This window comes from Bradyrhizobium sp. USDA 4503, assembly GCF_054055815.1.
This window is the reverse complement of sequence record NZ_JBSRXS010000001.1, coordinates 4359212-4416882: the sequence shown is the minus strand read 5'-3', so window position 1 is coordinate 4416882 and position 57671 is coordinate 4359212. Positions and strand designations below refer to the sequence as shown.

The 57671-nt window shown below is 61.4% G+C and carries 49 protein-coding genes and 1 pseudogene (2 of these 50 running past the window's edge); 38 read left to right on the top strand and 12 right to left on the bottom strand.

Features of this window, described 5'->3' with window-relative positions; translation table 11 throughout:
* Positions 1-2078, bottom strand: partial view of an AAA family ATPase gene (locus ACVMIH_RS21335; protein WP_456863256.1) — the 5' portion only. It extends 1810 nt beyond the left edge of the window; only the first 2078 of its 3888 coding nucleotides appear in the window; it begins with the start codon at positions 2076-2078; its stop codon lies off the left edge, out of view.
* A gap of 1671 nt (positions 2079-3749) precedes the next feature.
* On the opposite strand from ACVMIH_RS21335, the gene ACVMIH_RS21330 reads away from it, so the two are divergent.
* The 7 genes from ACVMIH_RS21330 (at position 3750) to ACVMIH_RS21300 (ending at position 10909) form a co-directional block, all read left to right on the top strand.
* Positions 3750-4736, top strand: coding sequence for a transporter substrate-binding domain-containing protein (locus ACVMIH_RS21330; RefSeq protein ID WP_456863253.1), 987 nt, complete (start codon positions 3750-3752; stop codon positions 4734-4736).
* A 434-nt stretch (positions 4737-5170) separates the two neighbouring features.
* Positions 5171-5461 (top strand): hypothetical protein, encoded by a 291-nt coding sequence (locus ACVMIH_RS21325; protein ID WP_456863251.1) that lies wholly within the window; start codon positions 5171-5173, stop codon positions 5459-5461.
* Between the two features lie 62 nt (positions 5462-5523).
* Positions 5524-6462 carry a class I SAM-dependent methyltransferase gene (locus ACVMIH_RS21320; RefSeq protein WP_456863248.1) on the top strand — a complete coding sequence of 313 codons (939 nt, stop codon included), beginning with the start codon at positions 5524-5526 and terminating at the stop codon, positions 6460-6462.
* 124 nt (positions 6463-6586) lie between these two features.
* Positions 6587-7414 (top strand): ATP-binding cassette domain-containing protein, encoded by an 828-nt coding sequence (locus ACVMIH_RS21315; RefSeq protein ID WP_168855306.1) that lies wholly within the window; start codon positions 6587-6589, stop codon positions 7412-7414.
* Positions 7415-7454: 40 nt separating this feature from the next.
* A complete protein-coding gene (locus ACVMIH_RS21310; RefSeq protein ID WP_456856784.1) occupies positions 7455-8999 on the top strand; it encodes an ABC transporter permease/substrate-binding protein in 1545 nt (514 codons plus the stop codon).
* Positions 9000-9123: 124 nt separating this feature from the next.
* Positions 9124-9438, top strand: coding sequence for a hypothetical protein (locus ACVMIH_RS21305; protein ID WP_141340814.1), 315 nt, complete (start codon positions 9124-9126; stop codon positions 9436-9438).
* A gap of 1255 nt (positions 9439-10693) precedes the next feature.
* On the top strand, positions 10694-10909 hold the full coding sequence (locus tag ACVMIH_RS21300) for a hypothetical protein (protein WP_057017370.1): 216 nt from the start codon (positions 10694-10696) through the stop codon (positions 10907-10909).
* A gap of 316 nt (positions 10910-11225) precedes the next feature.
* On the opposite strand, the gene ACVMIH_RS21295 is transcribed toward ACVMIH_RS21300, so the two are convergent.
* The 5 genes from ACVMIH_RS21295 to dctP all read right to left on the bottom strand — a co-directional run bounded on the left by ACVMIH_RS21295 (position 11226) and on the right by dctP (position 17131).
* Positions 11226-11894, bottom strand: a complete 669-nt coding sequence (locus tag ACVMIH_RS21295; RefSeq protein WP_057017476.1) for an outer membrane protein — start codon at positions 11892-11894, stop codon at positions 11226-11228.
* A gap of 748 nt (positions 11895-12642) precedes the next feature.
* A complete protein-coding gene (locus ACVMIH_RS21290; RefSeq protein WP_456863246.1) occupies positions 12643-14172 on the bottom strand; it encodes a class I adenylate-forming enzyme family protein in 1530 nt (509 codons plus the stop codon).
* Between the two features lie 32 nt (positions 14173-14204).
* A complete protein-coding gene (locus ACVMIH_RS21285; protein WP_456855346.1) occupies positions 14205-15488 on the bottom strand; it encodes a TRAP transporter large permease in 1284 nt (427 codons plus the stop codon).
* Positions 15489-15595: 107 nt separating this feature from the next.
* Positions 15596-16099 (bottom strand): TRAP transporter small permease, encoded by a 504-nt coding sequence (locus tag ACVMIH_RS21280; RefSeq protein ID WP_253589163.1) that lies wholly within the window; start codon positions 16097-16099, stop codon positions 15596-15598.
* A gap of 9 nt (positions 16100-16108) precedes the next feature.
* Positions 16109-17131 carry a TRAP transporter substrate-binding protein DctP gene (dctP, locus tag ACVMIH_RS21275; protein WP_168855309.1) on the bottom strand — a complete coding sequence of 341 codons (1023 nt, stop codon included), beginning with the start codon at positions 17129-17131 and terminating at the stop codon, positions 16109-16111.
* A 403-nt stretch (positions 17132-17534) separates the two neighbouring features.
* Between dctP and ACVMIH_RS21270 the strand changes: the two genes are divergently transcribed.
* From ACVMIH_RS21270 to ACVMIH_RS21180, 19 genes and pseudogenes are all read left to right on the top strand, one after another.
* Positions 17535-18695 (top strand): ABC transporter substrate-binding protein, encoded by a 1161-nt coding sequence (locus ACVMIH_RS21270; protein WP_253625491.1) that lies wholly within the window; start codon positions 17535-17537, stop codon positions 18693-18695.
* Between the two features lie 10 nt (positions 18696-18705).
* Positions 18706-19572, top strand: a complete 867-nt coding sequence (locus ACVMIH_RS21265) for a branched-chain amino acid ABC transporter permease (protein WP_456855347.1) — start codon at positions 18706-18708, stop codon at positions 19570-19572.
* Positions 19573-19576: 4 nt separating this feature from the next.
* On the top strand, positions 19577-20614 hold the full coding sequence (locus tag ACVMIH_RS21260) for a branched-chain amino acid ABC transporter permease (RefSeq protein ID WP_456855348.1): 1038 nt from the start codon (positions 19577-19579) through the stop codon (positions 20612-20614).
* A pseudogene (locus ACVMIH_RS21255) lies at positions 20611-20949 on the top strand (ATP-binding cassette domain-containing protein); the annotation flags it as partial. The gene ACVMIH_RS21260 and the pseudogene ACVMIH_RS21255, both read left to right, overlap by 4 nt.
* Complete coding sequence (locus ACVMIH_RS21250) at positions 20861-21370, top strand: ABC transporter ATP-binding protein C-terminal domain-containing protein (RefSeq protein ID WP_456863243.1); 510 nt, start codon at positions 20861-20863, stop codon at positions 21368-21370. The pseudogene ACVMIH_RS21255 and the gene ACVMIH_RS21250, both read left to right, overlap by 89 nt.
* Positions 21370-22062, top strand: coding sequence for an ABC transporter ATP-binding protein (locus ACVMIH_RS21245; RefSeq protein ID WP_050387518.1), 693 nt, complete (start codon positions 21370-21372; stop codon positions 22060-22062). Before ACVMIH_RS21250 ends, ACVMIH_RS21245 begins: the two co-directional genes overlap by 1 nt.
* Positions 22062-23456 carry an MmgE/PrpD family protein gene (locus ACVMIH_RS21240; RefSeq protein ID WP_456863241.1) on the top strand — a complete coding sequence of 465 codons (1395 nt, stop codon included), beginning with the start codon at positions 22062-22064 and terminating at the stop codon, positions 23454-23456. The genes ACVMIH_RS21245 and ACVMIH_RS21240 overlap by 1 nt, the downstream gene beginning before the upstream one ends.
* The gene (locus tag ACVMIH_RS21235) at positions 23453-24262 is read left to right on the top strand and encodes an SDR family NAD(P)-dependent oxidoreductase (protein ID WP_057017379.1); all 810 of its coding nucleotides are present in this window, start codon (positions 23453-23455) and stop codon (positions 24260-24262) included. Before ACVMIH_RS21240 ends, ACVMIH_RS21235 begins: the two co-directional genes overlap by 4 nt.
* A 79-nt stretch (positions 24263-24341) precedes the next feature.
* The gene (locus ACVMIH_RS21230) at positions 24342-25505 is read left to right on the top strand and encodes a CaiB/BaiF CoA transferase family protein (RefSeq protein ID WP_057017380.1); all 1164 of its coding nucleotides are present in this window, start codon (positions 24342-24344) and stop codon (positions 25503-25505) included.
* On the top strand, positions 25495-26289 hold the full coding sequence (locus ACVMIH_RS21225; RefSeq protein ID WP_057017381.1) for an enoyl-CoA hydratase/isomerase family protein: 795 nt from the start codon (positions 25495-25497) through the stop codon (positions 26287-26289). The genes ACVMIH_RS21230 and ACVMIH_RS21225 overlap by 11 nt, the downstream gene beginning before the upstream one ends.
* 13 nt (positions 26290-26302) lie before the next feature.
* The gene (locus ACVMIH_RS21220; protein WP_057017382.1) at positions 26303-27238 is read left to right on the top strand and encodes a hydroxymethylglutaryl-CoA lyase; all 936 of its coding nucleotides are present in this window, start codon (positions 26303-26305) and stop codon (positions 27236-27238) included.
* Positions 27239-27249: 11 nt separating this feature from the next.
* Positions 27250-28452, top strand: coding sequence for an acyl-CoA dehydrogenase family protein (locus ACVMIH_RS21215; RefSeq protein ID WP_057017383.1), 1203 nt, complete (start codon positions 27250-27252; stop codon positions 28450-28452).
* Positions 28453-28463: 11 nt separating this feature from the next.
* Positions 28464-29837, top strand: coding sequence for an MmgE/PrpD family protein (locus tag ACVMIH_RS21210; protein ID WP_229188879.1), 1374 nt, complete (start codon positions 28464-28466; stop codon positions 29835-29837).
* A gap of 8 nt (positions 29838-29845) precedes the next feature.
* A complete protein-coding gene (locus ACVMIH_RS21205; RefSeq protein WP_253638761.1) occupies positions 29846-30658 on the top strand; it encodes an aspartate/glutamate racemase family protein in 813 nt (270 codons plus the stop codon).
* Positions 30655-31542 carry an MBL fold metallo-hydrolase gene (locus tag ACVMIH_RS21200; protein WP_057017385.1) on the top strand — a complete coding sequence of 296 codons (888 nt, stop codon included), beginning with the start codon at positions 30655-30657 and terminating at the stop codon, positions 31540-31542. Before ACVMIH_RS21205 ends, ACVMIH_RS21200 begins: the two co-directional genes overlap by 4 nt.
* A 220-nt stretch (positions 31543-31762) precedes the next feature.
* Positions 31763-32770: a LacI family DNA-binding transcriptional regulator gene (locus ACVMIH_RS21195; RefSeq protein ID WP_225158765.1), complete on the top strand. Its 1008-nt coding sequence runs from the start codon at positions 31763-31765 to the stop codon at positions 32768-32770.
* Positions 32652-34022, top strand: a complete 1371-nt coding sequence (locus ACVMIH_RS21190; protein WP_244558771.1) for an NADH:flavin oxidoreductase/NADH oxidase — start codon at positions 32652-32654, stop codon at positions 34020-34022. Before ACVMIH_RS21195 ends, ACVMIH_RS21190 begins: the two co-directional genes overlap by 119 nt.
* A 418-nt stretch (positions 34023-34440) precedes the next feature.
* Positions 34441-34653 (top strand): hypothetical protein, encoded by a 213-nt coding sequence (locus ACVMIH_RS21185; RefSeq protein ID WP_028333410.1) that lies wholly within the window; start codon positions 34441-34443, stop codon positions 34651-34653.
* Positions 34654-34655: 2 nt separating this feature from the next.
* Positions 34656-34934: a hypothetical protein gene (locus ACVMIH_RS21180; protein ID WP_057017387.1), complete on the top strand. Its 279-nt coding sequence runs from the start codon at positions 34656-34658 to the stop codon at positions 34932-34934.
* A gap of 13 nt (positions 34935-34947) precedes the next feature.
* Here ACVMIH_RS21180 and asnB read toward each other — a convergent pair whose 3' ends face one another.
* Positions 34948-36888 (bottom strand): asparagine synthase (glutamine-hydrolyzing), encoded by a 1941-nt coding sequence (asnB, locus tag ACVMIH_RS21175; protein ID WP_057017388.1) that lies wholly within the window; start codon positions 36886-36888, stop codon positions 34948-34950.
* A gap of 270 nt (positions 36889-37158) precedes the next feature.
* On the opposite strand from asnB, the gene ACVMIH_RS21170 reads away from it, so the two are divergent.
* A complete protein-coding gene (locus tag ACVMIH_RS21170) occupies positions 37159-38454 on the top strand; it encodes a glycosyltransferase family 4 protein (protein ID WP_057017389.1) in 1296 nt (431 codons plus the stop codon).
* On the opposite strand, the gene ACVMIH_RS21165 is transcribed toward ACVMIH_RS21170, so the two are convergent.
* Positions 38390-39667: an acyltransferase family protein gene (locus ACVMIH_RS21165; RefSeq protein ID WP_456855351.1), complete on the bottom strand. Its 1278-nt coding sequence runs from the start codon at positions 39665-39667 to the stop codon at positions 38390-38392. The genes ACVMIH_RS21170 and ACVMIH_RS21165 overlap by 65 nt on opposite strands.
* Complete coding sequence (locus ACVMIH_RS21160; RefSeq protein WP_057017391.1) at positions 39664-40863, bottom strand: polysaccharide biosynthesis/export family protein; 1200 nt, start codon at positions 40861-40863, stop codon at positions 39664-39666. Before ACVMIH_RS21160 ends, ACVMIH_RS21165 begins: the two co-directional genes overlap by 4 nt.
* Before the next feature lie 549 nt (positions 40864-41412).
* On the opposite strand from ACVMIH_RS21160, the gene ACVMIH_RS21155 reads away from it, so the two are divergent.
* The 5 genes from ACVMIH_RS21155 (at position 41413) to ACVMIH_RS21135 (ending at position 48557) form a co-directional block, all read left to right on the top strand.
* Positions 41413-42789, top strand: a complete 1377-nt coding sequence (locus tag ACVMIH_RS21155; protein ID WP_456863238.1) for an O-antigen ligase family protein — start codon at positions 41413-41415, stop codon at positions 42787-42789.
* 44 nt (positions 42790-42833) lie between these two features.
* Complete coding sequence (locus tag ACVMIH_RS21150; protein ID WP_456863236.1) at positions 42834-44798, top strand: hypothetical protein; 1965 nt, start codon at positions 42834-42836, stop codon at positions 44796-44798.
* 247 nt (positions 44799-45045) lie between these two features.
* Positions 45046-46029, top strand: a complete 984-nt coding sequence (locus ACVMIH_RS21145) for a GNAT family N-acetyltransferase (RefSeq protein ID WP_225158756.1) — start codon at positions 45046-45048, stop codon at positions 46027-46029.
* 120 nt (positions 46030-46149) lie between these two features.
* The gene (locus ACVMIH_RS21140; RefSeq protein WP_456863233.1) at positions 46150-47220 is read left to right on the top strand and encodes an NAD-dependent epimerase/dehydratase family protein; all 1071 of its coding nucleotides are present in this window, start codon (positions 46150-46152) and stop codon (positions 47218-47220) included.
* 17 nt (positions 47221-47237) lie between these two features.
* Positions 47238-48557, top strand: coding sequence for a DUF4910 domain-containing protein (locus ACVMIH_RS21135; protein ID WP_057017395.1), 1320 nt, complete (start codon positions 47238-47240; stop codon positions 48555-48557).
* 4 nt (positions 48558-48561) lie between these two features.
* Here ACVMIH_RS21135 and rfbC read toward each other — a convergent pair whose 3' ends face one another.
* Positions 48562-49092 carry a dTDP-4-dehydrorhamnose 3,5-epimerase gene (gene rfbC, locus ACVMIH_RS21130; RefSeq protein ID WP_456863230.1) on the bottom strand — a complete coding sequence of 177 codons (531 nt, stop codon included), beginning with the start codon at positions 49090-49092 and terminating at the stop codon, positions 48562-48564.
* A gap of 208 nt (positions 49093-49300) precedes the next feature.
* On the opposite strand from rfbC, the gene ACVMIH_RS21125 reads away from it, so the two are divergent.
* The 6 genes from ACVMIH_RS21125 to ACVMIH_RS21100 all read left to right on the top strand — a co-directional run bounded on the left by ACVMIH_RS21125 (position 49301) and on the right by ACVMIH_RS21100 (position 55199).
* Positions 49301-50590: a methyltransferase domain-containing protein gene (locus tag ACVMIH_RS21125; protein WP_456863227.1), complete on the top strand. Its 1290-nt coding sequence runs from the start codon at positions 49301-49303 to the stop codon at positions 50588-50590.
* On the top strand, positions 50587-51381 hold the full coding sequence (locus ACVMIH_RS21120) for a glucose-1-phosphate cytidylyltransferase (protein WP_057017398.1): 795 nt from the start codon (positions 50587-50589) through the stop codon (positions 51379-51381). Before ACVMIH_RS21125 ends, ACVMIH_RS21120 begins: the two co-directional genes overlap by 4 nt.
* Before the next feature lie 5 nt (positions 51382-51386).
* Complete coding sequence (locus ACVMIH_RS21115) at positions 51387-52040, top strand: PIG-L deacetylase family protein (RefSeq protein WP_456863225.1); 654 nt, start codon at positions 51387-51389, stop codon at positions 52038-52040.
* 68 nt (positions 52041-52108) lie between these two features.
* On the top strand, positions 52109-53161 hold the full coding sequence (locus ACVMIH_RS21110; RefSeq protein ID WP_456863222.1) for a hypothetical protein: 1053 nt from the start codon (positions 52109-52111) through the stop codon (positions 53159-53161).
* Positions 53124-54695 (top strand): lipopolysaccharide biosynthesis protein, encoded by a 1572-nt coding sequence (locus tag ACVMIH_RS21105; protein WP_456863219.1) that lies wholly within the window; start codon positions 53124-53126, stop codon positions 54693-54695. Before ACVMIH_RS21110 ends, ACVMIH_RS21105 begins: the two co-directional genes overlap by 38 nt.
* Positions 54696-54710: 15 nt before the next feature.
* Positions 54711-55199 (top strand): hypothetical protein, encoded by a 489-nt coding sequence (locus ACVMIH_RS21100; RefSeq protein ID WP_456814868.1) that lies wholly within the window; start codon positions 54711-54713, stop codon positions 55197-55199.
* 17 nt (positions 55200-55216) lie between these two features.
* Here the strand turns inward: ACVMIH_RS21100 and ACVMIH_RS21095 are convergent, their stop codons facing one another.
* Positions 55217-56731, bottom strand: coding sequence for a hypothetical protein (locus ACVMIH_RS21095; protein WP_456863216.1), 1515 nt, complete (start codon positions 56729-56731; stop codon positions 55217-55219).
* A 140-nt stretch (positions 56732-56871) separates the two neighbouring features.
* On the bottom strand, positions 56872-57671 hold the 3' portion of the coding sequence (locus ACVMIH_RS21090) for a glycosyltransferase family protein (RefSeq protein WP_057017404.1). The gene runs 334 nt beyond the window's last position; the window shows 800 of its 1134 coding nt (coding positions 335-1134); its start codon lies off the right edge, out of view — the gene reads right to left on this strand; the stop codon is at positions 56872-56874.

The following is a 57671-nucleotide window of genomic DNA, read 5'->3' as shown; positions in this document are numbered from 1 at the left end:
AAGGCGTCGCCGACCGCGCTGGCGGCCTTGAGCACCAGCTGGTCGTCGAGCGATAGCAGGTCGATCCGGCTGACGATTGCGCGTTCAACGCTGGTCGAGAGCGAGATACTGGAATCGGCGAGGCTCTGTTCATCGAACGAACATATCCCCCGCGTAACCTGAATCTTTCCAGTGTCCCTGAGCGCGAGCGCGAGCTCCTCGCTGAAGAACGGATTTCCGCTGGCATGACCGTAGACATATCGCACCAGTTCCGGCGGAACCTCGGACGATCTCAGGCGCCGCTTCACCAGCAGCCGCACGTCGTCGCGCGACAGCCGGTCGAGCCGCAGCTGCAGCGATGAGGCGAGTTCGACGGCAAGACGCTGCTCTGCGATCGCTGTCGTCTGGGTCCGCTGAGTAACCACGATCAGGAAGTCCGAAAGCCGGCGCGCGACGGCGCCAAGCAGTTCGATCGAGGGGCCGTCGAACCAGTGGACGTCCTCCATCAGGAGGATGCGAACGCTCGATCGGCGAAGGATGAAGATCACGAGTTCTTCGATCGCGCTCGCGCGAGCCGAGCCGACGATCTGTTCAGTGAAGGCGAATTCGGAAAATCCCAGTGGAATGACTTCTTCGAGCAGCGGAAGCCAATTCAGCAGCGACTCGTTTTCGAGCAGCGCTTCCGACAATTCGCGTCGAACCCGCGGTCCGTCGCCCGGTCCTTCAAACTGCAAGATCTGCCGCAATACGGCGCGCCACACGAAATAGGGCGTCGATCTTTCGATCGCCGTGGCATTTGCAACCAGGACGGCGTGATTGTCGGCCTGCGCCGATCCGATGAAGTCTTCGAGTAGGCGCGATTTTCCGATGCCGGCTTCGCCTGCAATGAGGACGAGCTTACCGGTTCCCGTCTTCAGACCGTCGAGACAGCTCCTGAGCATCGCGGTTTCGCTGACGCGGTCGATGATGGTGCGCCGGGGTGGAGCATGGAAATCGTCGGTCACTGCCGCCGGACTGAACGCCAACATCGATGCGCCCGTCCCCTTGACCTGGAGATGTGGCAGCAGATTGAACACGATCCTGCGCCCGACGGCCTGGGCCGTCGTGGCGTCGCAGACGATGTCGCCCTGTGCGGCCTCGGCGAAATGCGCGGCCACATTGATGGCCTGCCCAAAAATCCCGAACGTCCTTTGATGGAGGCCGCCATAATTGCTGCAGAACAGGCGGCCGGTCGCCAGGCCGACAGAAATCGGAATGGCCTTCGCTTCCAGCTGGCGACGGAGGCGCAGACACGCCTCGACTGCCCTGAAGGGATCGTCTTCGTGGGCAAGCGGAGCCAATCCGAAGACGAGCGTAAGAGTCAAGCCCTTGTCGTCCATCAGGACCTGATGAACGGTTCCCTCGAGCCGTTCGGCGATTTGCTGGACGTCAACGACGAAGGCCTGCAGTCTCGTCAGGAAATCATCATCGAAATTGAAATCGGGGAGGCCGACCCGCGCCACTGTGAGCGTGCGAAACTCGCCGACCCAGTCGCTGGCATCGGCCTTGCCCGTGTGGCTTCCGAAGATGGTGCGGTCTATCGGTGCGACGGCATCAGGCGAGTTCATTCCAAGGAGCCGTGCTCCATAGGGCATGGGCTCGAGTTCGCACGAGCCCGTCAACAGCCGCGCGGCGTTTGCACACAACGCGATGTCGCCGATCGCGGCCTTCTGATAGGCGAGGCCGATGCTGTAAAAGGGTTCTCCGGCTGCAACATAGTGCCATTTGTCCTGCCAGCCGCCGAGCCTGCAGAAGAACACTTCGCCGGTTTCCACCGCCGTGCGCGCACTGATTGCTTCTCGGCCCGGCCCGGCGGTCATGGCCTGTCGCAGCGCAAGGCCGCAGCGCACGGCCTGCGCGGTAGCGACGGCAGCGTCCGGATCGACCCAAATCGCGAGAATGGCGTCACCGGCGAAAGCGACGATGTCGCCTCCCTCGGAATCAATCACGTCGGCCAGTATCGCAAAGCAATCGTTGATGAAATAGGTAAGGCTTTCAGCGCCGTCGCCGGCAGCGCGGTCGGTCTTCGCTGTGAAGCCGGCAATGTCGATAAGCAGCACTGCCGCGGTCCGGGCGTCCGCGCGGGGGTTGTTTGACCACTCTTGAGACCGGAGGCGTGCATTCACCCATTTTGGCGTGTGGGCGGCTTGCTCCCTCGCGACAGCTCCGGCAGGCATTGCAGGACCTCGGCTCAATGGAGCCGGAATGGAACCCTGTCTTGGAGAGAAAATCAACAAACCTGCGGTTCTCGGACCGCCGGAGACCGTCAGCGGTCTTGTCCAATGTCTAAAATGCCTTTTATCACTTCGGCCGCATCCGGGCTGTGGGGTGGTTCACAATGATCGTCAAACTTCGGGTCCGTTCGTGATCCGGAAAGAACGCGACCACAGGCGATGACCTTGTCACTCACACGCATGTCGACGTGCACATGACGGGCCGGCCGAGCCGTGCGCATGAGGCGGCGCGAACGCGCGCCAAAGGACCGTCACTGGCTCTCTTGGCTTTCGACACCTTGCTTTCGTTCCAGTCTTCATGAGGCTGCGCCTTCTGAACAAGCTCGACTTCCAAATTGAGGCTCAACCTATTGAAAACACTGGGCCGGGAAATAACGGGGCGATCCCGGCAGGAGGGATATCCCAAGCAAATTCAATGGCATGGACTTGATAACCCCGCCAATGCCGCCATTGCCTAGCGTTTTCGTTGCGGTGGCTACCGTGTTCGTCGCTGAAAGGGATATCAGCGCGAACAAAACGGATTAGCCGTTCTGCCCGTCGCGGGGTGCTGCCCGACTGCAGGGATTGGATGGTTTTCAGTGCTGTGGGTTGACCAGGATCGGCTTACTGGTCGGGACGGCTAGCCCGTGTCCGTGGGCCGTTCGAACGTCTCGATACTTGCCGAGATTTGCGGAAATCTCCCTTGCGACGGGCGACCGTGAAGGTCACCGACGCTCCCCGACCTCTCCCGACTGGCGGGTCGCAGGCGATACATTCTCGAACCGGTGCGCTTGCCAGCCTATGCTCAAGCCGAGCTGTGCTGCCGCCATCACCGCAGCCCGGGCCAAGATCCCACCGTAGGTGGGGTAGGCTAGCCGCGACGTTCAGCCGCTTCGTGTCTGCGACCCAACCCACCGCCACAACCGCAAGCGAGGCTTCAGCATCCAACCGGGCTCCATTCTTCGTAAAGACCACGCGCACGCCAGCGGGTGTCTTCGCGAACGCCTCGATGGTGCCGAAACTCTCGTATCCTGAGCGTTATGGTGTCATTTGTCGCTGCCTCGCAGCTCATGCCGATGCTTGCGATTTTGTTGAATCGAGAGAAGCGATGCCGTCACCCGCAACGTCGACAATCGAGCGTCTGCGTTGTGAAATTCAACCTGAGGTTAGTTAGCCCTCCGGACATGGCCGAAGACTCCTTCGCCTTTGTTTTGACGGACAGGCGTGTGACGAATGCTGCCAAGAGAGTAGCGAAGCTCCGGCCGGCAATCCCGGTATGCATCGAGGTGAGCAATGAGTTCATTCGAGGCTTTCCCGTCAGCTCTGCACGACCGCCACTTGGGGGACGTGTCGTGTGAGATGGCTGCCCACAGCGCCAGGCGGGGAGATCCAATCTCGCAACGCAAGCGGACGTCGATTCGACCGGTCTGGTTATGCATCCTGGCGCTGGCGGTGGCCGCGTTCGGCTGCGGCGCCCTTCACGCCCAAGCTGCCGCGGCCCCTGACAGGGAATTAGTCGTGGCGACCAAGCAGGCCCCTCCATTTGCCATCAAGCAGCCGGATGGGAGTTGGAGCGGTATGAGCATCGCGCTCTGGAAAAGGATCGCCGATCAGGCACACCTACGTTTTCGCCTGGTCGAAACCCAGAGCGTGCCGGATTTGCTGGACGGCGTCGCAAACGGCAGATTCGATGTTGGCGTCGCGGCGGTTACAGTGACTGCCGAGCGTGCGCGCGAAGTCGATTTTACGCAGCCGTTCTACAACACCGGGCTCGGCGTTGCGGTGCCGGTCAACGAAAACCCCTGGGTCGCGATCGGGCGGGCGCTTCTCTCTTTCGGATTCTTCCAGGCCGTCGCGGTGCTGCTTGGTTTCGCAATGGCGGTCGGATTCCTGATCTGGATGCTGGAACGGCGCAAAACGGAGCACTTCGGTGGCGGCGCCAAGGGACTCGGCTCCAGCTTCTGGTGGTCGACCATCGCCATGACGCAAGCCGGGGCCGCTCAGAATGCGCCGACAACACTCCCCGGCAGGATCGTGGCAATGGGATGGATGATCGCTTCCGTGATCGCGATTGCGGTGTTCACCGCCGGTGTCACCTCCACCCTTACGCGCAGAGGGCTCGAGGGCGCCGTTCACGGCTTCAACGACCTGCGTTCCGTGCGCGTCGGCGCTGTCGCGAACTCCGCGACGACCGACTACCTCGCTCGTCAGCGGCTTTCGTTTCGAACGTTTCCGGACATCCAAGGCGGCCTCTCCGCGCTGGGGCGTGGGACAATCGATGCCTTTGTTCATGACAAGCCGTTGCTGACCTGGATGGTTCGCAGCGACTTCTCGGCCTCGGCTCGCGTCGTCGATACCAGCTTCAGCAGCGAGAGCTATGCGATCGTACTGCCCAAAGACAGCGCCTTGCGGCCGATGCTCGATCTCGCCGTACTCGATCAAATCGAAGGTGATTGGTGGCAGCAGACGGTGTTCGAGACGCTTGGAAACGCTCAATCTCGCTGACGATACTGTGCGAGGAGCCCGGTCCGTTCAGTGCTGTCAGGGCCTCATCGTTGCAGCGGAACCGACAAAGTTCCGAACATCGGCCTCGCGAGCGATGCAAACCGTCAATAGCCCTGTGCGTATGCGCGAGTTGCTGTTCCACCAAATCAGCTTCAAGCTTGGTTCATCCTCGGCGTGGCGGCTTGGCGCATTTTCTAACATGGCCCCCAAACCACGTGCGTGAGTTGCCGTTGCCGAGGAACTGCTCCAGCGCGCCTTGTCCGTAGACCGAGTTCGATCCATCGGCCAACTACGCGGGCCAATCATTCCCATCTGAGCGGCCTTCCTATTGGCGCGGTCTCAACCTGTTGTCGGCAACTGTGCTGGCGCGAGTGCGTTCCATGCTTCTGCGAGATGTTCTCCGGTGCCGCGACTGGCGCCACCGGGCACGCAACGTGAGCGTGATTTCCCAACCGTCGCGTCCGTGCCTGACCAGCATTGTCGACCATCGGGGCCGGCTGCCGCACGCTTTGATTCGTGCAGCACCAGAGTTGATCCTTTTCTCTGCCGGAGCGATTGGCATTTTCGACATCATCCTGACCGCACATCAAGCCGCCCCAACAGGCGATGGTCTCGAAAAGGAGGCCGCGTTACACGCGCGCGCACATCAGTGCGCAGCGCAGTTCCACGAAGCGAGGTTGAAAAAAAGCGCAATGGGTTTGTGCGTCGATCAATCTCTGCAATAGGGCATCAAGCACTTGAACGCAGCAGCCGTCGAGTGGCTTGCAAGTTGAAATAGGAGACCGGGTTGCAAACACATTTTTCGCGCATCAATCAGTCCAAGGCCGTCTTCGATGATATTTATGCCCTGGATGATCCCAGGGCATATTTCTCTGTCCTCGGAGATTTGGATTACATGATCCCGGACGTGGCCGAGCCGGTTGTGCGCCAAATTCTGGCAGCGAAGGTTTCGGAAACCGGCGTCAAGCCGACCGTGCTTGATGTTGGCTGTTCATACGGAATCAACGCAGCGGTGCATCGGTTTCCACTGACTTTCGGGGGCTTGCGCCATCGCTACGCCCGGCGCGAGATGAGGGCGATCGGTTCTGAGACATTGGTGCGTCTCGATCGCAATTTTTATGCGGCTTGGCCGGATGTCGGTCTCGCGCGATTTATCGGTCTCGATGTATCGGCGCCGGCGATTAGGTATGCAATGGGTGTTGGTCTGCTTGAGCAGGGCATTGTCGCAGATCTTGAAACGGAGGCGCTCTCGACCGACAGCGCGCATCTTGTCCGATCCGCTGATGTCATCATGTCGACGGGGTGCATCGGCTACGTCACCGAGAAGACGTTCAGCAAGATTCTCGATGCGACGGAGAAGCGTCCATGGATCATTTCGTTCGTGCTACGAATGTTCCCGTTCGAATCTCTAGCCGCGACGTTCGCGAAGCGTGGTCTTGTGACAGAGCGTCTTGCCGGCGCGACTTTTATCCAGCGTCGTTTTCGCGATGCTGAAGAGTTTGAAAGTTGCTTGGCAAGCCTGGCGGCTCTTGGCATCGATGCTACCGGTCTTGAGTCGGAAGGGCTGTTTCACGCCGACCTGATGTTGTCCCGCCCTGAGGCGGATGCGCACGCCGCTCCCCTGGAAGACATTGTCACTGTTGCCAGCGGCAGGGGGCGTCCGATCGGACCGCGTTATGTCCATGTTGAGGGCGACGACGGCCTGCAGGTCGCGTTGGAGCCGTGACGGGCTCGCCTTCCGAAGATGGGCGTGGGTGTGACCCAGGGACCTGCGCATCCAAGCGGATCATGCCCTGACTCCCGCTTGGTCATTTTCTGCCAGTTCTGCAGTCTACAGGGAGGCCCTGTTCATGACAGCTTCGCCGATTTCGAATCCGTCCAATTCCGTGCCGTATATCGAGATCGATGCTGTATCGAAATCCTACGATGGGGGACGGAGCGTTGCTGTTTCCAACGTATCGCTCGACGTACAGCAGGGGTCACTGGTCGCGCTCGTGGGCGGCTCGGGATCCGGCAAGACCACGCTGCTGAAGACCATCAATCGACTGGTCGATCCTGACGTTGGAGAAGTCAGGATCGACGGAGTGCCTGTAAGCAAAGCCGAACCGCCGATGCTGCGGCGGAGCATCGGCTATGTCTTTCAGGGGATCGGTTTGTTTCCACACATGCGCGTTGCCGACAACATTGCCGTGACACTCAAATTGCGTGGCTGGCAGGCGAACGAGATCGAATCGCGGGTAGCCGAGATGCTGGATATGGTGGACTTGCCGCAGGATTACGCCAGCCGCTTTCCGCACATGCTGTCCGGAGGTCAGCGCCAACGGGTTGGCGTCGCGCGTGCAATCGCCGCCCGACCGCGCATTGTTCTGATGGACGAGCCGCTGGGTGCGCTCGATCCTGTCACCCGCGACAGCCTGGGTTCTTCCTACCGCGAGTTGCACGACCGGTTCGGCATGACGACCCTGATGGTGACCCATGACATCCAGGAAGCTGCGCTGATGGCTGATCGAATCGTCGTCATGAAGAACGGCCGCGTACTCGCCGACGATACGCCGCATACTCTGATGATGGGCTCTGGTTCTGACGATCCGGACGTGACCGCCTTGATGGAAGTGCCGCGACGTCAAGCGGAACGCATCGCCGCGCTTGCGACCAAGAACGGACCTGCTCGTGCCTGATGCCGGCGCAGAGCTGCTTTCCAGTGCCCGATTAGACGCGTTGTTCGACGCCTGGCGCCTGCTTCCCACCTATCTCACACCACATATTGTACTTTGCGCCACGGCGCTGGCGCTTGGACTGCTCGTCAGCCTGCCGCTGGCTGCCCTCGCAGCGGAACGACCATGGCTACGCAGGCTGGTGCTTGCCATCGCCAGCTTGATCCAGACCATACCGGGACTTGCGTTGCTCGCACTGTTCTATCCATTGCTCCTTGCGCTCTCGACATTGACGGCACGGCTCTTCGGCTTCGGCATCCCCGCACTGGGATTCCTGCCGACGCTGATCGCATTGACGCTCTATGCGATGCTTCCGATCTTGCGCAACAGTGTGGTTGGTTTGAATGGCGTCAGTCCAGCTATCGTCGAAGCGGCAGAAGGCGTTGGTATGACGCCTCAGCAGATTCTGACGCGCGTCAAGGCGCCGCTCGCCACGCCCGTCATCATGGCCGGGGTGCGGACTGCAGCCGTATGGACGATTGGAGCAGCCACGCTTTCCACGCCCGTCGGCCAAACCAGCCTTGGCAATTACATTTTTACGGGGTTGCAAACCGAGAACTGGGTTTCCGTGCTGTTCGGCTGCATCGCCGCGGCCGGGCTTGCTCTGATCACTGACTTCTGTCTCGGTCTTGTGGAGACAGGGGCGTCTGAACGCAGCAGGAAGCGTGTGTTGTTCGGCATCGCCGGGCTTGCTCTCGGCACGCTCGCCGGTTTCGCGCCGCTGCTCTCGAACGAAGCAGAAACCTATGTCATCGGCGCGAAGAGCTTCTCCGAACAGTTCATTCTGGCGGACCTGGTGGGTGACCGGCTGAAGGCTGAAGGAGTCGGCGTAACGCGCAAGGATGGGCTCGGTTCGGCTATCGCCTTTCGCGCGCTGGCTCACAATGACATTGATGCTTACGTCGATTACTCCGGCACGCTCTGGCGCAACGTTATCGGTCGCACTGACATGCCACCGCGCGAGGAGATGCAGGCGGAGATCGTCCGCTGGATGAAAGCGGAGCAGGGCGTCACGGTACTCGGTGCGCTTGGTTTCGAAAATGCTTACGTTCTCGTGATGAAACGGGAGAGAGCGCAGGCGCTAAACGTCAGGTCGATTGCCGATCTTGCTCGTGTTGCACCTCAACTCACCATCGGCGATGACCTTGAGTTCTTGGGCCGACCGGAATGGCGCTCGCTTAAGGATGCCTATGGTCTGTCGTTCAGAACGCGACGCTCGTTCAATCCAACGATCATGTATCACGCTCTCGAGGCCGGCGAGGCCGACGTCGTCTCCGCGTTCTCCAGCGACGGGCGTATCGCGGCGCTTGATCTGCTCGTACTGGCTGACCCGAAGCATGCGATACCTTCCTATGATGCGCTGATCCTCATCTCGCCAAAGCGTGCCGCCGATGCGCGGCTGAAGCGAGCACTTGTTCCGCTTGTCGGCTCGGTGCCCGTTGAGGCGATGCGCGCCGCTAACCTCATGGTCGACGGTGATACGGACAAGGCTTCTCCGGCAGAGGCGGCGCGAGCCCTGGCAAAGGCCGTGCATTTGCAGTCGCGATAAATACGAGAACACGACCAGGGGCGTTCTCGTTCGAGGTTCGACCATCGCCGATGAGTCGTGCTCAAGGTCCCGGACGAAATTGCGCGTCACGCAATGAACGATCACTTCGGCAGCGTGATTCATAATGAAGCCACGAATCGTTGTCACGAATGTGCAACCGTATTTGGGGATGACAATGCGGGCAAAAAGAGTGGAAAGGGCGGTTGGTTCCAACCAATCGCTACTCGAGCTGCTCCAGGCAGAACTTGCAGCCTTCAATTCGCAAATCGAAGCGGTTGAAAAGACGCGGGCAGAAACGCAATCGATCGATGAGTTGAGAGAGTGTGCGATCCGCGCGTGTCGACGGATTGACGAGATTCGTTCCATCGTTGCTGCCGAACAGTCGAACGACGCGCCCAACAGCGCAACTCGTGAATCTCCGTCTACGGTTGCTCGTTGAAGCATGTTCGAGACGCTGTTTTAAGTATCGCCGGCCGCGTGGTCCGTCTCTCGGATTCCTGAGCGGTAGACGCGATCAAGGCGTTCGCCAAACGGGGGCGGCGATGCTCCGTTCGCTCGTCTGCGGCGGTCGTCCTGAAGGCGAGGACGAATCTCGACTTGCGTCATGCGCTTGGGCACCAGCCCTAACCAAAATCGTCCCTTAGATCCCGACAGCCGCGCGTGTCGCCATCAGCCAACTTCCGGGTGTAGCGCGATCAGCAAGATCGCCACCGCGACCACTGCGAGCCAGCATTCAGCGGCGATGATGGCCCATTCGGTGCCTGTTCGATTTTTCATTGGCGCCACCTTTTTCGACGGCTCCGACGTGAGTCTGAGGGGCTTCAACGTCGAAGCTGTCTTCGCCAGTGCTTCGGCCTATCCGAGTTTGATGCGCTGTGGGGCTCGGCTGATCGAATGACGATCAGATCACACTCGGCCTTGGATGGAAGTGCACTTTGTGCCAACGCAACTGGTTCCGCTGTCCTGCTTGTATCATGGTTCATGCACAACGCAGGTCGTCCTATCGTGCGGCACCCAATTGTGTTGCCGCCAGTGCATTCCAAGCCAGGCCGAAGCTCAGTCCGATGGCGACACTTGATCCGCGTTAAGCGCAAGCCTGATTTCCCATCCGCGTCCATGCTGGCGTGAGATCAAAACCGCGGACGACCCAAATCCGCGCACGTCGCGTTTCCATTCGCGCAGCATTAGAATCAATTCCTTCTCTTCCGCGCTCACTTCTATTCTCGACATCGCCATCACCGCGCATCAAGCCACCCAACCGGCAAAGCTATTGAGCGCCGCAACGCCGCGTCAACACGCGCGCGTGCATATCCGACAATGGCACTTCACGGCTGTCGCCCATCTCGCAAGCTCCGCTGACACAAGCGACGGCCCCGACGTGCTGTCTGAGGGCCGCGCCGGAGCCGTCTTTGCCAGTATTTTCGGATTGGCCGAGCCGATGCGCGTGCTCGGTCGATCCGATGTGCACAATGAGATCACAACCGCTTCGTGATGGGATGTGCAGTCCGTGCCAACAGCACCGGTTCCATGGTCACGATTGCATCATAATCAATCAACAACCAAAACACCCACGTGTGTTGCTGTTCCATCGAATGCGTTTCACTTTGCATTCTCCTCGGCGGTGGTGGGCGACTCATGATCCAGCACTGGACTCGCAAAGTGTGTCGGCTAGCACTCGCCGGGGAACGGAGGCCATGATGAAACGCTGCGACCGCAAGCGCTCCGACATGACGCCGTGCGTGATTACCGACGGCGCGGATGCCTATAGCTTCGAGAGCGATCAGGACACTCAGCCGATCTGCGTTGGCTGCGGTCGCAGTCCGCAAGTTACAGGCGTGGCGCCACCCGCCGATTGGGCTGAGCAGGTTGCCGACTATCTGAAGGCCGTGCAGATCAGGCATCGGCGCTGAAGCTTCGCAGCGCGCGGCGCCCACGCGGCAAATCCGACCGGCCTGTCCAAATAACCAGCCCCGGCCGAACCGCTCGCAACGGGCCTCCTGTTCGCAATCCATCAGCCCGATGAGCGTTAGCTGCCATCGTCCCTTGGAGGTCAGTTCCATGACGCATTGAGCGTCGTGCGTCATGTCGTCACGGATCAGCCCGTCAACGTGCGTCAATCGACCGCGCTAGAGGCTTCCAATCCGGGAGAAACCACCGTTTCAACGAAAAAGCTCCGGGCCTTTGTTTGGCCCGGAGCTCTCATGTCGCTTGGAGTTAAGCGAGCGATCAGTACCTGGCGACGGCCGGGCCGCCCAGGTTGAACCTGTAGTTCAAGCCCGCCTTGATGGTGTGCTGGTCGTTGCGGAAGCTGCCGATAAAGCCGAGAGAATCGGACACGTTGACGGTGCCGAAGTCATAGTACTGATATTCGAGCTTGCCCGACCAGTTCTGGGTAAACATGTATTCGAGACCGGCACCGACGGTGTAGCCGTCACGGCCGCCGTCGCCGCCGAAGCCGTTCGAGAAGCGCGTGTCAGCCCAGGCATAGCCGCCCTTGACGTAAAGCAGCGCCGGACCCCAAGTGTAGCCGAGGCGGCCGGTTACCGAACCGAGGCCACGATTAGCGAAGCTCGAACTGGTATCCAGAAAACTATAGTTGGCTTCAAGACCCAGCACCCAGCTCGGCGCGAACTGGTAATCATAGCCAGCCTGCACGCCGCCCATGAACACACCGTCGTTGCCACCGCCGAAGCCGGGGGCGAGGACGTTGTCGTTGCCACCGAACGCACCACCGACGTGACCACCGATGTAGAACCCGGTCCAGTTGTAGATCGGGGTCGGAGCAACATAGGGCGGAGCCTTGGTGTAGGGCTGCGGCGCGAGATCAGCCGCGGAAGCGGGCGCGACCGCGCCGAGCGCGATCATGCTGGCGGTGACAAGCAGAATTTTCTTCATCTTTTTCATTCCAACTTTCTTGTACTAGCCCAGCCCCAAGTTCTTCGCCTATCAGACACGTGCGGAATTGCTGTAACTTGGCTGCAACAGGCGGCGCCAAACGGGGGCTGCTAACGACAAAGGCGAGGGACGCTTGGCGTTAGGCGAGCTTGGAACTTTCGTGACGCGGATTATGCATTGCAGATCACGTCCCGGCGCAACGCGTCGGTGGATAGATGACTGTCTTCGCATGGAACTGGGGCGAGCTCGAAGACGACCGAGAGCGAAGCGCGGGCCTGCAGCGCTTGTCGAGCCAAAAGGAAGAGTCACTATCGGGCTTCTGTCCCTTAGCGGAACGAAGTGGGAGGCCCCGACGCATACCAGCCCCGCGCCGCGGTCCGTTTGCGTGCGCGCAACACCCCGCCCGATATCTCTGACAGATTGATCCAGCGATAATGCAGGGCAGCGTCCCGATGATGGGAGTCCTGAACCAGGCTGTGTCAATCACCGGAGAGGATGTCGCAGCAGACTCGTCCAATGAGCCACGAAATAAGGCCAAGGGCTGCGATCACGACTCCAACTATTGGGGCAAACGCCACGTAATGGCGATAGGTCGTCGATTGGGGCGCTACGTAAGCCTTCTCGTTCGCTGGACGGTGCCGTTCTCGTGAAAACGGCGTGCTGTGCGTTCGGCCGAAGTAAAGTGCCCGTAATGCGGCCACATTCTCTGCGCTTGCAACGCGAACTCGGCTTCGTCGCTCGCGCTGAACTAGGAGCGCTTTTCGAGCCGCGGCCGCGGCCCTTCGGTGATGCGGAACCGGGACAGCACGTCGGTGCGAATGGCGCCGCGGAGGATCTTGCCGATTCCGTTGCGCGGCAATTCGTCGAGGGCAATCAGCAGGCGCGGACGCTTGTAGTCGGTCATGTTCGGCACCACGCGATTGATGCGCTCCTCCCAGCCTGGTGCGGGATTTTCCACCGCTGCAAGAATGACCTCGCCCCAATAGTCCGAGGGAATGCCGACCACCGCGACTTCCGATGGCTGCAGCGCCGGCGCAAGCAACCGTTCGACCTCTTCCGGCGCTACTTTGTAGCCGCCCGACTTGATGACGTCGGCGCTACGGCCGGTGAGGTGCAGCCGACCGCGTGCATCGAGATAGCCGAGATCGCCGGTTTCGTGGAATTCATTCGATGCCAATCGGACGAAACCCTCGGCGGTGCGATATCCGGCCATCAGATGTTGCGCGCGGATCAGGACTTCGCCGCCATCGCCCATGGCGGCCGGCCGGCCGTCCTCGCCGCGGATGACGATTTCAACACCGGGAGCGGGCCAGCCGACGCAGGCGTCCTCGCCTCCGGATGCATACCAGGACTCGGTCTCCTCGGCTTCGAGCACCGTGATCGGATTGAACACCTCGCTCTTGCCATAGGTGACCCGCACCACGGGGCCGAACATCTCCTCGACGCGCGCGTAGAGCGTGGGCTTCAGCACCGCCGTGCCGCAGAAGATCGTGCGCAGCGACGAGAACTGGCGCGTGCCCGCGGCAGCCACGATCTTTGCCAGCACGGTCGGCGGCGCAAACATGGCATCGCATGCGCCGCGTGCGAGGATATCAAGCACGCGCGGCGGGTCGACGCCGTCGAGCAGTGTCACGGCCGCACCCGACGACAGATAGGCATGCGTCATCAACGAGGAGCCGTGCGAGAATGGCGTCATCAGCAGGACGTTGCTGCCGGCACCCGGGCGGAACGGCAGGTTCGCCCGCAGCAATATGTTGGCCGTCCAGCGGCCGATCTGGCTGTGAACCGCGCCTTTCGGGCGTCCGGTGGTACCAGAGGTAAAGACGATACGCGCCGGCGCGTCGCCGTCGACCTGCGGAAAGGCGGCCGGATCCAACGCGGTCCGTTCGATGCTTTCGACCTCGATGATGATCGGACCGCCGGCGGCCTTTTCGGTCGCGAGGGCCGCGCCGGTGATCAACAGACGAACGTTGGAGACCGCGAGGCAGTAAGCGCGTTCGTCGCTGCTCAGCGCAGGGTTGATCGGGACTTCGACGGCGCCCGCCAGCATGACGCCGAAAGTGGCCGCAACGGCGTCGGCGCTGTTGCGGAACAATGTAGCCACGGCATCTGTCGGCTCGATCCCGGCCTGCATCAGGGCATCCGCAACGCCGGCGGCTTTGGCGAACAACTCCGCATAGGACGTCGTGCCGGCGGCGTCGACGACAGCCGGCCTGTTGCCGTAGCGGAGCGCGAGCGTGGAGAATTCGCCGGCCCAATGGATTGATTTCGATGACATGCTCGAGCTCTCCGTCGAGACGATCCGCGTTGCTAGCCCGCGCCATAGACCAGATTGGGCAGCCAGAGCGAAAGCTGTGGGACATAGGTGATGATTGCAAGGCACAGCAGCAGCAGGCCGAGGAACGGCAGAACGCCGCGCACCACTTCGGTGACCGGCGCAGTCGAAATCGTGGCCAGCACGTAGAGGTTCAGTCCGACCGGGGGATGAACCAGCGCGATCTCCATGTTGTGGGTGAAGACGATCGCGAAATGGACGGGATCGATTCCGAGCGGTTTCAGCGCAGGCGCAAGGATCGGCATTACCACCAGCAGCGTGGCGGCGACCTCGAGAAAGCATCCGAGCACGAGCAGCAGCACGTTGATCGCGAGCAGGAATTGCCAGGGATGAAGCTGGTTGTCGAGCGTGAACTTCACCAGCGAGGCCGGGATGCCCGAGTCCGTCATCCAGTGGCCGAACGCCAAAGCGGTCGCGACGATGATCATGATCGTCGCGGCGCTCTTGATTGCCTCGGCGATCACCTCGAGCGTCTGGCTGACCTTAAAGCCGCGATAGAAGAACAGGCTGACGAGAAGAGCCACCGTGGCCGAGACCGCGGCTGCTTCGGTGACCGTCATCAGGCCGCCGTAGATTCCGACCATCACGATGAAAGGCACGCACAGCGCGGGCAGGGCATTGAGGCTCATCCGCACCAGTTCGGCGCGAGGCACGGACGGTTCGCACGGCAGCTCGTATTTGTGCGAGTAGTAGAACACCCAGCCGAAGAACATCGCTGCCTGCAGCAGCCCGGGAAGGATGCCGGCCAGGAACAGGCGCGGCACGGACTGCTCTGCGATCAGCCCGTAAAGAATCAGCGACAGGCTGGGTGGAATCACGATGCCGATCGTGCCGGAAGCGCCGACCACGCCAAGCGCAAAATGACGCGGATAGCCGCGCTCGATCATCGCCGGCACCAGAATGGTGCCCATGGCGAGCGCAGTCGCAACTGAGGAGCCGCAGATCGCGGCAAACAAGGTACATGACACCACCGTCACGAGACCGAGTGCGCCCCGCAATCGTCCGAACCAGGCGATCGCGACATCGACCAGCGCCTTGGCGACGCCGCCGCGCCGCATGAACGCGGCGGCCATCACGAACAGCGGCAAGGCCATCAGTGTGCTGGAGTTCATTTCATCGGCGATCTTCTGCGCGATCGCCACCAGAGGCTGGTCGCTGAAGCCGAACAGGACCGCCGCGCAGAGACCCAACACCAGAAAGATCGGCATTCCCGCGCAGAGCAGCCCGAAGAACATCAGCAGGAAAAGCATCGTCCACATCGTGTCGGTCTCGTTGTTGCTGGACCTGAAGCGTCCCGATGCGGGACCACGACGGTCAGTTTGCCGATGGCAGATCGGTCATCAAGACGGCTGACGTCGTCGATCGCTCAGTGATCGTGAACGGCGATGACCATGGTGGCGGGATCGAAGCGGAATACGAGCAAATAAAGCTTGATGACGTAGCGCAACAGCATCAGCACGGCGCCGGTCAGGATGGCCGAGTAGTAGATCCACATCGGGAATTCGAGGCCCGTGATGCTGCGCTCGTCGAGGCTGCGGGCGACATCCGCAACCTGGAAGCCGCAATAGGCCAGGCCGCCACAAAACAAGATCGCGACACAGCAGTTGAATGCCTCGACCCATCTTTGCCCTTGCGGCGGCAACAGTCGCAGCACGACGTCGGGCCTGACATGGCCATCGGTCCGGACCAACTGGCTCGACGCCAGAAACACCGCCCAGACCGTCAGATAGACCACTACCTCCTCGCCATTGATGAAGGCGAAGTTCTTGTTCACGTAGCGACCGATGACCTGAGCGGTCCCGACCGTCAGCGCGGCGGCACCAAGAACTCCTATCAACAGGAGTTCAAGCCCGTTCCAGATCTTCATCATGGGTGGCAATCAATGGCCGACGGTCGTTACATCCGCCTGCACCTGCAGCAGCAAGGCGGGCGAAATCCGCAACTCCTTCGCGATGCCGTCCTGCAAAGGCAGCATCTTGGCGCGGACCGCAGCGAGCGCGCTCTCGGACGGCGAAACGAACACGATGCCGTTCTTTTCCAGCGTGTGGCGCGCCTCGGTCTGAGCTTCTTCCATACTCTTGCGGTAGGCCTGGATGTTCTCCTGCCAGAGGTCGACGACCAGCTTCTGGAGATCCGGCGGCAGCTTCTTGTAGAAGCTCTCGCTGATCATCGGCACGTAGAACCCGACGAATTCGCGATCCGCAAATCCATATTTCACGCCGGATTCCCAGAGCTTTGCGCTGGCAAGGCTTTCATCGGTCGAGCTCAGCCCGTCGAACGTGCCTTGCGAGAGCGCCAGCGGAACGTCCGGCCAGGCTGTGACGTTCGGTGTTGCATTGAAGAACTTGGCTCGCGCCGATTGTCCGGCACCGCCGGAGTTGCGGATCTTCATGCCGGCCTGATCGGCGAAGTCGCGGATCGCCTTGTTGGTGCTGTAGGTGTTTTGATATCCGAGCTGCAGCCAGGGGCCGAGCAATTTGACATCGAGCTTGCTCTCGAATTGCTTGTTGATGATCTCGCCGATCTTGCCGTCGGCAGCAGCATAGACCACCGGGTAGGGCTGCCCGAAAAATGCCGGCAGCTGGAAGACGTCTGCATCGGGGACGAAGCCGGTCAGCACCCAGGTGCCGGGGATCGCCATCTCGACGGCGCCCTGACGAAGCGCCTTCACCACGTCGCGGTCGCGAAACAACTGGCCGCTGTGGAACAGCTCGGTCGTGATCCGGCCGCCGGATTTTTCCTGCAGCTTCTTCAGGTAGTCGGCGGCAGACAATGTCCGTCCGTGTGTCGCCGACGTGTCCACCGAAGCCCGCAGCTTGAACTGAGGTTCGGCTGCTAGCGCTCCCTGGCTGCACTGAATCGCAAGCACGGAAAGCACGGCCGTCACGGCGCCCCGCATCATCGAGTTTCTCCCCTTGGCCGTCATCTTCTGTCCGCGACGGGTCACGGAAGCTAACGGGCAGGCTAGGTTGATTCAAGTGGAACGTTTCATTTCATAGGTGTGTCAGTAGCGGTGCGTCGTTTGGAGTTTCTGATGGATCATTCGATCGACAGGGTAAAGTGCTGTTATTATTCATGTTTATTGCATGTCCAGAACGGTGGCTCATCTCAAGCATAGCTGATCTGCCCTATTTTTCATGAAACGTTTCATTGACAAGGCGACCTCCGCGCGCCTAGCGTCCCGGCGCCGAGCGATATCGCGGCCCCGGGGCGAACGCTTCGGGTTTCCACGCAACAAGTGGACGGCGCATGAGCCGCAACAAATTACGGGGGGAGTGATGAGCACTACGCGGAGAAATCTGCTGTTGTCTGGCATCGCCGTCGGCGCTGCGCTGGCCAGTTCGAATGTCTCGGTGATGGCGGCGGGACAGGAATTGACGCTCGGCGTCGTCGGCGTTCTGTCGGGTCCCGCTGCGCAATGGGGCCTCGCGCTGCGCGGCGCGGTCGAACTCGTCGCCGCCGAGGCCAACCGGGACGGCCTAATCAAGGTCGACGGGGCGCCATGCAAGGTCAACGTCGTTGCCATCGACAGCAAATACACGGCCGAAGGCGCCGCCGCTGCAGCCAACACGTTGGCAGGGCAGGGCGTTAAATTCATCATCGGCCCGATCGGCTCGCCCGAGCTCACCGGCGTGAAGCCGATCGCCAAGCGCAATTCGATGCTGGTGATGGGCAACGGCTACGCCAAGGATGCGCTGTCGCCGCAGTTGCCACTGGTGTTCCACATGGGGCCGGGTCCTTCGGGCTGGGCCGAGCCGATCATCAAGATCGCCAAGCAGAAGTTCGGCATGAAGAGCGTGGTGCTGGTCGCGCCGAACGACCAGGGTGGCACGGATATCGCGAGCGTCGACGCCGACGCATACAAGAGAACCGGCATCACCGCTTCCGAAGAATATTATCAGCGTGGCACCACCAATTTCGCGCCGATCGTGACCCGGATCATGAACGCGAAGCCCGACGCCGTCGATCTCGCTTCATCGCCCCCTGGCGACGCCGGCATCATCGTGAAGCAATTGCGTCAGGCTGGCTTTGAGGGACCGATCGGACGTCTCGGCGGTCCGGGATACACCGAAATCTCCCGCGTCGCCGGTGGCGACGAGGTGCTGAAGGACTTCTATTGGTACGAGCCGGTTCTCATCGACGAGAAAGTGCAAATGATCGCCGACGAGTACAAGAAGCTGCTCGGTGCCGAGCGGCCGGAAAACAATCTGTTCTTTCAGTGGGTCTCCGCCGCCCGCATGGTAACCAAAGCCATCGCCAAGGCCGGTACCATCTCGGACACGGCCAAGGTTGCCGAGGCCCTGCGATCGTTGCCGGTTGAGGATCCCAATATCGGTCCCGGTCACTGGATCGGGCAGGATTTCTTCGGCATCAACCAGGAACTGTCGTTCCCGTTCGGTGTCGGACTCGTGGAAAAAGGCAAGCTGCAACCGACCATCAGGGTCGAAGCGGCCGGCGGCAAGTAGCGGGTACTCCGTGCAAGGTTTTGTCGCCACCTGCCTCATAGGCATCAGCCTGGGTGCGCAGTACGCGCTGCTCGCCCTCGGCTTCACCCTGATCTTCGGCATTCTGGGAGTCGTCAATTTCGCGCATGGCGGCTTCTACGTTCTCGGAGGATATCTCGCCTATTCCGCGGTGACCTATCTTGGCATGCCCTACGCGCTGGCGGTGATCTGCGCGGCGCTGGGCACCACGCTGCTCGGATTCCTGTTCGAACGCTTCGTGCTGGATCGCGTGATCGACGATCATCTGGCGACGCTGATGCTGACGCTCGGCCTCTATTTGATGATGTCGAGCGGCATATTGGTGGTGTTCGGACCGCAATCTCCGGCCTTCGCCTTTCCATTGACCGGTGTCATTCACGGCCATGGCTTCTTTGTGCCGATCGAGAATCTCGTGGTGCTGGGCGTCTGCATCGTCGGGATCCTGTCGATCTACGGCCTGATCTATTACACCGATTTCGGCCGCGCGCTGCGAGCGCTGGCCGATGACCGCGCGGTGGCGACAGCGCAGGGACTGCGTCCCGCGATTCTGTTCCCGGCTGCCTTCGCCCTGGCGACGGGGCTCGCCGGCCTCACCGGCGCGCTGGTCACACCGATCCTGTCGCTCGCGCCGCATATCGGCGATCCTGTGCTGGCGACGTCCTTCCTGATCGTCATTCTCGGCGGTCTCGGTAGCGTCGGTGGTGCGACAGTCGCGGCTTTCATCGTCGGCATGGCGGAGGCGTTCTCTGCGGTCTATCTCGGTGGCTCGAAGGGCGCACTCGCGCTGTTCGTGCTCGTCCTTGTCATGCTGGTCGTCAAGCCATCGGGTCTTTTCGGTTACCGGGTTCGGGGAGCTTGAGCACATGACAGCCCGCACCCTTTCCAAGCGCGGCGACCTGGCCGAGGCAGCAAGCGTCGTGGTCATCGCGGCCGCTTTCGTAGTTCCCTGGCTCAGCCAGAACCCGATGGTCTATTCGCTGGCCAACCAGATGCTGATCGCGATTACGGCCGCGTTCAGCGTCTACATCATGCTGCGCATGAATCTGATGACCTTCGCGGTGCCGACCTTCATGGCGATCGGCGGTTACACCGTCGCGATCCTGGGGCTTCGTCACGGCGTGACCGATGTGCTGCTGCTGGGGCTTGCGAGCTTCGTGGTGCCGGCGCTGTTTGCGCTGCCGCTCGGCGCGCTGGTGCTCCGTCTGACCGGCGTCTATTTCGTGCTGGTCACGTTCGTCCTCACCGAGATCACGCAACTGTTGCTGTTTGAAACGCCGGGGTTGACCGGCGGGTCCAATGGACTGGTCGGCATGCCGGCCGTGACGCTGTTCGGGCTGGAGCTCGCCGACAACCGCGCGGTGCTGCAGGTCACGATCGGGCTGGCGCTCGCCGGCGCTATCGTCACCGCTGCGGTGACCCGCACGCTGCGCCAGCATTTCGCGGCGATCGAGGAGAACGAACTGCTCGCCCAGAGTCTTGGTCTCGTCGTCTGGCACTACAAGGCGTTCGGCTTCGCCATCGCCGCGGGTGTATCCGGGCTCGCCGGCTTCGCCCTCGTCAACATGCTGCTCACCGCCCATCCGACCTCGTTCAGCGCGCTGTCATCGGTCAACTACATTGCCTATGCGATCATCGGTGGGAAGAGCAGCATGCTTGGCCCGGTTGTCGGTGGCGCCCTGCTGATCTGGGCGGGAGACGTCTTCGCATTGCGCGGGGAGTATTCCCAGTTCCTGTTCGGCTTCCTGATCGTGGTGGTGGTGCTGGTCGCGCGCGAGGGCGTCGTCGGGACGATCCATCGCCTCGGCGTCCGCGTGTTTTCGCCGCCGCCGCCGTCGCGATCGGCCACCGTCGCCTCGTCGCCGACGCTGAGCGTGCCCAATGCGATGGAGCCCCTGCAATGACGGCTGAATGCACCGAACGTACCGACGGCGGCGCGCTGCTCGAGGTCGCAGCGATCTCCAAGCGTTTCGGCGGGCTGCATGTCTTCGACAATGTCAGCTTCGCCATCCCGCCAGGCGACGTCCTCGGCGTGATCGGACCGAACGGCGCCGGCAAGACCACGCTCATCAACGTCATTTGCGGCATGCTGCCGCCGACCATCGGCCGGGTGCGGCTCGACGGCAAGGATATGACCGGCAAGCCGCTACATGCCGTCAGTCGCATGGGAATTATCCGCAGCTTTTCAACAGACCAACACCTTCCGTACGGCATCGGTCCGCGAGAACATTTCGCGGGCCCTTCGCTTCAGCGGCAGCGGGCCCGGATGGGACAGCGTCGCGCCGCTGATCGACGAGTTCGAGCTCGAACCGCAGCTCGACGAGCAGAGCGACAAGCTGCCGTACGGGCTCCAGAAGATGCTGGGCCTTATTCTGGCTTGCGCCGCCCGGCCGAAAGTCCTCCTGCTCGACGAGCCGGCGGCCGGTCTCGAGCGGCGGGAGCGCCTGCGGGTCGATGCTTTCGTGCGCCACGTGAGGACGGAACTCGGTTGCGGGGTCCTGATCGTCGAGCATGACATGGATCTCGTGCGCCGCCTCTGTCCAAGAATACTGGTGCTCGATTCCGGTCGGGTCCTGGCCGAGGGCGCTCCGGCCGACGTCCTGGCACGCAAGGATGTCATTGACGCCTATCTCGGGACAGTGGACGAGGAGGCGGCCTGATGCTGGCGGTGAAAGACCTCGAAGTCCGCTACGGCGGCATCACGGCAATCAGCGGCGTCTCGATCGACGTCGCCGAGGGCGAGACGGTCCTGCTGATCGGCGCCAATGGCGCAGGCAAGTCGAGCCTGATCAACGCCATCATCGGTCTGGTCCAGGCCTCGCATGGCAGCGTGCGCTTCGCGGGCCGTGATCTCAGTGCCGTATCCTGCGATGGGCGCGCGCGGGCCGGAATTGGGTATTCGCCCGAAGGGCGCCGCGTGTTCCCGACCATGTCGGTCGCTGACAACGTCCTGAGCGGCGCCTGCTGGCACGGCGGAGCGAGCCAGCGCCAAGCCTGGGCCTGGCTTTGTGGCATCTTTCCGATCCTGAAGGAGCGCGCCAGCCAGCCGGCCGGACAATTGTCAGGGGGACAACAGCAGATCGTCGCCTTGGCGCGCGCCATGAGTTCGTTTCCCAAGCTGCTGCTGCTGGATGAACCCTTCCTCGGGCTCGCGCCGGTGTGGATCGCGCAGATCAGCGAGGCGATCCGCCATATGCAACAGCGCGGCACGACCATTCTCATGACCGAGCAGATGGCGCGTCCGGCGCTCAAGCTTGCCACACGCGGCTACGTGATGCGCGGTGGCGAGGTCAGGCGGAGCGGCACCGTCGCCGAAATTCGCGACGTTGCGCTTGCCGAGGAGTATTTGTGATGTCCGCTACTTTGAACGCCACTGCGCTGCTCGGGACCTTCGCCGCAACGACGTCGGCGAGCGAACTGTCCCCGGATGTCGCCACGAAGGCAGCCATTTGCCTGCTGGACTCGCTGGGGCTCGCGCTCGCGGCGCGACACGAGCCGACGGCCGCGGCCGCGCGCGCGATGTCCGCGGAGGTGCTGCCTGGACCGCGCACCGCGCGCATCTGGGCGAGCGGCAAACATGCCGCGCCGTCCGAGGCGGTTCTCGCCAACGGCATTGCCGTTCACGCCCATTTTCAGGACGACACCGACCACGATTCATGGACGCACCCGGGATCCCTGATTGCGCCGGTCGCGGTGTCGCTTGGTGAAACGCTGGATGCGCCGCTGCGCACCGTATTGACCGCTCTCACGGTCGGCTATTCCACGCTCAAATGGCTTGGTGCGGGTGAAGTCGTTGCCCGCGGCCTGATCGGCAGGGGCGTGCGGACCAGCCCGACCTTCGGCACGATCGGTGCTGCGGCGGCGGCCGCAGCCGCACTTGGGCTCGATCCACCGAGGTCCACCAGCGCAGTTGCAATCGCGGCCTGCACGACCGGCGGCACGCTGGAGCCGGTGCGCTGCGGCTCCGATGAATGGCGCGTACAGAACGGGCGCGCCGCCCAGGGCGGGCTGGTGGCCGCGGAGCTTGCGGCGCGCGGCGTCCAGGGGGCGCCCGATGCGCTGGAAGGACCGAAGGGATTGTTGCGCTCGCTTGCCGGCCTCGATCGCACGCCAGAACAATGGCAGCGAGGCCCCGATGTCGCGACGATGATCGGCATCATGGCAAAACCGTTCGCAACCCTGGGCGACAACATGTCGGCGGTGCTGGCGGCGCATATGCTTCACCGCGACGGCATCGATCTGTCGCAGGTGAAGCGGATTACCGTGACGATCTGGGAGCCCTATACGCAATATCCGGGAACGTCATTCAAGGGACCGTTCACGCGGACCGTGCAGACCCAGGCCAGCACCGCCTTTGCGGTCGCCGCCATGCTGCGCTACGGCCGCCTCGACTACGAGATGGGCGTCGAGCACCGCCAGGACCCGGAGATCATGGCACTCGTCGGAAAGACGATCGTCGAGCCGGACGCGGTCGGCACCCATCTCGACGCGACCGTCGAGTTGGAGATGGAAAATGGTGCGCGTCTTCGCCGGACCGCGCGCGAGGCGCCCAAGGTTCTGGTGTTCCAGGACGAAGCCCGCGCCACCGAGGTTTTCGATAGCCGCCTGGCCGGCACCGGAATTCCGGCCGGCGAAGGCGCCAGCCTTGCGGCCGAGATTTTCGCCTCGGCACGTAGTGGCGGATCGATGCCTGTGCGCAGGCTGCTCGACCGCCTGACCCGATCTCAAAGGGATGCGATCAAATGAAACTTGGACTTGAAGGCAAGACTGCGATCGTCACCGGCGGCAGCAAGGGCATTGGTCTCGAGACCGTACGCTTGCTGGCGGAGGAGGGTGTCAAGGTTCTGGTCTGCGCGCGCCGCGAGGACGCGCTGGCCGAATGTCGTTCTGACGTCGAGCGGAGCACCGGCGTCAAGGTCGAAACGCTGTCGCTTGATGTGACGGATCTGAAGCAGATCGAGCGGCTGCCGGCGGTCGCCCGCGACCGTCTCGGCCGCGTCGACATCCTGGTCAACAATGCCGGCACGGGCACCTACAAGCCGTTCCTCGAAGTCACCGACGAGGAACTGCAATACGGCATGGCGATCAATTTCTTCGCTCAGTTCCGTATCTGTCAGCGCATCATCCCGATCATGATCGAGCAGAACGGCGGCGGCATCGTCAACGTGTCGGGCGAAACCGGGATCATGGTGACGATGCCGCCGTTCCTGTCGTCATGCACCGGTCCGGCCAAGTCGGCCGAAATCCGCTTCTCCAAGATTCTCGCCAACGAATTCGGGCCGCACAACATTCGCGTCAACTGCGTCGTTCCCGGTTTCGTCAATACTCCGGAACGTTTTGCAAAATGGGAGCGTGAGCTCGCCAAGCGCAATCTGGGCGAAGAGGAGGCGGAAGCCGAACGCAAGCGCTGGTCGGAAAATAACTCGATGCGCAACACGCGCTGGGGCACGCCGGAGGAACTCGCCAATTTGATCGTCTTCGCGCTGTCCGACCGCGCGAGCTTCGTCAACGGCGCGGTGCTGGTTGCCGACAATGCGCAGGACAAGTCGTGAAAGCGACGCCGCTCGACATGATGAATCGATTGATGACAACAGGAACGTCGGCGGCCCTTGCGGCAGCCGGGAGGATTTGATGGACGTTGACAAGCCGCTCGCTGGTATCACCGTGATTGAACTCGGACACAGCGTGGCCGCCCCCTATGCCGGATTGATTCTGGCCGATCTCGGCGCCCGTGTGATCAAGGTCGAAAATCCCAAGAGCGGCGATTATGCGCGTGGCTGGGGGCCGCCGTTCTGGAACGGAACGGCAAGTGTGTTCCATAGTCTCAATCGCGGCAAGGAAGGCATCACCGTCGATTTCGGCGCAGCGGAGGATTGCGAGAGGCTGAAGTCGCTGATCCTGAACGAGGCCGATGCCGTCATCCAGAATCTGCGGCCCGGCATTCTGGACAAGTTTGGTCTCACCGCGGATGCGCTCAGCGCCGCGAAGCCATCGCTGATCTGGTGCGACATCGGCGCGTTCGGCGCCAAGGGGCCGCTCGCCAGCAAGCCCGGCTACGATCCGCTCGCCCAGGCGAGCACCGGCATCATGAGCGTCACCGGCGAGGGCGGCCGGCCGCCGGTGCGTGTCGGCGTCTCGCTTGTCGACATGGGCTCCGGCATGTGGGCAGTGATCGGCATGCTCGCTGCGTTGGTGGCGCGCAACAAGGGCGGTCAGGGTCGCAGCGTTGCGACCTCGCTTTACGAGACCGGGCTCGCGTGGATGACCGTTCCGCTGGCCGGCTATGCGGCGTCAGGTGAGGTGCGCAAGCCCTATGGATCGGGCACCGCGGAAATCGCGCCCTATCAGGCATTTGAGGCGTCCGACGGATGGCTGATGATTGCCGCCGGCAACGACAATCTGTTCCGCAAGCTGTGCGTGGCGTTGAGTCTCGAGGCGCTTGCGCATGATCCTGACTTCGCGACCAACGCGGCAAGGGTCGTCAACCGCGAACGACTGATCCCCCAAATCGCGGCCGCGGTGCGTAAGTATACGGCCGATGCGCTCGGCGGCATTCTCGACGGCGCCGGGGTTCCCAATGCACCGCTGCTGACCACCGACCAGGTTGCGGAGCATCCACAAACCCGCGCCCTCGACATGATGGTGCGTTGTGCTGGCGACGATATCGATCTTGTCGGCGTTCCGCTTGCCTTCGACGGTACGCGACCACGCGCGCGCACCGCTGCGCCGGCGCTCGGCCAGCACAATGCCATTCTTCGAAAGCCTGCGAGCAAGGGAGCCATCAATGCGAACTGATTTCCAGACCATCAAGGTCGAACGGCGTGATGGCGATATCCTGCTGGTGACGTTGCACCGGCCGGAAGCGTCCAATGCAATGAACACCCAGATGGGCCTTGATCTGGTGGAACTCTTCGAGGGCTTCTCGACCGACATCGAGGGGTTGCGCGCGGTGATCCTGACCGGACACGGCGACAAGGCGTTCTGCGCCGGGGGCGATCTGAAGCAGCGCAACGGCATGACGGACGAGGCCTGGCAGGCACAGCATCTGGTCTTCGAGCGCATGCTGCGCGCTCTGCTGGGCTGTCCGATTCCCGTGATCGGCGCGATCAACGGTGCGGCCTATGGCGGCGGCTGCGAGATCGCGGCGGCGCTCGACTTCGTCTACGCCTCGACCAATGCGCGCTTCGCGCTGACCGAAGTGACGCTCGGCATCATGCCAGGTGGCGGCGGCACGCAGAATCTGCCGCGCGCCGTCGGCGAGCGCCGCGCCAAGGAATTGATCCTGTCCGGCCAGCCGTTCTCGGCTGCCGAGGCCGAGCAGTGGGGGCTGGTCAATCGGGTGCTGCCGCCAGGGGAATTGCTGGAGGCGACCTTCGCCATCGCCCATCGCATCGCTGCCAATGGCCCGATCTCGGTGCGCCAGGCCAAGCAGGCGATCCATCGCGGTTTGCAGATGTCGCTCGCCGATGGCCTCGCCTTCGAGATCGAGGCCTACAACCGTCTGGTCCCGACGGCGGACCGGCGCGAAGGCGTGCTGGCGTTCAACGAGCGCCGCAAACCCAACTTTCAAGGCAAGTAGAAGGAGGCGCGAAATGCGTGAGAAAGCTCATGTTCGCGAGGTCGGACCCCGCGACGGCATTCAGATGGTCAAAACGATCTTGCCGAGCGCGCGCAAGCTGGCCTGGTGCCGTGGCGCGGTGGAGGCCGGAATCCGCGAGATCGAGGTGACCTCATTCGTGCCGGCCAAGGTGATCCCGCAATTTGCCGACGCGGAGGAGGTGGCCCGCGGCGCGCTGACAATGCCGGGCTTGCGGCCCTCGGTTCTGGTTCCGAATCTGAAGGGGGCCGAGCGCGCCTTCGCGCTCGGTGTGCCAATCGTCAACTACGTGCTGTCGGCGAGCGAGGAGCACAACCAGGCCAATGTTCGCCGCAGCACAGAAGAGTCGCTGCAGGACTTCGCGCGCATCGCCGCGGAGCGCGATCAGCGCCCCGGAGCACGAATCGGACTTGGTGCGGGCATCGCGACCGCGTTCGGCTGCACCATCTCGGGGACGGTATCGGAGGCACGAGTGGTCGAGATCGCGGTGCGACTCGCCGGGATGGGCGCCGACGAGATCATCGTCGCCGATACGGTCGGCTATGGCGATCCGGGTCAGGTCCGCCGCCTGATGGGCGCAGTGATCGCCGCGGTGCGTCCACTGCCGGTCGCCTGCCACTTCCACGACACGCGCGGTCTCGGTCTCGCCAATGTGACGGCGGCACTGGATGCGGGTGTACGCGCCTTCGACGCATCCCTCGCCGGACTCGGCGGCTGTCCGTTCGCACCCGGCGCCACCGGCAACATCGACACCGAGGATACCGTCTTCCTGCTCGAGCAACTCGGTTTCGATACCGGCGCCGATGTCGAGCGGCTGGTCGCCTTGCGACGCGAGGTCGAGAGCTGGCTGCCCGGCGAACGGTTCTCCGGCGCGATCGCCCGCGCCGGCCTGCCCAAAACGTTCCGCGTGTCGGCCAGCGCCGCCGCCTGAAAGGATATGACATGAACTATCACGACGCCGCCCAAACCGCCGACATGGAGGTCACCGTCACGTTGGGCGAGGATTTCTCCGACCTGCGCAACACGGTGCGGCAGATCTGCAAGGGCTTTCCGGGCGAATACTGGCGCAAGCTCGACGATCAAAGCGCCTATCCGACCGAATTCGTCGCGGCGTTGACGGAGGCGGGATTCCTCGGCGCGCTGATCCCGGAGGAATATGGCGGTTCGGGCCTGCCGCTGCGTGCGGCGGCAGTGATCCTCGAAGAGATCAATGCGAACGGCTGCAGCGCCAGTCCCGCGCATGCCCAGATGTACATCATGGGTACGTTGCTTCGTCACGGCAACGAGACCCAGAAGCGGACCTACCTGCCGGAAATCGCGGCGGGACGGCTGCGGCTGCAGGCCTTTGGCGTAACCGAGCCCAATACCGGCTCCGATACCACCCAGCTCAAGACCCGCGCCGAGCGTCAGGGGGACGTCTATGTCGTCAACGGCCAGAAGGTCTGGACGTCGCGGGCGCTGCACTCCGACCTGATGCTGCTGCTGGCGCGCACCAGTCCGGTCGATCAGGTGAAGCGGCGCACCGACGGACTTTCGGTGTTCCTGGTCGACTTGCGTGAGGCCAAGGGCAACGGCGTCGAAATCCGCCCGATCAAGGCGATGGTCAATCACAATACGACAGAGGTGTTCATCGAGAACCTGAAAGTGCCGGTCGCCAATCTCATCGGGGAGGAAGGCAAGGGCTTTCGCTACATCCTCGACGGCATGAACGCCGAACGAATCCTGGTCGCCTCCGAATGTGTGGGCGACGGACGCTGGCTTCTCGGCAAGGGCGTCGCTTATGCCAATGAGCGGCGCGTCTTCGGACGATCGATCGGCCAGAATCAAGGCATCCAGTTTCCGCTGGCGCGCGCCTACGCCGAACTCGAAGCCGCCGACATGATGTGCCGCCGCGCCGCCGCGCTGTTCCAGGCCGGGCAGCCCTGCGGAGCAGACGCCAACATCGCCAAGCTGCTGGCGTCGGAGGCCACCTGGAAGGCTGCCGATACGACATTCCAGACCCATGGCGGCTTCGCCTTTGCGCAGGAATACGACGTCGAGCGCAAGTGGCGTGAGGTCCGTCTTTACCAGACAGCCCCGATCTCGACCAACATGGTGCTGGCCTTTGTGGCGCAGCACGTGCTCGGTCTTCCGCGTTCCTACTGAGGAGACGACCCATGCTGGATATCACGCGTCAGACGGCCAATTTTGTAGCCGGCCTCAAGCTGTCCGATCTGTCCGGCCGCTGCCGCGAGGCGGCGCGGACCGGCATCATCGACTGCGTCGGCGTCATGATCGCTGGTGCCGCCGAGCAGCCGGTGCGGATCGTGTCGGCGATGGTGGCCGCGTCCACCCAGAACGATGGCGCGCCCGAGGTTCCGTCGGGCCGCAATCTCGCGGCGCCGGATGCTGCGCTCGTCAACGGTGTCGCAGCGCACGTGCTCGACTATGACGACGTGGCGCTCGCCGGACATCCGAGTACCGTGCTGGTGCCCGCCATCCTGGCTGAAGGCTGGTCGCTCGACTCCAGCGGTGCCGACGCACTCGCCGCCTATGCCGCAGGCTACGAAGTCTGGGCGCAGGTCATTGCGCTGGAGCCCGGTCACCTCCATGAGCGCGGCTTTCATCCGACGGCCGTGATGGGCGCGCTCGCCACCGCGGCCGCCTGTGCGCGGCTGCGCAATCTCGACTCCACGAAGACCGCGCATGCCATCGCGATCGCCGCCTCGCTCGCCTCCGGACTGGTCGCCAATTTCGGCACCATGACCAAATCGCTGCATGCCGGCCGCACCGCTCAATCCGGCGTGCTTGCCGCGCGCCTCGCCGATCAGGGATTTACCGCATCGCTGGACGTGCTCGAGCACCAAACCGGCTTCCTGCGCGCCCATTCGCCATCGGGCACGCCGGATATCGAAAACGGGACGATCGATATAGGCCGCAACTGGCGGCTGGCCGATCTCGGCATCAATGTGAAGCGCTATCCGACCTGCTATGCGACCCATCGTTCGATCGACGCGATGATTGGCCTGGTGAATGCGCACAAGCTCAAACCCGACGACGTGAAGGAAATTCGGGTCCACACCGGCGTCACCCAAAGGCTGATGTTGCGCAACACCAATCCGCAGACCGGTCTCGAGGCCAAGTTCAGCATGGAATTCGCGATGACCGCCGCGCTGATCGCCGGCCGTGTCGGGCTGTCCGAGCTCACCGATGAGTTCGTCTCGCGGCCCGACGTCGGCGCTACCTTCGCCAAGGTCCGCTGCACGACGACGGACGAGATCATGCCGGGCGACCAGCCGTTCGCGCCGGCCGACCGCGTCAGCGTCGTGTTGACGTCGGGCGAAGTGCTTGAGCACGCGCCGGTGGTTCATGCCAAGGGCAGCTGGCAGCGCCCGCTTTTGCGCGACGAACTGCAAGATAAGTTCATGGACTGCGCGACCCGGGTGTTCAAGCAAGGCCAGGCCGCAGCACTGTTCGAGCAGCTCTGGAATATCGAGGACCTCGGGTCGATCCGTTCGCTGCGCCTGACCAACGATCGGGGCGACGCATGAGCGCGGCAATGCCTGGGAAGAGATCGACGCCGCGGATCTGGCACCAGTCGGTCAACGAGCTCGATCATCTCGAAGTCTACAAGCGCGCGCTCGAGGCCCATGCGGCGGAAATCCTTGGCGACGACGCCGAGGTCGTCGTCCACGGGCTTCCGTCCGGATCATACGCCGGCGCTTCGGCCACTGCGGTGCTCGGCAATGCATTCGCCTATCACCGCATTCTCAGCCGGGTGATCGACAATGCGATCGCGGCCGAGCGGCAGGGTTATGATGCCTTCGTGATCGGCTCGTTCAGCGAGCCGTTTCTGCGCGAGATCCGCTCCGCGGTGGATATTCCCGTCGCCTCGCTGACCGAGAGTGGTCTTCTGGTCGGCTGCTCGCTCGGCAGCTATGTGGCATTGATCTCCAATGCGCCGGCGGTGCAGTGGATGACGAAGGTAGCGGTCGACAAGCACAAGCTCGCCGCGCGTGTGCTGGAGGTCGCGGCGATGGATCCGCCGCTCGACGAGCCGCAGCTGGCGCGTGCTTACGCCGACCCGGCTCCGGTCATCGCAAATTTCACCGCCGCGGCCGAGCGCCTGGTGGCGCGCGGCGCTGACGTCATCATTCCGGCGGAAGGCGTGCTGGCGGAACTCTTGGTTCGTCACGGCGTCCACCGCATCGCCGGTGCTCCTGTGATGGACGTGTTTGCCGTCACCTGGGCCTACGCGCTGATGCAGATCAGGCTCTGGTCGAAGGCGCAACTTGGCGTGGGCCGGAGCTGGCACCACAGGCGCGACGATGCAGCGATCGTTGCAAGATTTTGGCAAGGGGACGCACAATGAGCACTTCACCCTCAACGCAAGTCGCAGGAGTCTATCACCGCAGGCTTGGCGACGCGCTGGTCACCGGCCTCAGCGACGGTTACGTCGACATGGGATACACGATCTTTCGCAATATCCCCGAGGAGGAAACCAAGGCCATTCTGGCGCGCGATCATCGCACCTCGCCGCCGCGCATCTCGGTCAACGCCTTTGCCGTGCGCATGGACAACCGGACCTACCTGATCGACTGCGGATCAGCGGATCTGATGGGGCCGACCTGCGGTCGCCTGCCGGCAAATCTCGCTGCCGCCGGCATCGATCCGGCCTCGGTCGACGCGGTGCTGCTGACCCATGTCCATCCCGACCATTCCAACGGGCTGACAGATGCCGCAACCGGAACGCGGCTGTTTCCCAATGCGGAAGTCATCGTCCATGAGAACGAGATCAATCACTGGTTCAACGACGAGGCGATGGCCAAGGCGGCCGAGCGGCCCCGGCGCCGCTATTTCGAGGCCGGCCGCACCCAGCTGAAGCCCTATATGGCTGCCGATCGCGTCAAGACATTCCGGAAGGGCGAGGTGCTCCCGGGCGTCACGGCGATCCCGATCCACGGTCATACGCCGGGCCACGCCGCCTATGTCGTATCGCGCGGCCGCGAATCAATGGTGGTTTGGGGGGACACGGTCCATGTGCCGGAGATCCAGGTTGCACGTCCGGAAGTGACGATGGAATTCGACACCGACCCCGAGGCCGCCGCGGCCGCTCGTCAGATGATGTTCGACATGGTGGTCACTGACGACATGCTGGTCGGCGGCATGCATCTGCATTTCCCCGGGTTCGGACATATGCGGCGTGAGGCAGGCCGGTACAGCCTGGTGGCAGAGCAGTGGGCGTTCGAAGTATGAGCCGCAATATCGTCGAAGCCGACGCCATCTGATCGTTTCCGGAACAAGGACGGGAGGCCAGGCCGTTTGGATCACGGTGGAGAAATGCACAAATCATTTGCCTTCGGCCGGCTGATAGCACCTGCGGCCGAATTGGCTTCCGCGTATTGTGCAGGGGATTGAGATCTCAGCCCCGGTGATGGTGATGGCAGAACAGCAAACGGCAGGTCGCGGAAGCAAATTGACAATCCGCGACGTGGCGACCGCAGCGGGCGTATCGACCGGCACGGTGTCGCGGGTGCTCAATGCCAATGCCACCGTCCATCCCGACATCCGCCGGAAGGTCCAGCGCGCAATCGATGATCTGGGCTATACGCCGAACGCGGTGGCGCAGAGCATGCGCATCCGGTCGACCCACACGATCGGCTGCATCTTGCGTGAGATCAACATTCCGCAACTCGCCGGCTTCGTCAAAGCCGCGCACGACGTGCTGGACGAGGTCGGCTTCTCGCTGCTCATCTCCAACTCGGAAGGCCGCAAGGAGCGTGAGCGGGAGCTGCTCAGCCGGCTGTCGCGGCGGCAGGCCGACGGCGTGATGATGGGGCCGTACACGCCGGTCGCCGGTGAGTTCGAGGCCTTCCTGCGCGATCTCGATATTCCGATCGTGCTGATCGATCGTGATCAGCCGGATTGGACTGATGCCGTTATGGCCGATCACGCCGAAGGGATGCGTGTCGCGGTCAGTCATTTGCTCGATCTTGGTCATCGGCGGGTGGCGCTGATCACCGGCGACGCCGGGCTCTATCCGGCGCGCGAACGCGTTCGCGGCTATCAGGAGGCTTTTGCCGCGCGAAATCTCGAGCCCGATCCCTCGCTCGTTCACGCCGGGAGCTTCCTGCCCGGCGCTGGATTTCGTATCACCTCGGCATTGCTCGGCCAGCGCAACCCACCGACCGCGATCATTTCCGGCGGCATCGACATGCTGTCTGGCGTGCTGCGCGCGGTGCGCGGGCGAGGCCTGCGGATACCGGAGGACGTGTCGCTGATCGCGTCAGGCCATTCCGAGCTCGCCGAGCTCGTCTCGCCGGCCGTCGCCATCATCGGCTGGGATCAGGCGGAGGTCGGCCGGATTGCGGCTGGCATGCTGCTCGATCGCATCCGAAACGACGGTCCGCACGAGCCGCGGCGCGTGCTCGTGCCCAACGAGTTCATCCCGCGCGCGTCGCTGGGGCCCCCAAGACGTACCTGAAGACTTGCCGTCCATGGCACGAACGGACGGCCATAGCATGCAAGGAGACAGTTCCATGAGTGGTGAAATGATCAACGGCAAAGAAGACGAGCGGCCGATGCTGTTCAAGCCACTCACGATTCGAGGCCTTACGCTGAAGAACCGCCTCGTCGTGCCGCCGATGGTCCATTACAGCTGCGAACCGGGAAATACCTGCGGAGCGTTTCATCTCGTACACCTTGGTCGCTATGCGCTCGGTGGATTTGGGCTCGTCTTCGTCGAAGTGACGGCGGTGGAGGAAGTCGGACTCACCAACGAAAACGATCTCGGCATCTGGAATGACGAGCAGGCCGAGAGCTTCAAGCCGCTGGTCGCCTTCATGAAGCGTCAGGGGACGGCGATCGGCATTCAGATCGGCCATGGCGGCCGCAAGTCGTCGGCACAGTCCGCCATGCAAGGCATGGGGCCGCTGACCGAAGAGAATCTGAAAGCCGGCGCCAGGATCTGGCAACCGGTAGGCCCGACCGCCGAACCGGTCGCCAAGGGCTGGCTGACGCCACGGCAATTGACCACCGCCGAGTGCAAGGCCATGGTCGGCACCTGGGCAGCCGCTGCAAGGCGGGCGGTTGCCGCCGGGTTCGACACCATCGAGATCCACACCGCGCACGGCTATCTGCTGGCCTCGTTCCTGTCGCCGGTCTCCAACACACGTAATGACGAGTATGGCGGCGACCGCGCCGGGCGCATGCGTCTGCCGCTCGAGATCGTCGAGGCGGTGCGCCGCGAAATGCCGGCGGACATGCCGCTGTTCGTGCGCGTCTCGTCCGTCGACGGCACTGTCGAGGGCTGGAACATGGATGATACGGTCGCCTTCGCGCGCGAGCTGAAGGCGCGCGGCGTCGACGTCGTCGACTGTTCCTCCGGCGGAATCTCCGGCGCGGCTACGGCAGCGCAAGTGCCGCGCAGCCTCGGCTTCCAGGTTCCTTTCGCCGAGCGCGTGCGCAAGGAGGCGGATGTCACCACCATGGCCGTCGGCATCATTCTCGAGGCGCAGCAGGCCGAGGCCATCCTTCAGAAAGGCCAAGCCGACCTCATTGCCGTCGGGCGGCAATCGCAGTTCAATCCCAACATCGCACACCACTGGGCGCACGATCTCGGCATCAACAGCCGTTTCGAAGATTGGTCGCCCGAGTTCGGCTGGTGGCTCGAGAAGCGGATCAAGACTCTCCAGGGCTTTGCCACGCCGACGGGCGTCGTTACGCGTCACTCCTGACCGGCGTCACACATCGCTCGCAGCCGGTGAACGGAACGCCGTCCACGGCATCGCTGCTATCTTTGAGGATCCGCGGTGCCGCGCGACGGGTATCGCAGCGCGGGTCCAGCAGCGCGTTTCAGGTTCGCTGCTGAACCTGCGCCGAGTAGATATCGGCGAAGCGGTCGCACGACAGGTTCTTCTGCATCCTCCCCATCGTGTTGCGTGGAAGTAACTCGACAAAGACGATCGAACCGACTTCTCGTTTTCAGCCGGATCCCGACAAGCGGCGGAATCATGTCGTGGAGGTCCGGATTTTTACGGACTGAGCGTTAACGCTATCGCACGAGCACTAAGGCGGGGGTCTTGTCAGGACGCGATTTGGCCAATTTAATCGAGAGATTGCAGTACGTTATTCTTATTGTAGAGCGCATTTCCGATGAAAGCCATCGAGCAGATTGTTGCCGGCTACGTTTCGTTGAAAGATCGCCAAGCCCTGGAAAAGCTGAGGCACCATCGTCAGCAACTGCTGGATGATGTTCAGATGCACACCATTCCAGGGTTCAAGCCGTCGATCGTGAGCGATATCCTCCGCGAGGAGATCGAGGTCATCGAAGGCGCGCTAGCGCGCGTAGATGAGGATCGACCATAGTCATGAGCAAAAACTTCGACGAGATCGAGACACTGAAACCAATGGCCTGCAGTGCCATCACCGATCCCAGTCTGAGGATGATATACGAAGCTATCCGCGGCGCGCTCGAGGCCGACGATGAATTCGAGGCAAGCGGCAAAGATCCCAAATTCCGAGTCCGGTCGACGGCCGAATGGAAGCGGCATGCCCGCGATCTTGAGGCGGAGATGTTGAAGCGAGGGCTCGAGTTCGACGTTATCGATTGGACGAATGGTCAGAGTGAGCGGCGATACAGCCGGTGAAGGCACTCGCTGTTCATGCGTAAACGCCGTTGCGATGGCACCAACGGACAAACGTGTAGATGGACCAAACCCGCGACCAGTACATGCCGGGCGCTCCGTCGAGAAAGGCTCGCCAAAGTCGCTCAACCGCGTCGGGATTCAGGCCGGTAGGCGCGATCGCCTGCGGATCGCGCATGGTTCGATCCATGGCGTCCTTCAATCCGCGGCGAATCCACCGGTCAAAGGGCATGACGAAGCCAGTCTTTGGGCGCTCGAAGAGCGCAGGATCGAGACCGCGCAATCCGATCCGCCGAAGCATATCTTTGCGCCCCAAGGGCTGATATCGCGCTTGGTCCGACAGGGCGTCGACGCTTTCAAACAATACGTGGTCGACCAGCGGAACGCGCTGCTCGAGCGAGCTGGCCATGCTTGCTGCATCATTGTCGCGCAGGAGGCGTTCACCCAAAAAGAGACGTTGTTCCATCACGCTAATAGCGGAAACAGGGGTGCGGCCGGCCGTTTCGGCCGTCAGCCGCCGGCGCATCGCGTCGGGAAGGCCTTCCATGAGCGAGCCCGCGAAATCCGGTGCAAGCAATTCACCCTGAAATCCAGGCAGGAAGAGCGCGTAGGCCATCTGGTATAACGCCAAAAGATCCTCGCTACGATCGACCATATCCGGAAGCTTCGCCCAGCGCGTTTGAGGCGGCACGGGATGCGAGGATCGTCGCAGGGGCCAAGTCAACAAAGCTGCAGCCTTGGCTTGCCATTTTCTGGGAAATGCGCGGCCCCGATGACACCACTGCTGCAAGATCGGAAGATCGCGGTACGTCGGATACCCGCCGAACAGCTCGTCACCCCCGGTTCCTGACAGCGCGACGGTAAAGCCTGCTTCGCGAATGGCCCGGGAGATGAAATAGGCGTTCAGTCCATCGAAGGTTGGCTGGTCGAGACTATCGAGGGCGTCGTCCAGACTGTCGACGAACCGCTGCTCGGACAACACTACTTCATGATGCTGAGTGCCGATTGCCGCAGCGGTCTGCCTTGCGAACGGCGCTTCGTTGAACTGCTGGTCCTCGAACGCGAGCGTGAAAGTATGAACCGGGGCGTCAGCGGTCAGTTGCGCGAGATTTGCCATCGCGGAGGAATCGATGCCGCCCGACAGGAAAACCGCGAGCGGCACATCACTGGCGAGGTGAAGCTTCATCCCTTCGTCGAGGATCGAGGCAAGCGCCGCTTCGTCCATTGTCGGTTTTGGCGCCTCTCCGGGAATGCGCCAGAAATCGTGCTCGCTTATTTTGCGGCCTGTCCCGTCAAACTCGGCGTAGTGACCCGGCGCAAGAAGTTCAACACCCTGAACGGCGGTGCAGGGGCCTACAACAAACCCGTTCCATACGTTGCTCGCAACCGCCTGCGGATCAAGACGCGGCGTTCCGAGCAAGCCTGAGGCCAGCAATGCACGCAATTCGGATGCAAATATCAGCGACCACGTCGTGTTCGGATTGCTGGACTGCGCGATATAGAGCGGCTTGATGCCGAGCTGGTCGCGCGCAAGCAGAAGTCGTCGCTGTTGCGGATCCCAGCTTGCGAATGCGAACATGCCGCGCAGCCATCCGACTGCCTCCAGGCCATGCAGCCCGAGTGCCCGCAGCATGACGGCGGTGTCGCCGCTGGACCGAAAAGACTGCCCTTCGCTCTCGAGGCGTTTGCGCAGGGCGACATAGTTGTAGATTTCGCCGTTGAACGAAATCACGTGCCCGGTTGTATCGTCCACCATCGGTTGGGCGCCGGCGGATGACAGATCGAGGATCGAGAGGCGGCGGTGATCGAGCATGACACCCCAGCCGCGGGCATCCGGCGTCGAAGCCCACGAGCCATGGCCGTCCGGCCCGCGATGGATCATGGCCTTGCTCATCCGAGCGAGCGCGGCCCGGTTGTTTTCGTCAAGCCGGCCGATGATACCCGAGATACCGCACATTCAATCGTCGCCTTCGCGGCTTGAGCTTGAGCTGGCCCGCACGAGGTAACGTTGCGGAGAACCTACCAAGACTGCTTCGGCAATGCTTTTACGTCGAAAATCCAAGCGGATAAATGGACACGCCGCCTTTCTATCATTGTTTCGTTAAGAGGAACGAGGCAACTATTAACGCAAGGCTTCGGCTTAAGCATTGAGTAAGCCGAGCTATGTGAATGTGGGCCTCAGCGAGCATCTCAGTACCTGTCGACGTCGGCAGGCAGGTTTGGATCGATGCACTCAGACCGCCTAAATATTCTCTTCGTGTCACAAATGCCTGCGAGCCCGCCGCGGATCGGCGCGCAGGCACGTATGCACGGTTTGATGACGGAATTGGCTCAGCGCCATGACCTGACGGCAGTCATGCTCGTGGATGACGAGCACGACATCGAGGAATGCCGAACTGCCATGCAGGCCTACTGCCGCAAGGTGGTACTCGTGCGTAACCCGTTCGGTCGCGATGGGATGCCGAAGCGCCTGCTTCAACTCCGCTCCCTGGTATCGCCCCTCAGCTTCGAGCGTTTGCGAATCACGGCAGACGTCGTGCGTCAGACGCTGGATGACTTGCTTGGGTCGACGCGCTTCGACGTGGTTAATCTCGAGTTCACGTTCCTTGGTCACTACGAACTGCGCAAGGCGCCGGCAGGAGAAAAGCTTCCGGTATTGGTCGTGGATTCTCACAATATCGACTACGACCTTGCCCGACAGTACGCCCAAAGCGGCGACAGCTTGTTTCGTCGCCTTTATTCCGAAGTCAATTGGCGCAAGCTTCGGAAGGAGGAGCTCGGGACCTATCGTGACGCGGATGGCGTCTATCTGTGCAGCGCTGCTGACGAACGACGGCTGCTTGAAGAAGTGCCGGAAGCCAGGACTACTGTCATTCCCAATGCCGCGGATATCGAGTTCTATCGCCCGCGTGCCGACGATCCGAAGCCCGACGGGCGCACTGTCGTGTTCTTTGGCCTTTTGTCATATGCACCGAATGTCGACGGTGTCATCCACTTCATCAATGATATATGGCCGCGCATCGCGGCCAGCCATCCGGATGCGCGTTGCAAGATCATTGGCGGGTCGCCGCCCTCCGCCTTGTTGGCGCTGGCGGGTCCGCGAATCGAGTTCACCGGCTTCGTGCCGGATCTGAGGCCGCATCTTGCCGAGGCGGCGGTCGTCGTCGTCCCTCTGCGATTGGGAGGCGGGACACGGCTCAAGATTGTCGAGGCTATGGCGATGGGCAAGGCAATCGTCTCGACAACCCTGGGCGCCGAGGGGATCGAGGCCATGCCGGATCGTGACATCATGATCGCGGACGATGTCGAGAGCTTTGCCGCCCGTGTCAGCGGCTTACTGGGCTATGCCGATCGCGCTGCGGATCTCGGACGTTCCGCGAGGCATTTGGCCGAAAGCAAGTATGCCTGGAGTTCAGCAGCTCGCGCTCTCGAGGGCTTTTACCGTACGAGGCTCGCCATCAGTTGCGGTACGGATGGGAAGGCGCCAACGTTTCGCCAGCAGCAACGGCGCGCCGAGCGTTGAAGAACCGCTTCAGGTCCAGGAAACGCTTTTCGACGAATTCATAGCTCAGATAAGCGATCAGCAGCGAGACGAGTGCTCCCGCTGTCGCCTGTATTGCCACGGCTGCGCTGTGAGAGCCGAGCCATTCGCCGAGTGCCAGTTCGGTTCGGTGAGTCACGAGATAGTACGATATAAAGTGATGGTAGACGTACAGGCCGTAGCTATAGGTCCCGAGAAACATCAGCGGTCGGCTGCAGAAAAGGCGCGATACCAAGGAACGCTTTGGCGCAACAAGCACCCAGATGAGGAGACAAGCCAACAGCACGGTGATGATGGAAGACCGAACCGGAAGTACGAAAGCGTTACCTTGGTCGGTCACCAGGCGCGTCCAGATGAAAGTCAGGGACAGCAAGCCAAATGCAGTGGACGCAACGTATGGAAGGACGCCTACAAGTCGCTGAAGTCCGCCCGGTTGTCGGACCACCACGGCGAGGAAGGCGCCAAGGGCCAGACCGTCCAGGCGAAACGGTGTCAACACGTAGGTTGTCCACCAGCTAAGTCCGGCCAAGGAGCCGCCCAGGCGAGCGAGCATCGCAGCGACCGATAGGCCGAGGCTGACCGCAATCAACTTTCTCGGTTGCTTCGCGACCAGATATACGACGAGCGGCCAGAAGAAATAGAAATGTTCTTCGATGCAAAGCGACCAGAGATGCTCCAGATATGAGAATGACCAGTCACCGTTCCATGCGATGTAGACGTTGACTCCGTACAGCCAGGCCCAAGCCTGACGGTCTATCAGATAGTCGAGGGTCGGACCACGCAGCGGGCTCAAAAGCGGAGCGACGAAGAAGACAAGCGCAAGCACGCCATAATAGAGCGGAAAAATGCGCAGCGCGCGCCGTATATAGAAATTGCGAAAGAAGTTCGGCTCCTCCCTTGAATCATAGAGGATGCCGGTGATGAGAAAGCCGGACAGGACGAAGAACAACTCGACGCCATAGGAGCCGTAGTTGGTGATTCCGACGACGATTTTCTCGACAGCGTTGGTCGGCAACGTATTGCCGCCGAAGTGCAGTAGCATCACCATTGCGATGGCAAGTCCCCGCACGCCGTCGAGCGCAGGAATGTGTCCGTGAAGGCGGGGCCACCAGTCGCGGACTGTTGCCTCGGCGGATTCGGTTGCCGGCAGCATACCTGCCGCGCGAGCCGATTCCGCCAGGCCAATTGTCGTCATCGGGACGACGTAACGATGGTTGTCGCGCCAGAGATGCTGCCGTTGGCGAGTCCCTTCAGCGTGTAGGCATCGATCCCGGCGACGATTGGATCGCTCACTGTGCCGATGATCATCCGCAGGTAAGTCATGAACTTTGTCGCTTCGACAGAATTTGCGTTGGACGCGAAGATGACATCTTTATTCCGCATCTCGAATTCTGTCGCGATGAAGTAGCCGCCGGGATCTCTCAAATCGAGAATATAGATAACGGGGACAAGGGGTCCGCTATAGCGAGTGCAGTCGACGCCGAGCTGCTTGGCAACTTCGCGTGGCTCTCCTCGGTAGATAAACACGGATCCAGGGTCGGCGTGATCATCCTTGAGGCCGCCTGCCTTCGCCATGGCCTCGGCCAGTGTCAGGCGCCAGGCTCCAAACGAGAACTGCCCCTGTTGCCCGGAGGCGCCCATCGCGAGGAAGGTTTGCGGCTGCGTGAATACGTAGACCGTATCTTGGGGGCGAACGAAGATGTTGTTTGCCGGTTGGCTGAGCAGCGATCCGAACGGTGCGGTACCCTGCCGGCCGTCGCGTTCGAGGGTCACCCAGGTATCGAAGCCGGGATTCTTGGGGCCGCCCGCACGCGTGATGATGTCGAGCAGCCGCTCGCCGCTGGCGCTTGCGGGCAAGCGTGCAGGCGTTCCGACCTCGCCCAATACGCTGATGGACGTTGCCTTCTGATCCACCAGCGCAACCACTGCCTGTGGTTCGATCGCACGGTCCTGCAGGGACTTCACGATCGCATTCTGGACTTCCTCCGGCGTCCGGCCCGCAGCGCGGATCGAGCCACCATACGGAACCGTGATGTTGCCTTTGTAGTTCACGGCCTGATTGGGCAACGTGACGTAATTTCCCTGACGTGTGCCGGCTTCGGTTGGAGTAAACAGGCCACCGGCCATCGATTCGAACAGCGTCACGCTGACCGTGTCGCCGATGCCAAAACGAATCTCGGGCGGACCGCGGCGATCCGTGAAAACGCGGTCGATCCGCCTGGAGTTGCGCACGAGGACCCTCTCGGTGTCAGCCGTGAGGCGCACCAGAGCATAGTGCACGCTTTCAGGGTCGGTCTGCCCCGCGCGGACATACGAGCTTGCCGGTCCCGAGGTCGGCATGGTCGAGCAGCCAGCGAGCGCGATTGTCGCTGTGATGGCCAGGGCGCCCAATAGGCGGCCACCACCGAGACGCGAGGAATTGCCAGCCGAATGCGCCGGCGTCACTTCGCGAGTGGTCAGGCGCGGCGTTCGTTGACTACTCTTGCCTGCACTTCTCGGCACGACATTGGACCCTGGTTAACGAAGATTAGCGAACGGAGTCTTGGTAAACGCCGGTCTCTTCTTCGCGCTTGCTTGCGCGCCGCTTGCGGTCGTCGCCGTCCGGCATCGACCGCCGCACCGCCGGACACAGGCTCGGAAGAAATTTGCGCGAGTAAACATGTGCTTACGCGGCATCCACAATTTCCCGCAATATCAATCGACCAGGCGAAACAGCCCGCCCTGTGCGCCACGCTAGGGGACAAGCGTTAACGAAGCGTTCACTATAAAAATTCAGGAAAGATTGACTTATCGTTGGTGTTCGGAGCCGTGTCTGAGTACGTGTTGGCGCCAGTGCCATTGAGAGGCTGATCGTATCGCTGCGTGGCCCCACGATCGGGCAAGGCGGGCGAGTAACGATCAGCGTGCTGCCTTGGCGACTGGAGTTGACGGGCACCGAGCATGCACGAAGCCGTATTGCGTTCTCAGCGACCAGGCTTGGCGGCCCCGTCCGATCGGGTAATCGATAGATACGCAATCATCCCGCTGCTGGCTTGTGTCTACGCCACGATTGCTTTTCCCCTGATCCTCGTGACCTGTAGTCCGACGGACTCGGCTTGTCTTTTGGAAGCTCGACCAGAGAGCAAATTCTTTTGGCCGATCCTGTCCGCAGTCGCGCTCGTCGTTGCGCTGCGCAATCGGTCGCGACTCCGCTTTCCGCCGATCCTGATCATACTGTTTGCCTATCTTGCGCTGGCGGGGGCGAGCGTTGCCTGGGCATTCAAGCCGGAGGCTTCGGGGATCAGATTTGCGCAGCAGGCCATGATCATTGCCTCGATCGCGCTCCCGGCGATCGTTGCAACTCGATCGACCGACCTGCTGCGCGGCTTGTTCTGGTGCTTCTTTATCGCTGCCGTGCTGAATCTGCTGTTCGTCATGGGCCGGCCGCCGATCGATGTGAAATTCGCCACATGGGGCTATCCGGGCTATTTCTCGGGCAAGAACTATCTAGGCGAATGCGCTGCCGTTGCATTCCTGCTTGCGCTACATGAACTGCTTCATCCCGGACGGCGACGGATTCTCGGCATCGTTACCGCGCTGATGTCTGTTGCGCTGCTGCTGCTGAGCAATTCAAAGACGGCACTTGCACTTGCGGTGCTTGTCCCGGCGTTCGCCTGGACCTTGCTCAAGCTTTCCAGGGCTACCCGCGTTCCGGTGTGGGTGATTGTCGTATCGATACCGATTTGCTGGATGGTCTTTTCGTTCGTCACCGGCTTCAGCATGAATCGCGTGTCGTACATGCTGTATGGCGATTCGACCTTCACGGGCCGTACCATCATTTGGGATTTTGCAAATATGCAAATCGCAAAGAAGCCGCTGCTGGGCTGGGGTTATCAGTCGTTCTGGCTGGTTGGGCCCGACGCGCCGAGCATCGTGGAAGCGCCGGGCTGGGTCAAGGAGATGCCCAACGCCCACAATGGGTATGAAGACACATTGCTTGAACTAGGCTATGCGGGATTTTTCCTGCTTGTCGCGTTCATCCTTGCGACGATACACGGCATTGGTCGCCTGGCGCGTTTTGATCTTTCGCGGGCATGGATCCTGCTGTCGATCGTTCTCTACGTTGCCATTACCAACGGTCTCGAGAGCACGTGGATGCGTGGCTTCGAAATGCTGTGGGTCGTGTTCGTTATAGCCGCGGTTGAAGCTGCCAGATATTGGGGACAGGCGCGTCCCGCGGCCAGCTTGCGGATAGCCAGGCGTCCAGCAATGCGGCGCACCCACGGATCGCGGTTCAGGCCGCCGTCCACTGCCGTCAACGTCGTGAGGTCACGCTAGCAGGCGCGAAGCCGGTCGGTTCGGCGCTGCAAGTCAGAGGATGCATGTTCAACCGGAAGGTCATCGCGACGCGGCGCAACCCTGATCACGAGACGCTGCGAGCCGCCCCGCGGCGGCGACCTTGGCGATGTTTGGCTGCAACGATGATCTTCGTTGCATGCTCAAGCCATTCGTCCGCATTTGCTCTCGATTCGATGGAGATACTGCCCTCAGATCGCGCGACCACCTGGCAACCCGGCCTGATGGCCGAGGGTAGTATACCCTCTCGAAAAACCATCTGCGCGACGCTGTCGCCTCGTGGCGGCACACTCGATGACGCTGCGGTAATCCAGGGCGCAATCAACGCATGTCCGGTAGGGCAGGTCGTGCAACTGTCCGCGGGACGGTTTCTGATCAATGGCGGCAACTTCCTGCTGCTCAACAAGGCAATCACGCTGCGCGGCTCCGGTCCGGGCCGGACGATGCTCGAAAAGCAGGATGGCGCGAAACCTTTTAATGACACAGTCGGTGCCAAGCCGTCTCCGCTGGTCGTGGTGGGACCGTCGCTTTTCTCCAGCACGAGCGATACGGTCAATGCCGTGCGATCGGCGAGCCTTCGGAATGATGCAATAAAGGGCGAAAAAACCGTCGAGGTCGACGATGCTGCAGGCTTCGTGCCTGGACAGATCGTGCTGCTCGACGAGGCGTCGGCCGCTGATTGGCGTGTCGACCCGCAGGGGCGAGGGGAGATCTGGGCGTCGGAAGATTTCAGGGTTGTCTGGCAAAAGCACAAACCTGCAATTCAGTTTGTCGACGACTTTGCACCCGATGCGTTTCCGTCGACGTCACACAGCGCTGGATCGTGGTTCGGGAGACCTGATCGGCCTGTTGCCGAGATCAAGGAGATCAGCGCCGTCTCCGGTTCCAGGATCACCTTCACGACCCCAATTCACATCAGCTATCGGAAAGCAAACGCAGCTCAACTGTCACGGTTCGCGCAGCCGCATGTGAAGCACGCGGGCGTCGAAGATCTGGCGCTCAAGGGGGGCGACGCGGGCAATCTTCGCTTCAATTGGGCTGCTTCTTCGTGGGCGAAGAATGTCGACAATTCGGTCTGGCACGGCGAAGGCTTTGCAATTCACAGCTCCTTCCGGGTCGAACTGCGCGAGTTCTACGTGCACGACGCGGCCTGGGCTCAACCCGGCGGAGGCGGATATGCCATTAGCCTTTCCGCCGGATCGTCGGAAGTTCTGATCGAGAATGGAATTGCCGTGAGGGCCAACAAGCTGGTGGTGGCGCGTTCCGCCGGGGCCGGTTCGGTGGTCGGTTACAACTACATGGACATGGGCTACATCAATACCAATGGAGCCTGGATCGAGACCGGGCTCAACGCCAGCCACATGGTGGGCGCCCATCACGTCTTGTTCGAGGGCAACTACGCTCAGAACGCCGACAGCGACGACACTCACGGCAACAGCATCTATCACACGTTTTTCCGCAACTATCTGCGCGGCGTCCGGGCAGCGTTCGACAATCAGGCTGGCGGGACGATCGATGATGTGTCGCAGCCCCGCAATGGGCCGCGTCGCGCCGCTGGTCTGATGGCATATTCCTACTGGATGTCTTTCATAGGAAACGTGCTCGGGGTTCCCGGTCAGATGGACGGCTGGTCGTATGATACTCGTTTTACCGACGCAAAGCCCGGCGTCTGGATGCTCGGCTGGGACGCCGTGGAGCCATATCCGACGGACGCAAAGGTTGCGACGTCCACGATTCGATATGGCAATTTTGATTACCTCACCAACAAAACGCACTGGGATTCCGGAAGCGAGGATCGCGCCTTGCCTGCTTCCATGTACCTCACAAGCCGCCCCCCGTTCTTCGACGCCGGGCGCGGATACGAGTGGCCTTGGGTGGACCCGGTCGGAGAGACGAAGCTTCATGTGCTTCCGGCCAAAGCGCGCTATGACGCCGGCACACCGTTCGTGCAGCCAAATTTGGATGGATCGGCACGCAAAAGTTCGCAGTGAGCACACGCCTCGTGGGCAATGATTAAATATGTTTTGAACAGGCGCGGTATTGCGTCAATGCGTCACCTGACCGACGCCGAGCTCGGAGGCTAACTAGGCGAGCGCCCCGATTTAAATGCTGCAGACGTCGTTAACTACAATAGAAGCTAAGGCCTTCTGATCCGCGCGGACCTTGGGCATTTCTGCACGTTTTGGTTTAATCAGATTGCCGATTCGCTATCCGGTTAGTCTCCGGAAGAGGAATTTGATGCGCAAATCGGTCTTTCACGAGGATTGGTGGCTGGATGCGCTGGCTCCCGGTGGCTGGCGCGAAGTCACTTGTTCGCGTGGCGGGCGCGTCGTGGGTTCTCTCCGGTTCGTCACGCGTACTGAAGGCGGGATGAACATATGTGAGATGCCTCAGATCACGCGCTTTCTCGGACCGACGGTCACGCTGCAGTCCGGCAAGACGGAAGCGCGCATGCGGTTGGCGCATGCGGTCATCACTGACCTGCTCAAACAGGTCGCGGATTTCGATCACGTCGAGATGACGCTCGATACCGGGTTCAGCGATGTGGCCGCGTTCCTCGCGTGCGGCTACGAGGTGCGCGCGCATCCGACTTTCATGCTGAAATGCACGATCCCCCGAGACGAGCTCTGGTCGGGATTGCGCGACAAGACAAAGAACGTGATACGACGCGCGCGGGAACGGCTCGCCATTCGCGAAGTCACGTCCCCAAAATACTTCGTGAAGTATTACCAGGCCAACCTGGAGGGCGCGAAATCGTATTTCGACCTCTCTCGATTGGAAGCTGTCTATGCCGCCGCGAGCGAGCGACAGCAATGCAAGATCCTCGCGGCGGTGGACTCGAACAACAACGTCCACGCCCAGGTCTTCTTCGTCTGGGACCACAAGTTCGTGCACTATTTCCTGTCATCGCGGGACAGGAGCATTGCGCATCCAGGCGCAGTAAGTCTGCTCCTCTGGAGTGGCATCGAGCTGGCGCACGAGCGGGGCCTTCATTTCGATTTCGATGGCGGAATCGAAAACGAGGCGCGATACAAATTCGTTGTGGCGTTCGGCGGAGAACTGGCCAATCGCTTCGACGTCAGCCGCTCCACCACACGTTACCGGCTTCACCGGCAACTACGCAGAGTTCCCCAAGCGCTGCTGCGGCGTCTCTCGCCTGGCGCCGCTACCGGCGACGTCAACGATCATGGGGTACGGCTCAACCATTTTCCGTCGTCCTGAGCGGATCGTTCCCGCAATTTCAGGCGCGCCATTAACTAAGGTTTTACAAACACGTGCATCAGCGGGCGATTTTGAAATAAGTAGGCGAGATAGAAACAGAATAAATTTGGAGGCGTTTAGATGCGCGTTCTCGTGAGCGGACATCTCGGCTACATCGGAACAGTGCTCACCCCGATGCTACGGCGTGCCGGGCACGAAGTCGTGGGCCTCGACAGCGATCTGTACTCTCGCTGCACATTTGCAGAAGGCGGGTCGATCGTGGATGTGCCGGCCCTTTGCAAGGACACGCGAGACATCGAACTTGCGGACCTGAAGGCTTTTGATGCGGTCCTGCATCTTGCCGCGCTGTCGAACGATCCGCTCGGCAATCTGAGACCCGGCCTTACCGACCAAATCAATCATGTAGCCAGCGTGCGCCTCGCGCAACTGGCCAAGCAAGCCGGTGTGCGACGGTTCGTGTTCGCGTCCTCCTGCAGCAACTACGGCAAGGCGGGCGAGGGCATGATCGACGAAACCGGAGCGCTCAACCCGGTGACTGCTTATGGCGAATCCAAGGTGCAGTCGGAGCGCGATATTGCCAGCCTCGCCGGTGACGGATTTTGCCCGGTCTACCTGCGACCCGCAACGGCTTACGGCGTATCTCCCCGGCTCCGATTCGATGTCGTGCTGAACAATCTCGTTGCCTGGGCGGTGACAACGCGGAAGATCCTCTTGAAGTCGGACGGCACGCCCTGGCGGCCCATCGTTCACATCGAGGACATCTCCCGCGCCTTTATCGCGGCGATGGAGGCTCCCGAGGCGGCGGTGTTCAATGAAGCTTTCAACGTCGGCCAGACGGCGCACAACTACCAGATCCGCGATCTCGCGAAGATCGTCGCCGATGTTGTCCCCGGTTGTCAGATCGAATTTGCCGATGGCGCCGGTCCCGACACGCGGTCCTATCGCGTGAGCTTCGAAAAGATTCGAACCCGGCTGCCGGAGTTCAAGCCGCAATGGGATGCGAAGATGGGCGCGGAGCAGCTCTATAAGGCCTACCGGGTCTCGGGCATCACGCTCGAAGAGTTCGAAGGTCCCCGGTATCAGCGCATCAGCCACGTCAACAAGTTGCTGGCGGACGCCGTGCTCGATGCGGATCTCCGCCATGTAAAGTCGAGGCGGAGCGTCGGGCAATCGGCTCTCGCCGCGAACTAATACACGCGCCGATCGATTTGACACACCAGGAGGACGGCGTGTCGGCGGCAGACGATGGCACGAGTTCAGGCGCAAAGATCTTTGCGCTTGCCCAAAAGATCTACCCGATCTGCCGCAGCATTACCGGTAACGGTGTGCGGCAGACCCTTCGAGAGATCGGTGCGTACATCTCCCTTGATGTCCACGAGGTACCGACCGGTACACCCGTTCTCGACTGGGTCGTGCCACGTGAGTGGAACATCCGGGACGCGTACATCAAGGACCCGCGGGGCCGGAAGGTCGTAGATTTCAACGAATCGAACCTGCACGTCATGAGCTACAGCGTGCCGGTGCGCCGCACCATGTTGTTGGACGAGCTTAAGTCCCACATCTTCACATTGCCCGATCAGCCGGACCTGGTCCCCTACCGAACGTCTTACTACCAGGAAAACTGGGCTTTCTGCATGGCCCACCGACAGCTGGAGCAACTGCGGGACGATAGCTACGAGGTCGTGATCGACTCGACCCTCGCCGACGGGCATTTGACCTATGGTGAGTATTTTCACCGGGGAGAGTCAGACGACGAGGTGCTTCTGTCGGCGCATGTTTGCCATCCCTCGCTTGCCAATGACAATTGTTCCGGTCTGGCCCTGCTTGCGGAACTCGCAAGCCGCATCTCCCAGATGCGAACGCGATACAGCTATCGGTTTCTCTTTGCGCCGGGAACGATTGGCGCGATCACCTGGCTCGCCCGCAATGAGCATCGTGTGTCTCATATCAAGCACGGCCTCGTGGTATCAATGGTCGGAGACGGCGCCGGTCCGACATACAAGAAGAGCAGGCAGGGCGATGCCGAAATCGACCGTGCAATGTTACACACGCTGCAGCATTCCAAACTGACGCCGACGATTTTGGCGTTTTCGCCCTACGGCTATGATGAGCGGCAATACTGCTCGCCCGGGTTCAACCTGCCAGTGGGATTGTTTCAGCGCAGCCATTTCGGTGCCATCCCTCAGTATCATACCTCGGCCGACGACCTGAGCTTCATTCGGCCGGAGCACCTCGGGGAATCCTTCCGCATCATTTCCGAAGTCATCGACCTGCTCGAAGGCAACCGTAGCTACTACAACACGTCGCCGAAAGGCGAACCGCAGCTGGGTAGACGCGGACTCTATGGTGCGATCGGCGGCGACAAGGACGCTGCTGCAGCCAACATGGCGATGCTGTGGATTCTAAATCTGTCCGACGGACATCATTCTCTGCTTGATATCGCCAGGCGTGCCGACCTGCCGTTCCCGGTCATTCTGACGACAGCAAAAGTGCTCGAGCGCCACGGGCTCCTCGCGCCTGTGCGGTAAGCGTTCACGCACCCCGAAGCGGCCAGTTCAGGTCCTTATCGGAGATCGTGCTGACGGCCAGAGGCCAGCTGATGCCGAACATCGGGTCGTCGTATCGGACGCCGCTAGCAGCCGAAGGCTCGTAGAACTCCGAAATCAGGTAATTGACCTGAACGTTGTCGCTCAAGGTTTGAAAGCCGTGTGCGAACCCCTCGGGGACGTAGAGCTGCGAACCGTTCTCCGCTGAAAGCTCGAAGCCGCGCCATTGACGAAAGGTCGGCGAGCTCGCACGCAGATCGATGATGACGTCCCAAATCGATCCGTTCAAGCAGCGCACGAGCTTAACTTCGCCGTGCGGCTCATTCTGAAAGTGCATTCCGCGCAATGTTGCCTTGCGCGAGGAGCTCGAGACGCTGTGCTGGGGAAATCTGGTCACGAGCCCATGTGCACGAAACTCGTCTTCGCAAAACGTGCGCGCGAAAAAGCCGCGCTCATCGTGTGCAGGCTCGACTTTGACGAGCCACGCTCCGTCAAGTCCTGTTGCTTCAAAGCGCATGGGACGTATCCACTCCCGACCGAGAGGCCAATTGTCGACGACCAGTTCTATACAATTTTACTAAAATTTTCAGCAACTGCGTGGTTTACCTTGTTGTTCGATATCGCTTCATATTGTTCGCTTTCATACGATAAAATTCAATCTAACGAGCCCGATTTAAGCGCCGGCAATCTCATATTCGGCAATCCTATATTCATGGTACGGCCCAATGAACGCTCACTCGAGATTCGAATCGATTCGGTCGAAATCCTCTCACGGTAACTGCCGTCTGTGCGGCGCGACGTTGAAATCGACGTTTGTCGACCTGGGGATGTCGCCTCTCTGCGAAAGTTTTCTCACAGCCGACCAGACCGACGCCATGGAGCCGTACTACCCGCTGCACACCGTGGTTTGCGGGTCCTGCTTCCTGGTGCAACTCCAGGAATACGTTAAACCGGAGCATATCTTCACCGAGTATGCCTACTTCTCGTCTTACTCGACGTCGTGGGTGGAACATGCGCGGCGCTACTGTGAGATGATCAAGGCCAGGCTGAGCCTTGGTGCCGAGAGCCGCGTCTACGAGATCGCGAGCAACGACGGCTACCTGTTGCAGCACTTCCTGCCGCTCGGGGTGCCGGTCACGGGAATCGAGCCGGCGGCCAACGTGGCCGAAGTTGCTAGGCAGAAGAACGTCCCGACAATGGTCGAGTTCTTCGGCCTGGAGCTGGCGCGGAAGCTGGTGTCAGATGGCAAGCGCGCCGATCTGATTATCGGCAACAACGTGCTGGCACAGGTTCCGGATCTAAACGATTTCACCGCCGGAATGGCGTGCCTGCTCACGCCGAAAGGCGTGATTACGCTCGAATTCCCGCATCTTGAGCGGCTCATCGACGAAAATCAGTTCGATACCATTTATCACGAGCATTTCTCCTATTTCTCGCTGGTCACGATCGATCGTCTGGCGCGGCGGCATGATCTGAAGGTTTTCGACGTCGAGCAGATCTCAACGCATGGCGGCTCGCTTCGCGTCTATCTCTGCCGCGCCGATGCGACTCACGCTGTCTCCGCCGCGGTGACCGCACTGCTGGCCCATGAGCGTCGGATCGGCCTGGAAGACATAGGTCAGTACGAGCAGTTTACATCGCGGGTTCATCGCACCAAGCGCGAACTGCTGTCGTTCTTGATCGCGAGCAAGAACAAGGGCGCGCGGATCTGCGGCTATGGCGCTCCCGGCAAGGGCAACACGCTGCTGAACTACTGCGGCATCGGTACGGACTTCCTCGACTTCACCGTGGACCGCAACCCCTACAAGCACGGCCGCTATACACCGGGAATGCACATTCCGATCCTCCCAGTCGAAGCCATCGACGAGGCTCGTCCCGACTACCTGTTCATCTTGCCCTGGAATTTGAAGAGGGAAATCGTCGCGCAAATGCGGCATGTCGCGGACTGGGGCTGCAAGTTCATCGTTCCGATTCCTAACGTCGAAATCATTGATCCGCGTGAGGTTGCGCCATGAAGGTTGTCCTTTTTTGCGGCGGTCTCGGTACGCGGATCCGCGAGTATTCGGAGAGCATACCGAAGCCGATGGTCCCGATCGGCCATCAGCCGATCCTCTGGCATGTGATGCAGTACTACAGCCAGTACAATCACAATGATTTCATATTGTGCCTTGGCTACAAGGCGAACGTCATCAAGGATTACTTCCTCAATTATCGCGCGACTGCGAACAGCGACTGCGTGATTTCGGAGTATGGCAAAAAGGTCGAGTTGATCGGCGAACATCAGCCGGACTGGCGGGTTTCGCTGGTGGATACGGGGACATGGCGCAACATCGGGCAGCGCTTGCTGGCCGTCCGCCATCTCGTCCAGGACGAGGAGATTTTCCTTGCGAACTACAGCGACGGGCTGACCGATGCGCCGCTGCCGGACATGATCCAGAAGTTCAAGGAAAGCGGAAAGATCGGCTGCTTCGTGGCGATCCATCCACCGATCAGCTTCCACCTTGCCGAGTTTGACGCCGAGGGGTCGGTGCAGCGGATTCGCTCCAGCCAGGAGTCCGAGATCTGGATCAACGGCGGCTACTTCATCTTCCGCAACGAAATCTTCGACTACATCAAGGAGGGAGAAGAACTCGTCCAGGAACCGTTCAACCGCTTGATCGAGGGCGGTCATCTCATGGCCTATCGCTATGAGGGTTTTTGGCGCGCCATGGATACCCTGCGCGATAGACAAGTGTTGGAGGACATGGTGGAGCGCGGCGACACGCCGTGGCGGCTGAATCACTCGTCGGTAGCCAGCGCGGCATAACCGGAATGAGAGCATTGCAGCTTGCCAAGCCCGGAGACCGTCTGTCGATCCTGTGCCTTGGCGCCCATTCGGATGATATCGAAATCGGCGCGGGAGCGACGCTGCTGGATCTGATCGAGCGGGGTATCAAGCTGGACGTGCATTGGTGCGTTCTAAGCGGTGGCGCCATACGGGAGGCTGAGGCGAGAGCGTCGGCAGCTGACTTCTTGTGCGAGGCGGCATCCGCGAATGTCGAGGTGCTGTCATTTCCCGACGGAGTTTTCCCGGAAAGGGGAGAAGCCATCAAGGAATGGTTTGAATCGCTGAAGCGGCGGGTCGAGCCCGACGTCATTCTGACGCATCGCAGGGATGATGCTCATCAGGACCATCGTCAGGTCTGCCGCCTGACCTGGAACACGTTTCGTGATCATCAGATTCTGGAATATGAGATCCCGAAGTGGGATGGGGACTTCGGTCAACCCAACGTTTACATGCCGGTGTCGGCGGCGGCGCTCGATCGTAAGATTGAACTCCTGCTCAAGCATTTCGGGACGCAGCGATCCAAGCAGTGGTTCGATGCGGACACCTTTCGCGGCCTCGCACGGATTCGGGGCATGGAGTGCAGGGCTACGGAACGCTTCGCCGAGGCATTTTTTGGGCGAAAGTTGACACTGATCTGACGATGGTTGCGCGGATGTCACGCAGCCGGTGAATTTCTGATTGCAGGGTGTATCTCAAGGCGCACGATATGAGCACGCTATTTTCAAGCATCTTTCGCGCTGGTGACCTGGTGGAGGTCAGAAGCAAGGAGGAGATCCTCGCGACGCTGGATGCCAACGCTCGCCTGGAGGAAATGCCCTTCATGCCCGAGATGCTGAAGTATTGCGGCAAGAGGCTTCGCGTCGGCAAGCGAGCTCACAAGACCTGCGATCCCGCGCTCGGTATCGGCGGGCGCAAGATGCTGAACACGGTCCATCTCGAGAACATTCGCTGCAACGGCGCGGCTCATGACGGCTGTGAGGCGGCCTGTCTGATATTCTGGAAGGACGCCTGGTTGAAGCCGGCGGGCGAGAAAACGCCGTCGCCAGATGGCGCTGACAAGCCGTTCAGGTCAGGCGGCTGCAGCGAGGATACGCTGTGGAGCACGATCAAGCATCCGCCGAAGGTCGGCGAAACCGAGCCGACCTACGTTTGCCAGAACACACAGGTCAAATTCGCCACGCAACCCCTGAAGTGGTGGGATCCGCGTCAGTATGTCGAGGACTACACTTCGGGTAACGTTCGGTTGCAGGACCTCGTCGCCGGATTGACTTTCTCGGTCTGGCGCACGGTCACCGAAGCAGGGCTCGGCATTGGCACCGCGATGCGCTGGATCTACGACACATTCCAGCGCATGAGAGGTGGCGTGCCTTATCCGATCAGGCCCTTCGGTGTGCCGGAGGGTAGCAAGGTCCCGCAGTCCCGGCTTGATCTGCAGGTGGGCGACGTCGTGCGCGTCAAGCCGTACAAGGACATCCTCGAGACACTGGACTGCAATTACCGCAATCGCGGCCTGTATTTCGATCCGGAGATGGTGCCGTTCACCGAGCACGAGTACGAGGTCGAGAGGCGTCAAAAGCAAATCATCGACGAAGGCTCATGCAAGATGGTCCGTTTTAAGACGGACGCGATCATCCTGAAGGATGTCGTGTGTGAGGCGCGCTATGCGATCTGCCGCCGCTTCTGCCCGCGCGCCATCTATCCCTATTGGCGAGAAATCTGGCTTGAGCGGGTACCTCAAGGCCAGAATCCAGCGAATTGAACGGGAACGGCGCGTGCATCGGAGCGAAAGTACCGATCAGTATTTTGCGGACAACAAGCCATATTCTGGCCTTGGCCGCAGGTCGCTGCACAGCGGCGTAGCGTTCATTGCTGCGCGTGGACTGAATATCTTCGTTCAATTGGCCTCGACGATCGTGCTGGCGCGACTGCTCGGACCGCACGATTTCGGGTTGGTGGCCATGATGCTGGCCCTGATCGGCTTCGCGCCCCTTTTCGTCGATCTCGGGATGAGCGAGGCCTCCGCCCAGCGGCGCAGCATCTCACGAGCCGAGGTCAGCACGTTGTTCTGGCTGAACGTTCTGATCGGCGTCGTGCTGGCTGTCGTGCTGGCTGCGTCCGGTCGGTGGATAGCGCGTGCCTTCGGCGAGCCATCGCTCGCGGGCATGGCGTTGGCATTGTCGGTGACCTTCCTGATGATGGCCTTGTCGACGCAACACTATGCGCTGATGCGTCGGGCAATGCAGTTTCGCCGCATCGCGATGATCGACATATCGGCGAACATCATCGGAAGCGCTGCAAGCGTCGGACTGGCGCTTTCGGGCTGGAGCTACTGGGCGCTGATCGCCAAGCCGATCATAACATCGGCCTTGACCGTCGTGGGAGCCTGGACCGCCTGTCGATGGATCCCAGGCAGGCCCGGACTTACGCCAATGGTCAAGGAACTGCTGCGGTTCGGGCTGGGAGTCACCGGCTTCACCATGACGGATTACTTCGCTCGTTCAGCGGACAGAATCGCGATGGGGTATTTCCTCGGGGCGGGGCCGCTTGGCTATTTTCAGAACGCCTTCACGATCTACAACAACCTGCTGTCGATTCTCAGTGAGCCGCTGCATAACATCGCGGTTTCGGGACTGAGCAAGCTCCAGCACAGTGCGGCCGAATTGAAGCGTTCCTGGGAAGGCGCGCTTTCATTGCTTTGCTACTTTTCGGGACCTGCCTTCGCGGCCCTGGCCGTGAGCGCTCATGACATCGTGATCGTGCTTCTCGGAGAAAAATGGTCTCCCGCGGGCCCCCTGCTCTGTATCCTCGCCATTCGCGGCATTGCAGACTGCATCGAGCGAACTCTCGGTTGGGTCCATGTCGCTGTCGGGCGTCCAGATCGGTGGATGCGATGGGGCATCTTCAGTGCAATCTGCCAATTGGTTGCGCTTGCAGCTGGACTGCCGTTCGGCGTGATCGGAGTGACGATCGCCTACACGGTCACCATGTTCGTGCTGTTCGTTCCAGCGCTGGTCTACGCCGGCAGGCCTGTCGGGATCACAATCGGGGACGTCCTGCGCGAGACAGCGCCGCAGACCATTGCTGCGCTGGTCGCCGTCGCGGTCGCCTCCTCGATACAGGACGCATTCCTGCAGGAATTGCCGCGGTTGCTGCGAATTCCCGTCGCGAGCGTGATCTGTGTGACGGCCTACCTGACCGTCGTGATCGGGGTCTTCAGGATCACGCGGCCACTGCAACTCGCGTGGTCGTTGCTACGCGACTTCGGCATTGTACGACTGCAAGTCAACTCCTGATCCTGGATTACGCCCATGACCTCCGTTGAGCGCTTCCTGATTAAGTTGGACACCTGGCCCGCCGGGGCATTCCTGAGGATCGGCCTCGGCCTTTGCATTCTGCCGGTGTTCCGACTGCTGTCCGGCGGCGACGATCGTATCGTCGTCGCGTTGACGATGTTTCTCGCCCTGCTGCTCGCGCTTCGCCTTGTGCCGGCCGTGTGCCGGCGTGTTCTTCCGTTTTCGCGCGAAGCGAAAGATCTGTGGTTCAAGCGTCGCAATCTTGGCAAGAGGTACGATTCCTACCAGTGGCAAAAGCTGTTCTGGATGGGCCTGGGCATGCCGCCCTACGCACTGATCTCTGGTGGATTGGGGCGCGGGGAAATCGTGCTGCTTGCGATCTGTACGATCGGCGGCGGAGCAGGGTTGCTGCTTTGGCGTAGGACCGGCCAGCTCGGCGTCGGTGCCGCCACTGCGAAAGCGACGAAGTTGCCGCCGGCCGCGGTCGCGTCGACGCCGCCCTAGGACCGGGCCGCCCTACATTATGGGAGCTTGCGGCACTCGGTGAACCTGTCGCCGTCCGGCGTTTCCGCCCTCTCGAGGCAATGAGCCTTATCGGTAACCTTGCCGGCTACGACAAAGTCGTAGGCCTGGTTTTTGAAGACCAGCACGTAACGGCCGGGTGAGAGGACGAGATCTGGGTTCACTGGCTGCAGCTCGACCATCTCGCGGCTTTCAGGGACCGGCGCTACGGTCAGGTCGACGGAAACGGACCGGATAGCCCAGGCATCGTTGGCCATAGCGACTGCCGGTGACGACGGTGTTCGTGCCACCTGGGCGAGAATGCGCAATTGTGCGTTGTCGGGCGCGCTTGTCATAAGCTCGCGCTGATACGCGACAAACGAAAGCGGGCCGTGCGGCACCACAACCGTGCCCGGCTTCGTGGTCAATACCGACACGGCGATCCGGCTGTCGGGAAGGCGGATGTTCATCGGCTCGAGCCGGATCATCCGCCCGATGCTTGACGCAAAAATCCCATATGTCGTCGGCAGTGAACGTGCGGTTGGTGCGGGCGCGGCTGCTTCGATCGGAGCACGATGTACGAACGTGGCAATTGCCGGTTTCAGCTTGCGTCTGCTTTGCGGTGGCGACTGAACGGGCGTCGCGTTCGAATGGCTGACAACCTGGGGTGTTGTATTGAACACGGATGCAACATTGCCTCGCATGAGCATTCCGGTGCCAATCGCCAGCAGAGCCGCTGTCGGAGCAAGGAACCACACAAAGTTGCGCACTTTCCATTCGCTGGTGATGGAACGTCGGTCTCGCGGCGAGCTCTGAAGTTCTTCCGCGATCAGCTTGTCGATCAGTATGATCTGCGGTTCCTGCACCGCGACGCTCGCCTCGGCAATGCTGGTGTGCACGGGCGGTTGCACTGCTAGACGGATTGACGCCGGCGGCACCGAGTTCGGACCTGGGTCCGCGGCCGGACTGAATCCCTCTCCTTCATCTGCTTCAGGCGTGTACGAGGCAACGGCTGAGCCGGCATGCGAGTCCGGTGGCGCTGGCTGCGTGTCGTTGTCGGATTCCTCCGCTGAAGCATCGTTTGGATCGGCCGCAGAGGAGACGGACCGGTCGTCTGGTCCGGCATCAGGCGGAGCCACATTTGTCCAGCGGCCGATGTTCTCCGCGGCCTCATTCAGGCGCAGACTGACCTCATCCTGCGGGAGCACGATCGGCTGCAGGTGTTCCAAGTCGGGGACCGGGTGGGCTTCATTCGTCGGCCCACCGCCTGGCAAGCTCGGATTGTCGCCGAGGATCGTCGGTTGCTTGTCGGTCGGACTGTCTGGCGGCGGCTCGGCGGGATTTCGTTCCGGATTTACGGGCTCGCGCAGGCGGGCTTCGACGAATTGCGTCCAGGCGCCACGCCGTCGCAGAGGTGCAGCAAGCCTGTCTGCCTGACGTGGCAAGGGCGGCGCATTGAGGATGGCCGCCTGAGCCGAGGGGAGCTGACTGGAGCGTTTCATGCCTGGATACGCAGCTTGACGTTTGTCCGCCATTGCGGACGTTCGCGACACCCTGGCGATCATATGAAAAGGATCGCCTACCTGCCGGGATGTAGCAGCCGCCGCTTAACAGGCCGTTAACCATAAACCGGCGGAAACGCCGCATTGCTCCGCACTGCGCGAGGGCGACGATTTCAGGCGGCCGCTGGCAGCTCAAAGGATTCGGCGATCTGGCGCAGACGGTTGGCTCGTGCGCGCATCTGATCGGTATGAGCAATACCGAGGATGTCGAATACCGTCTGTATGCGGTAGAGCCAATCGTGCCTCAGCGCGGCTTCCCGGACGTTTGCGTTCTGAACCGCTCGCAGTCGCGCCGGGTCTGCGTCCAACGCTTCGAGGATCTGGCAAATGTCGGACGAATCGAAGGGTACATGAATGACGGCGTCGGGCCAGTCGAACTGCCGTGCAAACTCTTCGGTGCGCGGCGCTTCTCCAACCATCACCGCCCCGGCTGCAGCGCCTTCATAGTAGCGAGCGGAAATCTCATCACGGCCGGCCGTGAATTCCGGGTTGTTGACGTGACTGCGATTGGCAATGAAATAGCGGCTGCGCTGCAGGATATTCGCAATCATGATGCGGTGTTCTTCCGGATTGTCGACCCGGAACGTCCTTTCTTTTCGGTTCGAACCGCTCGCCGCCACAGTGTCGTAGTAGTAGAAGAAGCGCTCTCTCTCGGCGCCGGCCAGCAACGCGGCGTGGGTCGTCGCCGAACGACGCCCGATGTTGCACACGGCGATCGATCGCTGCTGCTCGGGCCTCGGCGCGAACCGCTCCACGTCGACCGCCAGCGGCAGATAGCTGCACGGTCGACCTGCTATTCGCGCAATCTGCGGTGCGCAGTGATGCAGGCCGACGAATATATGATCAAATCCGGACAGGAGCTCGACCAGATACTCCGGGATGTCGTCTGCCCAGACTTCAGTGATGAAGCATG

What these genes read in the sequence shown, in the direction of transcription:
- ACVMIH_RS21280 (WP_253589163.1), bottom strand. Translation starts at nt 16,099, where the DNA reads ATGATGAAGATCTGGAACGGGCTTGAACTCCTGTTGATAGGAGTTCTT.
- asnB (WP_057017388.1), bottom strand. Translation starts at nt 36,888, where the DNA reads ATGTGCGGTATCTCGGGTATCATCGGCCGGCTTGACGAAAACAACCGG.
- ACVMIH_RS21305 (WP_141340814.1), top strand. Translation starts at nt 9,124, where the DNA reads ATGAAGCCACGAATCGTTGTCACGAATGTGCAACCGTATTTGGGGATG.
- ACVMIH_RS21245 (WP_050387518.1), top strand. Translation starts at nt 21,370, where the DNA reads ATGCTGGCGGTGAAAGACCTCGAAGTCCGCTACGGCGGCATCACGGCA.
- ACVMIH_RS21250 (WP_456863243.1), top strand. Translation starts at nt 20,861, where the DNA reads ATGCCGTCAGTCGCATGGGAATTATCCGCAGCTTTTCAACAGACCAAC.
- ACVMIH_RS21115 (WP_456863225.1), top strand. Translation starts at nt 51,387, where the DNA reads ATGAGAGCATTGCAGCTTGCCAAGCCCGGAGACCGTCTGTCGATCCTG.
- ACVMIH_RS21285 (WP_456855346.1), bottom strand. Translation starts at nt 15,488, where the DNA reads ATGTGGACGATGCTTTTCCTGCTGATGTTCTTCGGGCTGCTCTGCGCG.
- ACVMIH_RS21260 (WP_456855348.1), top strand. Translation starts at nt 19,577, where the DNA reads ATGACAGCCCGCACCCTTTCCAAGCGCGGCGACCTGGCCGAGGCAGCA.
- ACVMIH_RS21170 (WP_057017389.1), top strand. Translation starts at nt 37,159, where the DNA reads ATGCACTCAGACCGCCTAAATATTCTCTTCGTGTCACAAATGCCTGCG.
- ACVMIH_RS21185 (WP_028333410.1), top strand. Translation starts at nt 34,441, where the DNA reads ATGAAAGCCATCGAGCAGATTGTTGCCGGCTACGTTTCGTTGAAAGAT.
- ACVMIH_RS21210 (WP_229188879.1), top strand. Translation starts at nt 28,464, where the DNA reads ATGCTGGATATCACGCGTCAGACGGCCAATTTTGTAGCCGGCCTCAAG.
- ACVMIH_RS21165 (WP_456855351.1), bottom strand. Translation starts at nt 39,667, where the DNA reads ATGACGACAATTGGCCTGGCGGAATCGGCTCGCGCGGCAGGTATGCTG.
- ACVMIH_RS21145 (WP_225158756.1), top strand. Translation starts at nt 45,046, where the DNA reads ATGCGCAAATCGGTCTTTCACGAGGATTGGTGGCTGGATGCGCTGGCT.
- ACVMIH_RS21230 (WP_057017380.1), top strand. Translation starts at nt 24,342, where the DNA reads ATGGACGTTGACAAGCCGCTCGCTGGTATCACCGTGATTGAACTCGGA.
- ACVMIH_RS21205 (WP_253638761.1), top strand. Translation starts at nt 29,846, where the DNA reads ATGCCTGGGAAGAGATCGACGCCGCGGATCTGGCACCAGTCGGTCAAC.
- ACVMIH_RS21220 (WP_057017382.1), top strand. Translation starts at nt 26,303, where the DNA reads ATGCGTGAGAAAGCTCATGTTCGCGAGGTCGGACCCCGCGACGGCATT.
- ACVMIH_RS21100 (WP_456814868.1), top strand. Translation starts at nt 54,711, where the DNA reads ATGACCTCCGTTGAGCGCTTCCTGATTAAGTTGGACACCTGGCCCGCC.
- ACVMIH_RS21120 (WP_057017398.1), top strand. Translation starts at nt 50,587, where the DNA reads ATGAAGGTTGTCCTTTTTTGCGGCGGTCTCGGTACGCGGATCCGCGAG.
- ACVMIH_RS21180 (WP_057017387.1), top strand. Translation starts at nt 34,656, where the DNA reads ATGAGCAAAAACTTCGACGAGATCGAGACACTGAAACCAATGGCCTGC.
- ACVMIH_RS21295 (WP_057017476.1), bottom strand. Translation starts at nt 11,894, where the DNA reads ATGAAGAAAATTCTGCTTGTCACCGCCAGCATGATCGCGCTCGGCGCG.
- ACVMIH_RS21155 (WP_456863238.1), top strand. Translation starts at nt 41,413, where the DNA reads ATGCACGAAGCCGTATTGCGTTCTCAGCGACCAGGCTTGGCGGCCCCG.
- dctP (WP_168855309.1), bottom strand. Translation starts at nt 17,131, where the DNA reads ATGATGCGGGGCGCCGTGACGGCCGTGCTTTCCGTGCTTGCGATTCAG.
- ACVMIH_RS21290 (WP_456863246.1), bottom strand. Translation starts at nt 14,172, where the DNA reads ATGTCATCGAAATCAATCCATTGGGCCGGCGAATTCTCCACGCTCGCG.
- ACVMIH_RS21215 (WP_057017383.1), top strand. Translation starts at nt 27,250, where the DNA reads ATGAACTATCACGACGCCGCCCAAACCGCCGACATGGAGGTCACCGTC.
- ACVMIH_RS21125 (WP_456863227.1), top strand. Translation starts at nt 49,301, where the DNA reads ATGAACGCTCACTCGAGATTCGAATCGATTCGGTCGAAATCCTCTCAC.
- ACVMIH_RS21150 (WP_456863236.1), top strand. Translation starts at nt 42,834, where the DNA reads ATGTTCAACCGGAAGGTCATCGCGACGCGGCGCAACCCTGATCACGAG.
- ACVMIH_RS21225 (WP_057017381.1), top strand. Translation starts at nt 25,495, where the DNA reads ATGCGAACTGATTTCCAGACCATCAAGGTCGAACGGCGTGATGGCGAT.
- ACVMIH_RS21300 (WP_057017370.1), top strand. Translation starts at nt 10,694, where the DNA reads ATGATGAAACGCTGCGACCGCAAGCGCTCCGACATGACGCCGTGCGTG.
- ACVMIH_RS21315 (WP_168855306.1), top strand. Translation starts at nt 6,587, where the DNA reads ATGACAGCTTCGCCGATTTCGAATCCGTCCAATTCCGTGCCGTATATC.
- ACVMIH_RS21235 (WP_057017379.1), top strand. Translation starts at nt 23,453, where the DNA reads ATGAAACTTGGACTTGAAGGCAAGACTGCGATCGTCACCGGCGGCAGC.
- ACVMIH_RS21140 (WP_456863233.1), top strand. Translation starts at nt 46,150, where the DNA reads ATGCGCGTTCTCGTGAGCGGACATCTCGGCTACATCGGAACAGTGCTC.
- ACVMIH_RS21240 (WP_456863241.1), top strand. Translation starts at nt 22,062, where the DNA reads ATGTCCGCTACTTTGAACGCCACTGCGCTGCTCGGGACCTTCGCCGCA.
- rfbC (WP_456863230.1), bottom strand. Translation starts at nt 49,092, where the DNA reads ATGCGCTTTGAAGCAACAGGACTTGACGGAGCGTGGCTCGTCAAAGTC.
- ACVMIH_RS21110 (WP_456863222.1), top strand. Translation starts at nt 52,109, where the DNA reads ATGAGCACGCTATTTTCAAGCATCTTTCGCGCTGGTGACCTGGTGGAG.
- ACVMIH_RS21095 (WP_456863216.1), bottom strand. Translation starts at nt 56,731, where the DNA reads ATGGCGGACAAACGTCAAGCTGCGTATCCAGGCATGAAACGCTCCAGT.
- ACVMIH_RS21200 (WP_057017385.1), top strand. Translation starts at nt 30,655, where the DNA reads ATGAGCACTTCACCCTCAACGCAAGTCGCAGGAGTCTATCACCGCAGG.